The 54,634-nt window shown below is 64.9% G+C and carries 55 protein-coding genes, 1 other RNA gene and 1 pseudogene (2 of these 57 only partly in view); 19 read left to right on the top strand and 38 right to left on the bottom strand.

Annotated features, from left to right (window positions below; translation table 11 throughout):
• Positions 1 to 184, top strand: partial view of a prephenate dehydratase gene (locus GRZ55_RS14720; RefSeq protein ID WP_169287694.1) — the 3' end only. 683 nt of this gene lie to the left of the window's left edge; the window shows 184 of its 867 coding nt (coding positions 684-867); its start codon lies off the left edge, out of view; its stop codon occupies positions 182 to 184.
• A gap of 3 nt (positions 185 to 187) precedes the next feature.
• On the opposite strand, the gene nudC is transcribed toward GRZ55_RS14720, so the two are convergent.
• The 5 genes from nudC to GRZ55_RS14695 all read right to left on the bottom strand — a co-directional run bounded on the left by nudC (position 188) and on the right by GRZ55_RS14695 (position 4,016).
• Positions 188 to 1,129, bottom strand: a complete 942-nt coding sequence (gene nudC, locus GRZ55_RS14715) for an NAD(+) diphosphatase (protein WP_169287693.1) — start codon at positions 1,127 to 1,129, stop codon at positions 188 to 190.
• Between the two features lie 10 nt (positions 1,130 to 1,139).
• Positions 1,140 to 1,559, bottom strand: a complete 420-nt coding sequence (locus GRZ55_RS14710; RefSeq protein WP_169287692.1) for an HIT domain-containing protein — start codon at positions 1,557 to 1,559, stop codon at positions 1,140 to 1,142.
• Between the two features lie 230 nt (positions 1,560 to 1,789).
• Complete coding sequence (gene sigJ, locus GRZ55_RS14705) at positions 1,790 to 2,731, bottom strand: RNA polymerase sigma factor SigJ (RefSeq protein WP_169287691.1); 942 nt, start codon at positions 2,729 to 2,731, stop codon at positions 1,790 to 1,792.
• Positions 2,732 to 2,740: 9 nt separating this feature from the next.
• A complete protein-coding gene (locus tag GRZ55_RS14700; protein ID WP_169287690.1) occupies positions 2,741 to 3,181 on the bottom strand; it encodes a carboxymuconolactone decarboxylase family protein in 441 nt (146 codons plus the stop codon).
• Positions 3,182 to 3,338: 157 nt separating this feature from the next.
• A complete protein-coding gene (locus tag GRZ55_RS14695; protein ID WP_169287689.1) occupies positions 3,339 to 4,016 on the bottom strand; it encodes a TetR/AcrR family transcriptional regulator in 678 nt (225 codons plus the stop codon).
• A 91-nt stretch (positions 4,017 to 4,107) separates the two neighbouring features.
• Between GRZ55_RS14695 and GRZ55_RS14690 the strand changes: the two genes are divergently transcribed.
• From GRZ55_RS14690 to GRZ55_RS14670, 5 genes and pseudogenes are all read left to right on the top strand, one after another.
• A complete protein-coding gene (locus GRZ55_RS14690; RefSeq protein WP_169287688.1) occupies positions 4,108 to 4,491 on the top strand; it encodes a hypothetical protein in 384 nt (127 codons plus the stop codon).
• Between the two features lie 191 nt (positions 4,492 to 4,682).
• Positions 4,683 to 4,780, top strand: an RNA gene (gene ffs, locus GRZ55_RS14685) — signal recognition particle sRNA small type.
• A gap of 100 nt (positions 4,781 to 4,880) precedes the next feature.
• Positions 4,881 to 6,689, top strand: coding sequence for a DNA polymerase III subunit gamma/tau (locus GRZ55_RS14680; RefSeq protein ID WP_169287687.1), 1,809 nt, complete (start codon positions 4,881 to 4,883; stop codon positions 6,687 to 6,689).
• A 22-nt stretch (positions 6,690 to 6,711) separates the two neighbouring features.
• On the top strand, positions 6,712 to 7,035 hold the full coding sequence (locus tag GRZ55_RS14675) for a YbaB/EbfC family nucleoid-associated protein (RefSeq protein WP_169287686.1): 324 nt from the start codon (positions 6,712 to 6,714) through the stop codon (positions 7,033 to 7,035).
• A 237-nt stretch (positions 7,036 to 7,272) separates the two neighbouring features.
• Positions 7,273 to 7,635 (top strand): annotated as a pseudogene (locus GRZ55_RS14670) (cell wall hydrolase); the annotation flags it as partial.
• A gap of 19 nt (positions 7,636 to 7,654) precedes the next feature.
• On the opposite strand, the gene GRZ55_RS14665 reads toward GRZ55_RS14670, so the two are convergent.
• Positions 7,655 to 8,158 carry a GNAT family N-acetyltransferase gene (locus GRZ55_RS14665; protein WP_169287685.1) on the bottom strand — a complete coding sequence of 168 codons (504 nt, stop codon included), beginning with the start codon at positions 8,156 to 8,158 and terminating at the stop codon, positions 7,655 to 7,657.
• A 95-nt stretch (positions 8,159 to 8,253) separates the two neighbouring features.
• Here GRZ55_RS14665 and recR point away from each other — a divergent pair, with 95 nt between their 5' ends.
• From recR to GRZ55_RS14650, 3 genes are all read left to right on the top strand, one after another.
• Complete coding sequence (gene recR / locus GRZ55_RS14660) at positions 8,254 to 8,859, top strand: recombination mediator RecR (protein WP_169287684.1); 606 nt, start codon at positions 8,254 to 8,256, stop codon at positions 8,857 to 8,859.
• Positions 8,860 to 8,882: 23 nt separating this feature from the next.
• On the top strand, positions 8,883 to 10,109 hold the full coding sequence (locus GRZ55_RS14655) for a lytic murein transglycosylase (protein ID WP_246734764.1): 1,227 nt from the start codon (positions 8,883 to 8,885) through the stop codon (positions 10,107 to 10,109).
• 85 nt (positions 10,110 to 10,194) lie between these two features.
• Complete coding sequence (locus tag GRZ55_RS14650) at positions 10,195 to 10,731, top strand: Kazal-type serine protease inhibitor domain-containing protein (RefSeq protein WP_169287683.1); 537 nt, start codon at positions 10,195 to 10,197, stop codon at positions 10,729 to 10,731.
• A gap of 24 nt (positions 10,732 to 10,755) precedes the next feature.
• Here GRZ55_RS14650 and GRZ55_RS14645 read toward each other — a convergent pair whose 3' ends face one another.
• From GRZ55_RS14645 to GRZ55_RS14635, 3 genes are all read right to left on the bottom strand, one after another.
• Entirely contained in the window at positions 10,756 to 11,766 is a 1,011-nt protein-coding gene (locus tag GRZ55_RS14645; RefSeq protein ID WP_169287682.1) for an LLM class flavin-dependent oxidoreductase, read from the bottom strand.
• Between the two features lie 43 nt (positions 11,767 to 11,809).
• Positions 11,810 to 12,868, bottom strand: coding sequence for an LLM class flavin-dependent oxidoreductase (locus GRZ55_RS14640; RefSeq protein ID WP_169287681.1), 1,059 nt, complete (start codon positions 12,866 to 12,868; stop codon positions 11,810 to 11,812).
• 77 nt (positions 12,869 to 12,945) lie between these two features.
• The gene (locus GRZ55_RS14635; protein WP_169287680.1) at positions 12,946 to 14,070 is read right to left on the bottom strand and encodes a zinc metalloprotease HtpX; all 1,125 of its coding nucleotides are present in this window, start codon (positions 14,068 to 14,070) and stop codon (positions 12,946 to 12,948) included.
• Between the two features lie 247 nt (positions 14,071 to 14,317).
• On the opposite strand from GRZ55_RS14635, the gene dnaK reads away from it, so the two are divergent.
• The gene (gene dnaK / locus GRZ55_RS14630; protein WP_169287679.1) at positions 14,318 to 16,237 is read left to right on the top strand and encodes a molecular chaperone DnaK; all 1,920 of its coding nucleotides are present in this window, start codon (positions 14,318 to 14,320) and stop codon (positions 16,235 to 16,237) included.
• Between the two features lie 178 nt (positions 16,238 to 16,415).
• Positions 16,416 to 17,543, top strand: a complete 1,128-nt coding sequence (gene dnaJ / locus GRZ55_RS14625) for a molecular chaperone DnaJ (RefSeq protein WP_169287678.1) — start codon at positions 16,416 to 16,418, stop codon at positions 17,541 to 17,543.
• Positions 17,544 to 17,555: 12 nt separating this feature from the next.
• Here dnaJ and paaG read toward each other — a convergent pair whose 3' ends face one another.
• The 6 genes from paaG to dut form a co-directional block, all read right to left on the bottom strand.
• Entirely contained in the window at positions 17,556 to 18,347 is a 792-nt protein-coding gene (gene paaG, locus GRZ55_RS14620; RefSeq protein ID WP_169287677.1) for a 2-(1,2-epoxy-1,2-dihydrophenyl)acetyl-CoA isomerase PaaG, read from the bottom strand.
• A gap of 29 nt (positions 18,348 to 18,376) precedes the next feature.
• Positions 18,377 to 19,534 carry an Mrp/NBP35 family ATP-binding protein gene (locus GRZ55_RS14615; protein ID WP_368856623.1) on the bottom strand — a complete coding sequence of 386 codons (1,158 nt, stop codon included), beginning with the start codon at positions 19,532 to 19,534 and terminating at the stop codon, positions 18,377 to 18,379.
• A 229-nt stretch (positions 19,535 to 19,763) separates the two neighbouring features.
• Positions 19,764 to 20,270, bottom strand: coding sequence for a ferritin-like domain-containing protein (locus GRZ55_RS14610; RefSeq protein WP_169287675.1), 507 nt, complete (start codon positions 20,268 to 20,270; stop codon positions 19,764 to 19,766).
• Positions 20,271 to 20,788: 518 nt separating this feature from the next.
• Complete coding sequence (locus GRZ55_RS14605; protein ID WP_169287674.1) at positions 20,789 to 21,610, bottom strand: oxaloacetate decarboxylase; 822 nt, start codon at positions 21,608 to 21,610, stop codon at positions 20,789 to 20,791.
• A 106-nt stretch (positions 21,611 to 21,716) separates the two neighbouring features.
• A complete protein-coding gene (locus GRZ55_RS14600) occupies positions 21,717 to 22,400 on the bottom strand; it encodes an HAD family phosphatase (protein ID WP_169287673.1) in 684 nt (227 codons plus the stop codon).
• Positions 22,400 to 22,867, bottom strand: a complete 468-nt coding sequence (gene dut, locus GRZ55_RS14595; protein ID WP_169287672.1) for a dUTP diphosphatase — start codon at positions 22,865 to 22,867, stop codon at positions 22,400 to 22,402. The genes GRZ55_RS14600 and dut overlap by 1 nt, the downstream gene beginning before the upstream one ends.
• 156 nt (positions 22,868 to 23,023) lie before the next feature.
• Here dut and GRZ55_RS14590 point away from each other — a divergent pair, with 156 nt between their 5' ends.
• A complete protein-coding gene (locus tag GRZ55_RS14590; RefSeq protein ID WP_169287671.1) occupies positions 23,024 to 24,127 on the top strand; it encodes a DNA alkylation repair protein in 1,104 nt (367 codons plus the stop codon).
• A gap of 4 nt (positions 24,128 to 24,131) precedes the next feature.
• Here the strand turns inward: GRZ55_RS14590 and GRZ55_RS14585 are convergent, their stop codons facing one another.
• Positions 24,132 to 24,602: an Lrp/AsnC family transcriptional regulator gene (locus GRZ55_RS14585; protein WP_169287670.1), complete on the bottom strand. Its 471-nt coding sequence runs from the start codon at positions 24,600 to 24,602 to the stop codon at positions 24,132 to 24,134.
• Positions 24,603 to 24,712: 110 nt separating this feature from the next.
• On the opposite strand from GRZ55_RS14585, the gene GRZ55_RS14580 reads away from it, so the two are divergent.
• The 3 genes from GRZ55_RS14580 to GRZ55_RS14570 all read left to right on the top strand — a co-directional run bounded on the left by GRZ55_RS14580 (position 24,713) and on the right by GRZ55_RS14570 (position 27,939).
• Positions 24,713 to 24,928, top strand: coding sequence for a DUF6356 family protein (locus GRZ55_RS14580; protein ID WP_169287669.1), 216 nt, complete (start codon positions 24,713 to 24,715; stop codon positions 24,926 to 24,928).
• A gap of 74 nt (positions 24,929 to 25,002) precedes the next feature.
• The gene (locus GRZ55_RS14575) at positions 25,003 to 26,586 is read left to right on the top strand and encodes a peptide chain release factor 3 (RefSeq protein ID WP_169287668.1); all 1,584 of its coding nucleotides are present in this window, start codon (positions 25,003 to 25,005) and stop codon (positions 26,584 to 26,586) included.
• A gap of 120 nt (positions 26,587 to 26,706) precedes the next feature.
• Positions 26,707 to 27,939: an EAL domain-containing protein gene (locus GRZ55_RS14570; RefSeq protein ID WP_169287667.1), complete on the top strand. Its 1,233-nt coding sequence runs from the start codon at positions 26,707 to 26,709 to the stop codon at positions 27,937 to 27,939.
• A gap of 34 nt (positions 27,940 to 27,973) precedes the next feature.
• On the opposite strand, the gene GRZ55_RS14565 is transcribed toward GRZ55_RS14570, so the two are convergent.
• A complete protein-coding gene (locus tag GRZ55_RS14565) occupies positions 27,974 to 28,408 on the bottom strand; it encodes a Fur family transcriptional regulator (RefSeq protein ID WP_169287666.1) in 435 nt (144 codons plus the stop codon).
• Between the two features lie 156 nt (positions 28,409 to 28,564).
• On the opposite strand from GRZ55_RS14565, the gene GRZ55_RS14560 reads away from it, so the two are divergent.
• Genes GRZ55_RS14560 through GRZ55_RS14545 form a run of 4 tightly spaced genes read left to right on the top strand, consistent with a single transcriptional unit; the run spans position 28,565 to position 32,098 of the window.
• Positions 28,565 to 29,455, top strand: coding sequence for a metal ABC transporter substrate-binding protein (locus tag GRZ55_RS14560; RefSeq protein WP_169287665.1), 891 nt, complete (start codon positions 28,565 to 28,567; stop codon positions 29,453 to 29,455).
• Positions 29,452 to 30,387, top strand: coding sequence for a manganese/iron ABC transporter ATP-binding protein (locus GRZ55_RS14555; protein ID WP_169287664.1), 936 nt, complete (start codon positions 29,452 to 29,454; stop codon positions 30,385 to 30,387). The genes GRZ55_RS14560 and GRZ55_RS14555 overlap by 4 nt, the downstream gene beginning before the upstream one ends.
• Complete coding sequence (locus tag GRZ55_RS14550) at positions 30,384 to 31,241, top strand: metal ABC transporter permease (protein ID WP_169287663.1); 858 nt, start codon at positions 30,384 to 30,386, stop codon at positions 31,239 to 31,241. Before GRZ55_RS14555 ends, GRZ55_RS14550 begins: the two co-directional genes overlap by 4 nt.
• Complete coding sequence (locus GRZ55_RS14545; RefSeq protein WP_169287662.1) at positions 31,238 to 32,098, top strand: metal ABC transporter permease; 861 nt, start codon at positions 31,238 to 31,240, stop codon at positions 32,096 to 32,098. The genes GRZ55_RS14550 and GRZ55_RS14545 overlap by 4 nt, the downstream gene beginning before the upstream one ends.
• 4 nt (positions 32,099 to 32,102) lie before the next feature.
• On the opposite strand, the gene GRZ55_RS14540 is transcribed toward GRZ55_RS14545, so the two are convergent.
• The 21 genes from GRZ55_RS14540 to GRZ55_RS14440 all read right to left on the bottom strand — a co-directional run.
• Positions 32,103 to 33,215 carry an ABC transporter ATP-binding protein gene (locus GRZ55_RS14540; protein ID WP_169287661.1) on the bottom strand — a complete coding sequence of 371 codons (1,113 nt, stop codon included), beginning with the start codon at positions 33,213 to 33,215 and terminating at the stop codon, positions 32,103 to 32,105.
• A gap of 62 nt (positions 33,216 to 33,277) precedes the next feature.
• On the bottom strand, positions 33,278 to 34,960 hold the full coding sequence (locus GRZ55_RS14535; protein WP_246734763.1) for an alpha-glucosidase family protein: 1,683 nt from the start codon (positions 34,958 to 34,960) through the stop codon (positions 33,278 to 33,280).
• Between the two features lie 4 nt (positions 34,961 to 34,964).
• Positions 34,965 to 36,158 carry a carbohydrate ABC transporter permease gene (locus GRZ55_RS14530; RefSeq protein WP_169287750.1) on the bottom strand — a complete coding sequence of 398 codons (1,194 nt, stop codon included), beginning with the start codon at positions 36,156 to 36,158 and terminating at the stop codon, positions 34,965 to 34,967.
• A 41-nt stretch (positions 36,159 to 36,199) separates the two neighbouring features.
• Positions 36,200 to 37,180, bottom strand: coding sequence for a carbohydrate ABC transporter permease (locus tag GRZ55_RS14525; protein ID WP_169287660.1), 981 nt, complete (start codon positions 37,178 to 37,180; stop codon positions 36,200 to 36,202).
• Between the two features lie 76 nt (positions 37,181 to 37,256).
• Positions 37,257 to 38,612 carry an ABC transporter substrate-binding protein gene (locus tag GRZ55_RS14520; RefSeq protein WP_169287659.1) on the bottom strand — a complete coding sequence of 452 codons (1,356 nt, stop codon included), beginning with the start codon at positions 38,610 to 38,612 and terminating at the stop codon, positions 37,257 to 37,259.
• 244 nt (positions 38,613 to 38,856) lie between these two features.
• Entirely contained in the window at positions 38,857 to 39,228 is a 372-nt protein-coding gene (locus tag GRZ55_RS14515) for a hypothetical protein (RefSeq protein ID WP_169287658.1), read from the bottom strand.
• A complete protein-coding gene (gene ctaD / locus GRZ55_RS14510; protein WP_169287657.1) occupies positions 39,225 to 41,750 on the bottom strand; it encodes a cytochrome c oxidase subunit I in 2,526 nt (841 codons plus the stop codon). The genes GRZ55_RS14515 and ctaD overlap by 4 nt, the downstream gene beginning before the upstream one ends.
• On the bottom strand, positions 41,747 to 42,454 hold the full coding sequence (gene coxB, locus GRZ55_RS14505; RefSeq protein WP_169287656.1) for a cytochrome c oxidase subunit II: 708 nt from the start codon (positions 42,452 to 42,454) through the stop codon (positions 41,747 to 41,749). The genes ctaD and coxB overlap by 4 nt, the downstream gene beginning before the upstream one ends.
• The gene (locus GRZ55_RS14500; protein ID WP_169287655.1) at positions 42,451 to 42,954 is read right to left on the bottom strand and encodes a CopD family protein; all 504 of its coding nucleotides are present in this window, start codon (positions 42,952 to 42,954) and stop codon (positions 42,451 to 42,453) included. The genes coxB and GRZ55_RS14500 overlap by 4 nt, the downstream gene beginning before the upstream one ends.
• On the bottom strand, positions 42,951 to 43,715 hold the full coding sequence (locus tag GRZ55_RS14495) for a cytochrome c oxidase assembly protein (RefSeq protein ID WP_169287654.1): 765 nt from the start codon (positions 43,713 to 43,715) through the stop codon (positions 42,951 to 42,953). The genes GRZ55_RS14500 and GRZ55_RS14495 overlap by 4 nt, the downstream gene beginning before the upstream one ends.
• Before the next feature lie 192 nt (positions 43,716 to 43,907).
• A complete protein-coding gene (locus GRZ55_RS14490; RefSeq protein WP_169287653.1) occupies positions 43,908 to 44,327 on the bottom strand; it encodes a RidA family protein in 420 nt (139 codons plus the stop codon).
• Between the two features lie 17 nt (positions 44,328 to 44,344).
• Positions 44,345 to 45,031 carry an ABC transporter ATP-binding protein gene (locus tag GRZ55_RS14485; RefSeq protein WP_169287652.1) on the bottom strand — a complete coding sequence of 229 codons (687 nt, stop codon included), beginning with the start codon at positions 45,029 to 45,031 and terminating at the stop codon, positions 44,345 to 44,347.
• Entirely contained in the window at positions 45,028 to 45,777 is a 750-nt protein-coding gene (locus GRZ55_RS14480) for an ABC transporter ATP-binding protein (protein WP_169287651.1), read from the bottom strand. The genes GRZ55_RS14485 and GRZ55_RS14480 overlap by 4 nt, the downstream gene beginning before the upstream one ends.
• The gene (locus tag GRZ55_RS14475; protein WP_169287749.1) at positions 45,770 to 46,750 is read right to left on the bottom strand and encodes a branched-chain amino acid ABC transporter permease; all 981 of its coding nucleotides are present in this window, start codon (positions 46,748 to 46,750) and stop codon (positions 45,770 to 45,772) included. Before GRZ55_RS14475 ends, GRZ55_RS14480 begins: the two co-directional genes overlap by 8 nt.
• Before the next feature lie 16 nt (positions 46,751 to 46,766).
• The gene (locus GRZ55_RS14470; protein ID WP_169287650.1) at positions 46,767 to 47,687 is read right to left on the bottom strand and encodes a branched-chain amino acid ABC transporter permease; all 921 of its coding nucleotides are present in this window, start codon (positions 47,685 to 47,687) and stop codon (positions 46,767 to 46,769) included.
• Between the two features lie 106 nt (positions 47,688 to 47,793).
• On the bottom strand, positions 47,794 to 48,936 hold the full coding sequence (locus GRZ55_RS14465) for an ABC transporter substrate-binding protein (RefSeq protein ID WP_169287649.1): 1,143 nt from the start codon (positions 48,934 to 48,936) through the stop codon (positions 47,794 to 47,796).
• Between the two features lie 107 nt (positions 48,937 to 49,043).
• Positions 49,044 to 49,880, bottom strand: a complete 837-nt coding sequence (gene kynA, locus GRZ55_RS14460) for a tryptophan 2,3-dioxygenase (RefSeq protein ID WP_169287648.1) — start codon at positions 49,878 to 49,880, stop codon at positions 49,044 to 49,046.
• Positions 49,877 to 51,073, bottom strand: a complete 1,197-nt coding sequence (gene kynU / locus GRZ55_RS14455; RefSeq protein ID WP_169287647.1) for a kynureninase — start codon at positions 51,071 to 51,073, stop codon at positions 49,877 to 49,879. Before kynU ends, kynA begins: the two co-directional genes overlap by 4 nt.
• Positions 51,070 to 52,698 (bottom strand): AMP-binding protein, encoded by a 1,629-nt coding sequence (locus GRZ55_RS14450; RefSeq protein WP_169287646.1) that lies wholly within the window; start codon positions 52,696 to 52,698, stop codon positions 51,070 to 51,072. Before GRZ55_RS14450 ends, kynU begins: the two co-directional genes overlap by 4 nt.
• Positions 52,695 to 53,846, bottom strand: coding sequence for an acyl-CoA dehydrogenase family protein (locus GRZ55_RS14445; protein ID WP_169287645.1), 1,152 nt, complete (start codon positions 53,844 to 53,846; stop codon positions 52,695 to 52,697). Before GRZ55_RS14445 ends, GRZ55_RS14450 begins: the two co-directional genes overlap by 4 nt.
• A gap of 168 nt (positions 53,847 to 54,014) precedes the next feature.
• On the bottom strand, positions 54,015 to 54,634 hold the 3' portion of the coding sequence (locus GRZ55_RS14440; protein ID WP_169287644.1) for an enoyl-CoA hydratase family protein. It continues 193 nt past the right edge of the window; the window shows 620 of its 813 coding nt (coding positions 194-813); the start codon falls outside the window, past its right edge — the gene reads right to left on this strand; the stop codon is at positions 54,015 to 54,017.

Below are 54,634 nucleotides of genomic sequence, written 5' to 3'. Positions count from 1 at the left end.
GGAGAGCTACCAGCTCGGCGGCACCTTCTTCGCGACCCAGTTCTATGCCGATATCGAGGGCCATCCCGACGACCCGAACGTCGCCCAGGCGCTCAAGGAGCTGGGTTTCTTCTCCAAGGAAGTGCGCATTCTGGGCGTCTACGAGGCGCATCCCTTCCGCGCGGAACAGCCGCGGGAGGAATAGGGCTCAGCGCTGCTGCGCCCACGCCCTCACCAGATGGGACGCAATGGCGCCGGGCGGCGGCATCAGGATGCCGTCCGGATGGGTGCCGGCAATGATCCCGATCACCTCCTGGCGCGAAAACCAGCGGCAATCCTCCAGTTCCTCGCGGTCGGCGTCGATCTCTTCCGTGAGCGCCTCGCCGAAGCAGCCGATCATCAGCGAGTGCGGAAACGGCCAGGGCTGGCTGGCGTGATAGGCGACGCGCCCGATCCTTATGCCCGATTCCTCGAAGGTCTCGCGGCGCACCGCATCCTCGATCGTCTCGCCGGGCTCGATGAAGCCGGCAAGGCACGAGTACATGCCGGGCGGAAAATGCGGGCTGCGGCCGAGCAGGCATTTCTCCTCGCGCACGGCCAGCATGATCGCCACCGGGTCGGTGCGCGGGAAAAGCTGGGCTTCGCAGCCCGTACACACGCGCTTGTAGCCGCCGATGCGCATCACGGTCTTGGCCCCGCAGCGCCCGCAGAAACGGTGGCTGGCGTTCCAGGCGAGCAAGGAGGCCCCTTGCGCGAGCGCACCCAGCGTCGGCTCGTCCAGAAGCCCCTGCACATAGACCGAACGGTGGTCGATCGCCTTCAGCCCGTCGGGCAGATCGTCGGGCTCGATGCCGCCGGGCGCCGCCAGCACGGGCGTGCCGCGATCCCAGCCCAGCAGCACCGCATGTTCCAGCCGCGCGCCGGCGGCCGCACTTTCGGCCACGCCGAACCAGGGCTCGAAACCTTCCCCGTTGACCTTCAGCACCACACGCCCGCCGCGCGAGACCAGCAGCCGCGCATCGGGCGCGGCAAGGGCAGTCTCCAGCGCATCCTCGGCGCGATTTTCCGACAGCCGGTCGAGCCGGTTGCCGGCAAAGCCGAGCTGGCGGCTGGGTTCGTCGGCGGACATCGAAAAGAGGCTGCTCGTCATGCGGGGCGGGTCACAATGCTGCTTTCAGTTTCTCGGCGAAGCCGGAAAGCGCGGCGGCCTCCCAGGGCTCGCGCGGCCCCAGCCCGAAGACCGGCCCCGGCCAGCCCGTGTCGCCCTCGTTGCGCGCGACGATGTGGACGTGAAGCTGCGGAACGACATTGCCGAGCGCCGCGATATTGATCTTGTGGCAGCCGGTCGCCGCCTTCAGCCCCTTGGCGACCATGGCGATCTCGAAGGTGAGCATGGCCTGGTCCAGCGGCGTGAGGTCGTGCATCTCCGTGATGCCGGGCCGCTGCGGCACCAGCACCAGCCACGGCCAGCGGGAATCGTCCTGCACGCGCAATTCGCACAGGCCGAGCCACATGACCGGCCTGCTGTCACCCTCGATGCGCGGATCGAGCGAAAAGCCGGGCGGCGTGCCGGGAAGCATGGGTGATCCTCCGAGATGGGAGGCGAAGGCTAGKGGGGAKGGGGGGATGGGGCAAGGGGGTGTGCAGGAGGACGGCTTTGCGCCCAATGCCGGCGGTTCCACTGGCCTCGTTCCTTCCTGAAAGCGGACATGACGGCACTAGTGGCTCTTCGCTGCCTCAAGCTGCCCACTCCACCTCGATAATGAAGACAATGCGCAGCCAAAAGATCATGCTCCGGCCTTTGGCGCGGTCAGGGTCGCATGGATGATGAGCGGGGTGAGATTACCGGTTTGGGAAAACCCGTGCCAAGTCTGGACCACAGACGATCAAGCTTGTCGGGGTTTCTTATCAAGTAGATCGCACTCACCCTTCCTCCATCGAGTTCCACCGCTGTCGCTTGTCTGGTCCCGTCCGCTTCGACCGTCAGTTCCGCCGGCAGTCCGTTCAAACTCGCTTCGTGTCGCTCATGCGGCGCAGAGGCCGCTGGCTTGCGGGCGAGGCCGGTGAAGAAGCGCGCCACCCGAGCTGCGCCAATGATGACGTTGAGAGCCGCCAGTTTGCGCCCGCCACCATCGCTGTGGAGTTCTACGCCTTCGGCAAGCAGCGACAGCAGCCTGGTCACGTCGTTCTCGCGTGCTGCCTGAAAGAAGGCCTCGGCGATCGCAGCATGATCATCCAGCGGGACGTGAAACCGGCGGCGATCGGCACGGACGTTCTCCCGTGCGCGTTTTGCCAATTGGCGACAGGCCGCCTCGGAGCGGTCGAGGGCACGGGCTATCTCGTCAAAAGGCATTTCAAAGACATCGTGCAGTATGAAGGACGCCCGCTCCAGCGGAGACAGGCGCTCAAGCGCCAGCATGAGCGCAAACGAAATGTCTGATCCAAAAGCGCCCTCCCCAGCGTCGGAGGAATGCGTCAGCACCGGCTCCGGCAACCAGGGGCCAACATAGGCATCGCGTTCCCGTTGCCGACGGCGCAATCGGTCGAGACAGAGACGGGAGACAACCGAGACCAGGAAAGCTTCGGGGTTCTTCACCACCGAAGGGTCTGCGCGCTGCCATCGGATCCATGCGTCCTGGGTGATGTCTTCGGCATCGGCGAGCGTGCCCATCATACGATATGCGAGGCCCATCAGCTTCTGCCTCGCCCTCTCAAAGGCATCGGTCCCATCTGATGTCGAGCTAATCGGCATCGCCTGAACTCATTGGGGATGTTGGCTTCTGAAGCCCACGGCGAGGCGATTCCAGACGTTGATTGTGCCTATCAGCAGCGTCAATTGCACCCGCTCCATGTCATCGAAGTGCCGTTCGAGTTCATCATACGCATCGTCTGGGGCACCGGCCTCCGCAATGCGTGTCAGCGCCTCCGTCCACGCTAACGCGGCACGTTCGCTGGGCGAATAGAATGACGATTCCCGCCATGCCGGAAGAAGGTCAAGCCGTGCCTGCTTCTCACCCGAAGCCCTGGCCTCTCCCGCATGCATATGAATGCAATATGCGCAGCCATTGATCTGCGACGCGCGAAGCTTGACGAGATGAACAAGGTGTCGGTCGAGATTGCCGCCGCGGACGGCCGTTTCCAAAGCCAGCATCGGTTTCATCAGATCCGGTGCGACGCTGAAGTAGTCGAGACGAACAGTCATGGGTTGCTCCTGCGGGTAAGTCTGCCCCATAGACGCTCCAGCACCACGCATTGTGACACGGAAATCAAAAAAAGGGCGGCAGCGCCCCTGCCAATTCAGATGCCACCGCCGTCTGCCCTCTGCAGGATGTGTGTGCTGTCCGAGCTTCGCGCTCTCTTCAGTTGGCCTGCTCAGCGTCCTTCGACGATATCGTTTTGAGGCCGCTCACATATGCTTCGGTGATGTTCGCGACCAAAGCCGTAAGCGCTTCCGGCACGAGGAGGTCTGCGCTCAGTTGCCGCTCGGCCGCCAGCACCGACAGACCATGGACGAGCGCCCAGGCACCGATCGCACCATGGCGGCTAGGCTTGCCCACGACCTCATCGACCGCCCCCTGCAACAGATCGAAGACAGCCTGGCTCGTTGCGCGCAGTTCCTGGCTCGGCAGGCCTGCTCTTTCACCCCGCAGCATCAGATCGAACAGATTGCGGTTTTCCAGGGCGAAGGTCACATATTCGCGTCCCAATTCCGCGAGGGCGCCAGGACCGCATTCATCGATGACCGATTGCAGCCGGGATTGGAGTTCGCGAAAGCCGCGCTCCGCCAACGCAGCGAGGAGAGCTTCGCGGCTTTCGAAATGGCGATAGGGTGCCGCCGTCGAGACCCCGGTGTTCCTGGCGACCTCACGCAGGCCAACCGCATCTGCCGGATGCTCTCGAAGAATCGTCAGGGCCGAGTCGAGCAGGGCCTCTCTGAGGGAGCCATGATGATAGGTTTTGCGACCCATGTTGACACCGCTTACATATATGGCTAGGGCGATGTGATTGCTGCTAACATTCTGGTCTGAGGCTGTCATGCTGTTTCTCGTTGTCCTCATTGTCATAACCCTTCTCAGTGCAGGCGCGGCCGCCATGGGCCTCTTGCGCTGGGGAGGCTGGAGGAACTCCATGCGCCATGGACTTGTGGCAGGCCTGTTGATCTTCGGCGTCGACCATCTGCTCACTCCCGAACGCTATGTCGCGATGATCGAAGGCTTTCTGCCGGCTCCCCTTTTTCTCGCGGTCTTCACGGGATTGTGCGAAATCGCTGGCGCCATCGGGCTGTTGTTCCCGCAGACCAGGGGGTTGGCAGGGCTGGCGCTGGCTGCCTATTTCGTCGCCGTGTTTCCGGCCAATATCGCCAACGCTCTCGGCGGCCTGAACGTGGACGGCCTGCCGCAATCCGAATGGTACTACTGGGCAAGGCTGGCATTCCAGCCGGTGTTCGTATGGTGGGCCCTGGTGGCTGGGGGTATCATCAAACCACGGGTGAGGCCTCGCCCCCATTTCTGATCCGACTTTGGTGTTTCCAGGCATGAACTGACGGCATTCAGGATCACAACTTCAAGATTTCCGAATGCAAAGGTCGGCAAACCAAAGATTCCGGCTGAAACCTGCCCATCCGCTTCCGGCCCCCAACAAGACGTCACTCCGATCCACCCCCACCCTTGCATTTCCTTTCCCTATCCCCGATATGGGAGCCGGGAGGTTGGTGGTGGACGAGCCACTCGCCAACCGGGTCAGGTCCGGAAGGAAGCAGCCCTAACGAGCTCCGGCACGGGTCACCGTGCCAGCCTCCCACCTTCTCCACTGCCGGTGCCATTGACGCCGTCGCGTGCCGGGGTCCAAGCTTCGCCCGGCGAATTCGGCCGGAACGCAAGCTAGGGGAGCGACAGCCAGGCATGGACCAGACCGCAGCGTCCAAGGGCCCCGCCTATCGCGTGCTGGCGCGCAAATACCGGCCTTCGGATTTTTCCACGCTCGTCGGCCAGGCGCCGATGGTGCGCACGCTCACAAACGCGTTTTCGTCCGGCCGCATCGCGCAGGCCTGGATGCTGACCGGCGTGCGCGGGGTGGGCAAGACCACGACGGCGCGCATCCTCGCGCGCGCGCTCAACTACAAGACCGATTCGATCGACCAGCCGACCGTCGAGCTCTCCGAGGCCGGGGTGCATTGCCAGGCCATCATGGAGGGCCGGCATGTCGACGTCACCGAGATGGACGCGGCCTCGCATACCGGCGTCGACAACATGCGCGACCTGCTCGAGCAGGTGCGATATGCGCCGGTGTCGGCGCGCTACAAAGTCTACATCATCGACGAGGTGCACATGCTGTCGGGCGGGGCGTTCAACGCCATGCTCAAGACGCTGGAAGAGCCGCCGCCGCATGTAAAATTCATCTTCGCCACGACCGAGATCCGAAAAGTCCCGATCACCATCCTGTCGCGCTGCCAGCGCTTCGACCTGCGCCGCATCGAGCCGGCGATGATCACGGGCGAGCTGGCCCGCATCGCGGCGCTGGAGGAGGTCGAGGCCGAGGACGAGGCGCTCGCCATGGTCGCGCGCGCGTCGGAAGGCTCCATGCGCGACGCGCTGTCGATCTTCGACCAGGCGATCGCCCATTCCTCGGCCAAGGTCACCGCGCAGGCCGTGCGCGACATGCTGGGGCTGGCCGACCGGGCCCGTGTCATCGACCTGTTCGAGACGCTGATGAAGGGCGACGTGGCGGGCGCACTCGGCGAGTTGCGCGCGCAATACGATGCCGGCGCCGATCCCGCGACCGTTCTCTCCGACCTTGCCGAATTCAATCATCTCGTCACCCGCCTGCGCTTCGTGCCGGAGGTGGCCAGCGACGCCTCGCTCTCGCAGGAGGAGCGGGTGCGCGGTCTCGAATTCGCGCAGACGCTGCCCGTGCGGGCGCTCTCGCGCTCCTGGCAGATGCTGCTCAAGGGCATCGCGGAGGTGCAGAATGCCGCGCGGCCGATCGATGCGGCCGAGATGGTGCTGATCCGGCTGGCCCATGCGGCCGACCTGCCGACGCTGGACGAGGCGCTGAAGGCGCTGGAAGGCGGGGCTGCGCCCGAGCCGGCCGCCCCGGCGCCGCCGCGTCCATCGGGCAATGGCGGCGGCATGAGCGACACTGGCGGCACCCAGGCGGTGGCCACGACAAGCCTGCCGGCGGGCGGCGGCCCCCAGGGCCAGACCATGCGGCTGGTGCGCAGCGAAGAGGCGCGCGACATGGCACCTGCACCGCAGCTTGAACCCGAGCACCAGCCGGGCCCGCGCATCGCCAGCCTCGCCGATATCGCGGCACTCGCCGACCAGAAGCGGGACCTCGCCTTCAAGGTGCTGATCAAGCGCTGCGTGCGACCGGTGAAGATCGAACCCGGGCGCATCGAGATGGTGCCGACGGACGATGCGCCGCGCACACTCGTTGGCGATCTCGGCAAGAAGCTGCAGGAATGGACCGGCCGGCGCTGGATCATCTCCGTCTCGCGCGAGACGGGCGGGCAGACGCTTGCCGAGATGGAGGAGGCCAGGCGCGACACCGCGCTGGTCGACGCACGCGCCGATCCGACCGTGGCCGCCATCATGTCGCGCTTTCCCGGCGCCAGGATCATCGACGTGCGGCTACCGGATCTCGTGGCCGAAAGCGACGAGACGGAACCGCCGGTCGAAACCGACATTGACGACGATGACGGGTCGCTCTGACCCCCGATATACGGAGACCAGCATGAAAGACCTTATGGGCATGATGGGCAAGGCCCGCGAGATGCAGGAACGCTTCCAGAAGCTGCAGGAGGAGATCGCCACGATGGAGGTCTCGGGCCATGCGGGCGGTGGGCTGGTGGAGGTCACGCTGTCGGGCAAGTTCGAGATGCGCGCGCTGAAAATCGACCCGTCGCTGTTCAAGGAAGACGATGTGGAGGTGCTTGAGGATCTCATCCTCGCCGCCCACAACGACGCCAAGGCCAAGCTCGACGCGGCCATGCAGGAAAAGACGCGCGAAATGACGGCCGGCCTGCCGATTCCGCCGGGCATGAAGCTGCCTTTCTGAGCCCGCTATCCCGGCGCTGCCACGTTTTTGCCCGAAAAGGTCGGCTTATGGGCCGGATCGGGGCGGCGGGCGGCGCCTGGAGAGGGTATCTGTATCGTGTTTCCCAAGCCGGATCGGCAGCGGCTCTTGCCGTGCGCCCTGGCGCTGATCGCGCCATTCTTCGCCGCCTGTTCCTCGAGCACCGGCGTTCTGTCGGAATTGGCCAGCTCGTCCACCACCCACACGACCACCAGCGGATATTCGAGCCGCGACCATGAATGCATGGCGCGGGCGATGTTCTTCGAATCGCACCGTTCCAGCCATGAAGGCATGGTTGCGGTCGGCACCGTGGTGATGAACCGGGTCGATTCGCCCCGCTACCCCGACAGCATCTGCGCCGTGGTGGGGCAGAAGAACCAGTTCGCGCCCGGCGTGATGTCGCGGGCCATGAATTCGCCGGCGCTGCCGGATGTCGAGGCGGCGGCTTCGGCGGTCCTGAGCGGCAAGCGCCACCCGAAGGTGCACAGCGCCAAGTTCTTCCACCAGGCCGGGCTCACCTTCCCCTATCGCAACATGCATTACGTGCTGGAAGCCGGCGGCAACGCCTTCTACGAGCGGCGCTGAGATTCGCGGTCCGGGGCTAAGGCAGGTCGCGTGCCATCTCGACGACCGGCAGGCTGATGCCCGGCGCCATTTCCGCCTCCATCAGGCGGATGCGGCGGAAGCCGGCCGCGGCGTAGAAGCTCTCCGCCATCAGCGTCGACTGGCTCTTGATGACATGCGCGCTGGAGGCCGCGGCCTCCCGGAGACAGCGGTCAAGCAGCAGACGGGCAATGCCCTTGCGCAGATGCGCCGGATGCGTGGCGAAGTGGCGGATATGGGTCACCCCTTCCTCGATTTCGCCGGTCCCGGGCGTCTCGCGGGCCCAGCCGCCACAGGCGGCGGGCTCGCCATCCGCCTCGGCGACGAAATAGGTGCCGCTTGCCAGGAGGTTCGGGTTGGCGCGCGACATGATCGGAAGTGCCGCTGCCAGTCTCGCGGCCTCGTAGGCACCGTTGTCGAGCATGGCGTAGGACGCCGCGATCAGTTCCGACAGAACTCCGAGATCGTCGGGCGTGGCGACGCGGATGGTAACCTCGGACATTGCTTGTCTCTCCTGCAGGCGGAAGCTGGCGGCAAAGATAGCTCTTCGCCATGCTCGCGCTACCCAAATCCTGCATTCCCGGATAAATCCTGACCATGTCGAAACGAATCGCCGGCCCCGAGATCGAACGCCTGATCCAGCTGCTCGCCAAGGTGCCGGGGCTCGGGCCGCGTTCGGCGCGCCGGGCGGCGCTGCACCTGATCAAGAAGAAGGATCAGCTGATGGCGCCGCTGGCCGGCGCCATGGCGGAAGCGGTGGACAAGGTCCGGGTCTGCTCGACCTGCGGCAATGTCGATACCTCCGATCCCTGCACGATCTGCACCGATGCGCGGCGCGATCCCACCACGCTCATCGTGGTCGAGGACGTGTCGGATCTGTGGGCGCTGGAACGGGCTGCCGCGATGAACACGCGCTACCATGTGCTCGGCGGCACGCTGTCGCCGCTCGACGGCATCGGGCCGGACGATCTCAACATCGCCAGCCTCGTTTCGCGCGTGGCCGAGGGCGAGGTGCGCGAGATCATCCTGGCCGTCAATGCCACGGTCGAGGGGCAGACGACGGCGCATTACATCACCGACCAGCTTGCGGATCTCGACGTGAAGGTGACACGGCTCGCCCATGGCGTGCCGGTCGGCGGCGAGCTGGACTACCTGGATGAGGGAACGCTGACCGCCGCGCTGAAATCGCGCACGGCATTCTGAAACCGCGAGCGGAGGATAAGCGGATGAGACCCCTGGCCTGCCTGCTGTTCATGTTTTCGGTGTTGCTCGCCATGCCGGCCTATGCCGATATCAACCGCCAGTTCGCCGAATGGCTGCGCGGCGACCTGTGGCCCGAAGCCTCGCGCAACGGCATCTCCACAGCCACATTCAATACCGCCTTTGCCGGCATTTCGCCCAATCTGCGTCTTCCCGACCTCGTCGTGCCGGGTCAGCAGGCCCAGGTTCCCCAGGCCCAGCACCAGGCCGAATTCGGGCAGCCGTCGGCCTATTTCGCCGAGAACATCGTGGCCGGCATCGTCAATGGCGGCCGCCAGCGGGCCCAGCGCCATGCCGCAATACTCCAGTCGCTGGAGCAGCGCTTCGGCGTCCCGGGCGGCGTGCTGCTTGCGGTTTGGGGCCGCGAATCGGCCTTCGGCAATGCCTCGATTCCGCATAATGCGATCGAGGTGCTCGCCACCAAGGCCTTCATGGCGCGACGCAAGGAGATGTTTCGCGCAGAAATCATCGCAGCGCTGGTCATGCTGGAGCGGGGCTACGCAACCGTGGACCGGATGAAGTCCTCCTGGGCCGGGGCGCTCGGTCAGCCGCAGTTCCTGCCCACTTCCTATCTCGAATATGCAGTCGCCTTCGACGGCAGCCGTCGCGCCGACATCTGGGGTTCCGAGGCCGATACGCTGGCTTCCATCGCCAATTATCTTGCCAGCCACGGCTGGGTGCGCGGGCGCGACTGGGGTTTCGAGGTGGAGGTGCCTGCCAGCGTTTCCTGCGCGCTGGAAGGCCCGGATCGCGGGCGCCCGATTTCCGAATGGGCTTCGATGGGCGTCAGCCGGGTGGGCGGACGCGCCTTTCCGGATCACGAACTGCGCGGCCAGGGTTTTCTGATGATGCCGGCCGGGCGTTACGGTCCCGCCTTCATCGTGACGCCGAACTTCTACGTCCTGAAGGAATATAACGAGAGCGACCTCTACGCCCTCTTCGTGGGCCATGCGGGCGACCGCATCACCTATGGAGACATTCGCTTTGCGAACTCCTGGCGCAACGTGGCCGGCCTCTACCGTTCCGACATCGCAGGCATGCAGCGCGGGCTCGAACGACTGGGCTACGACGTGGGCGGCGCGGATGGCCTCGTCGGATTCAGGACGCGCCGCTCGATCGGCGACTGGCAGCAGCGCAACGGACGCCAGCCAACCTGCTGGCCGGATGCGGAGCTGGTCGGGACATTAAGATAGCATGGACAATGAATAAGCAGATTGCAGTCGCCCGTTTTCCGGACTACCCATGCCGCCGGGGCGTACTACGGAGAGGAACCACCTCATGAAATTCTTAGGCCTTTCGATCGTATCCGCCCTGCTTGTTCTGGCAGGCTGCACTGTTGTCGTCGACGACAGGGGACCTCCGCCGCCACCCCGCGACAGGGATCAGGCGTGCCTTGCCGTCTACGATCCGGTCTGCGGCGAACGTCGCGGAGAGCGTTCCACCTACGGCAATGCCTGCGAAGCAGAGCGCGATCGCGCCCGTATCATCCATCCCGGAGAGTGCCGCCGCCAGCCGCCGGCACCGACCGCGTGCACGCGCGAATACAATCCCGTGTGCGGAGAGCGAAACGGCCAGACCCAGACTTATGGCAATGCATGTGTCGCCGAAGCCGAACGCGCGCGCATTCTCTACTCTGGCGAATGCCGGACATCGCGTCCCGAAAGGCCTGGCCGGCAGCCGGTCGCGTGCCCGATGATCTACGATCCGGTCTGCGGCCGCGTTGGTCGCCGTACGCAGACATTCGGCAATTCTTGCGAGGCAAATGCCGCCGGCGCCGAGATCGTCAACCGTGGCGAGTGCCGTCCGCGCGGGTAACGTTTCCTGCGATAACCGCGCCGTCTACTCGGCGGCGCGGGCCATGCCCTGAAGATCTGCCATGTCGGCCACGATCTCCATTGAACGTCGCCTGGCGCCGTGATCGTGCATTTGGGCTGCGACGATAATCTCGTCGGCGCCGGTCCGCGCCTGGAAATCGGCAATCCCCTTGCGCACCGTGTCCGGCGATCCCACCACGGCACAGGCAAGCGTGTGGGCGAGGATGGCCTGGGCTGCCGGTTCCAAATTCTCGGCATAGCCTTCGACAGGCCGCGGCAGCGGCCCCGGACGGCCCGAACGCAGATTGACGAAGGCCTGCTGCGTCGAGGTGAACAGGTATCGCGCCTCCTCGTCGGTCTCGGCCGCGACCACACTCATAGCTGGCATCGCATAGGGCCGGTCGAGATGGACCGAGGGCTTGAACTGGGCGCGATAGATCTCGAGCGCACGGTCGAGTTCGGCAGGCGCAAAATGCGAGGCGAAGGCGTAGGGCAGGCCGAGCGCCGCGGCCAGCTGCGCGCCATAGAGGCTCGAACCCAATATCCATAGTGGCACGTTGGTGCCCTGCCCCGGTATCGCTTGCACGCGACCCACCGGCCCTTCGTCGCTGAGATAGGACATCAGTTCCACCACGTCGTGGGGGAAGGAATCGACGTCCATGTTCATGTGGCGGCGCAGGGCCCGGGCCGTCGCCATGTCGGTGCCCGGCGCCCGGCCGAGACCGAGGTCGATGCGGTCCGGATAGAGCGTGGCCAGTGTCCCGAACTGCTCGGCGATGACGAGGGGCGAATGATTGGGCAGCATGATGCCGCCGGCACCCACACGGATCGACGAGGTGGCGGCCGCGACATGGCCGATCACCACCGAGGTCGCGGCACTGGCGATGCCCGGCATGTTGTGGTGCTCGGCCAGCCAGTAGCGGGTGTAGCCGAGCGCTTCGGCATGCCGTGCGAGATCCGCCGTGTTGGCAAGCGATTCGGCGGCTGTGCCGCCTTCGACGATGGGCGAAAGATCGAGGATGGAGAGCTTGGTCATGAGGCGCATATAGGCACGGTGTCGCGTCCCACCAAAACCGATCTCACTCGGCCGCCGCCGACATCCGCGCACCCACCGCCTTGCGCACCTCAGGCGCGACGCGGGTGCCGAATATCTCGATAGCCTTCATCAGCTTGGCGTGTTCCATGACGCCGATCGCCATCTGGATGACGAAGCGGTCGAAGCCGAAGATCTCGTGATGGGCGAGGATCTTGTCCACCATCTCGGAAGGGCCGCCGACGAAGTTGGCGCCACGCGGTCCGATGGAGGCGTCGAACTGGGCACGATTCGTCGGCGGCCAGCCACGCTCCCGGCCGATGCGATTCATCACTTCGGCCTGGGCGGGATAGAAGATGTCGGCAGCCTGCTGCTTGGTCTCGGCCACGAAACCATGGACGTTGATGGACCGCTTGATGCTCGAGGGATCGTGGCCGGCCTTCTCGGCTGCCTGGCGATGGAGCTCGAAGAAGGGCGCAAAGCGTGCCGGCTCGCCGCCGATGATGGCGAGTGCCAAAGGGAGGCCGAGCGTTGCCGCGCGCACCACCGATTGCGGCGTGCCGCCGACGGCGATCCAGAGGGGCAGCCGGTCGTTGACGGGACGCGGATAGATGCCGCGATCATTGACGGCCGGCGTGTGCTTGCCGCCCGGCCAGGAAAAGCGTTCGCCCTCGTTGAGCTTCATCAACATGGACAGCTTTTCGGCGAACAGCGTGTCGTAGTCGTTCAGGTCGTGGCCGAATAGCGGAAAGGATTCGATGAAGGAACCGCGTCCGGCCATGATCTCCGCACGGCCGCCGGTGAGATTGTCCAGCGTCGCATATTGCTGGTAGACGCGCACGGGGTCGTCGGAGCTCAGGACCGTTACCGCGCTCGACAGCTTGATGTTCTTGGTGCGCTGGGAGGCGGCGGCCAGCGCCACGGCGGGCGCCGAAACCGCATAGTCCGGACGGTGGTGTTCGCCCAGCCCGAACAGGTCGAGCCCGACCTCGTCGGCGAGCGCGATCTCCTCCACAAGCTGCGTCAGCCGTTCGGCCGGTCCGGTGTGGCGCCCCGTCACGGGGTCGGTGCCGACATCGCCGAAAGTGTAGAGTCCGAGTTCCATGTTCCGTCTCCGCTTTCGACCCACCTAAGGATTCGAACGCCGCCGTGCCAGTTCAGCAATGTTGAACAGGCTGTTCGCTACCACCAGACACCGCCCCGCCGGATGCGCAGGCGCGGCCCTCGCTCGGGCTGGCAGAGGCCGTCGCGGCCCGCGGGGCGCTCGCCGGCCGCTGCCCCGTGGATGGGGCGAATGCCGGCACGCTCGAGCATTTCCGCAATTCTGCGCATATCCTCAAGGTGGCGCCGACCGATGGCGCGGGGGATGATGGGGACGGATGGCCCCGCGGGCGGCCGCCGCCGCGATGGGGCAGGCAGGGCCGGCTCGGGAGTCTCCCCATGGGGCACCTTCAGCGACATCAGCCGCGCGACACGCTGATCGGTCGGCGGATGGGTTCGCAGAAGCGAGGGATCCGGGATGCGCCCGCCTGGCAGCATCATCGCCTCCCACTGGCGTCGTTGCGCCGTCTCGAGCTTGACCAGCGCTGACGCCAGCCCGTCGGGATCGCCGGTCAGCTGAGCTGCGCCAAGATCCGCGTCGAATTCGCGCGTGCGCGAAAGCGCCATCTGCAGGAGTCCTCCAATGGTGGGCGAGAGCACCAGAATCAGCACCGCGATCCAGGGGACCTGCACCTCGTATCCGCCGGCCATGAAGCCGATGTTGATGAAAAGCGTCAGGATGCCGAAGGTCGACATGAAGGAGGTGTAGCGCGAGACCATGTCGGCGAAGGCCATGACGCGCAGATCCTCGTGCGCGATATGGCTGACCTCGTGGGCGAGCACGCCGGCCAGTTCGCGCAGCGAGAGGGCGCGAATCAGTCCGTCGGTGACGGCGATGGCCGAATCCTCGCGGCGTCCCACGGCAAACGCGTTGAGCATGCGCGAGGGCACGACGTGAAGCTTCGGCACCGCAGGCAGGCCCGCGCGCGCCGCCAGTTCGTCGATAATGGCATGGCCCTCGGGAAATCTCTGCCGGGGGACGGGCGCGGCCTTGTACATGGCGAGCACCATCTTCGGGCTCACCCTCCCGACAAGCGCTACGGTGAGCGTGCCGAAGGCCAGCGCCATGACAACGCCCACCCCGCCCGCGAAAACATAGGCGGTGACGGCCAGGAGCGCGAAGCTGCCGGCCGCGAGCAGCCAGGTGTGGACAATGTTCAGCGTCCGATGGCCGTGCAGCGGATGAGAGGGAGTGCGTCCGTTCATGGCACCAATATGGGTGGTTGTTTCGGGGATTGGCAGTGGCCGCCTGCCGCAGGTCGCATGCGCAGAAGAATTTTTCCCCAAGGTTCCCGGCTTGCGAGACTTTTGGCCTGTTCTTATATACGCGCCAACCAAGCGGGCCCGTGGGGCGCAAGCCAGGGCACGCCAGTTTTCGCGACAACCAAGGGGTCGTCGTCCGGAACGCCTCGCAAGGGTCCAAGACGGCCTGCTAGACGGAGAGAAGAGAAAAATGGCGAAAGTAATCGGTATCGATCTGGGAACGACCAATTCCTGCGTCGCCGTCATGGACGGCAAGGACGCCAAGGTGATCGAAAATTCGGAAGGCGCGCGCACGACGCCTTCGATCGTGGCCTTCGCGGATGGCGACGAGCGTCTCGTCGGCCAGCCGGCCAAGCGCCAGGCGGTCACCAATCCCGAGAACACGATCTTCGCGGTCAAGCGCCTCATCGGGCGCCGCTATGACGACCCGGTGACGGACAAGGACAAGAAGCTTGTCCCCTACAAGATCGTCAATGGCGACAATGGCGATGCCTGGGTCGAGGCCGACGGCAAGAAGTACTCGCCTTCCCAGATTTCGGCGATGGTGCTCCAGAAGATGAAGGAGACCGCCGAGGCCTATCTGGGCGAGAAGGTCGACAAGGCCGTCATCACCGTTCCGGCCTACTTCAACGACGCCCAGCGCCAGGCGACCAAGGATGCCGGCAAGATCGCCGGTCTCGAGGTCCTGCGCATCATCAACGAGCCGACCGCGGCCGCGCTCGCCTACGGGCTCGACAAGAAAGACGGCAAGACCATCGCCGTCTACGATCTTGGCGGCGGCACCTTCGACATCTCGATCCTGGAGATCGGCGACGGCGTGTTCGAGGTGAAGTCGACCAATGGCGACACCTTCCTCGGCGGCGAGGATTTCGACATGCGGCTCGTCAGCTACCTGGCCGACGAGTTCAAGAAGGAACAGGGCATCGACCTGAAGAACGACAAGCTCGCCCTTCAGCGCCTCAAGGAGGCGGCCGAGAAGGCCAAGATCGAGCTGTCCTCGGCCTCGCAGACCGAGATCAACCTGCCCTTCATCACCGCCGACCAGACCGGCCCCAAGCACCTGACCATGAAGCTCACGCGCGCCAAGTTCGAGAGCCTGGTCGACGATCTGGTGCAGCGGACCATCGGACCGTGCAAGGCGGCGCTCAAGGATGCCGGTCTCAATGCCGGCGAGATCGACGAAGTGGTGCTGGTCGGCGGCATGACCCGCATGCCCAAGATCCAGGAAGCCGTGAAGCAGTTCTTCGGCAAGGAGCCGCACAAGGGCGTCAACCCGGATGAGGTCGTGGCGATGGGCGCGGCCATCCAGGCCGGCGTTCTCCAGGGCGACGTCAAGGACGTGCTGCTTCTCGATGTGACGCCGCTGTCGCTCGGCATCGAGACGCTAGGTGGCGTGTTCACCCGCCTGATCGACCGCAACACCACGATCCCGACCAAGAAGAGCCAGACCTTCTCGACGGCCGAGGACAACCAGTCCGCCGTCACGATCCGGGTCTTCCAGGGCGAGCGTGAGATGGCGGCCGACAACAAGATGCTCGGCCAGTTCGATCTGGTCGGCATTCCGCCCGCGCCGCGCGGCGTGCCGCAGATCGAGGTCACATTCGACATCGACGCCAACGGCATCGTGAACGTGTCGGCCAAGGACAAGGGCACCGGCAAGGAGCACCAGATCCGCATTCAGGCCTCCGGCGGTCTTTCCGACGACGAGATCGAGAAGATGGTCAAGGACGCGGAGTCCAATGCCGAGGCCGACAAGAAGCGGCGCGCGCTGGTCGAAGCCCGCAACCAGGCCGAAGCCCTGCTGCATTCGTCGGAGAAGTCGCTGCACGACTATGGCGACAAGGTTTCCGAGGAAGACCGCAAGGCCATCGAGGACGCGATCGCCGATCTGAAGACGGCCAACGAGGGCGAGGACGCCGACGCGATCCAGGCCAAGTCGCAGACGCTGGCCGAGGTCTCCATGAAGCTTGGCCAGGCCATGTACGAGGCCAGCCAGGCGGAAGCCGCCAATGCTGACGCGAAGGCCGATGCCGAAGCGGCCGGCGAGGACGTGGTCGACGCCGATTTCGAGGAAATCGACGAAGACGACGACAAGAAAAAGAGCGCCTGATCCGGCGCATCAGCAACAGGAGCCCGGCCTACGCGCCGGGTTCCTTCTTCCCGGGCCGGGAAAAGCTTCCTCACCCGGCATAACCGCACTGGCGTATAACGGCGCGATTTCCTAAATCGATGCAGGGTTCCACCAGCCGCGGCGGGAGCAAGAGCGGGACAGCCAGCCGAGAGCGAGCATGAAGGCCGACTTCTATTCAACACTCGGGGTAGCCAAGGGTGCCAGCGATGCGGAGCTGAAAAGCGCCTATCGCAAGATGGCCATGAAGTACCATCCCGACCGCAACCCCGGCGACGAGGCAGCGGAACACAAGTTCAAGGAAATCAACGAGGCCTACGAGGCGTTGAAGGACCCGCAGAAGCGGGCCGCCTACGACCGCTTCGGCCATGCCGCCTTCGAGAATGGCGGCATGGGGGGTGCCCAGGGCTTTGGAGGCGGCGGGTTCGCCGACATCTTCGAGGAATTCTTCGGCGACATGATGGGCGGCGGCCGCCGCCGGTCCGGTGGTCGCGACCGCGGCGCGGATCTGCGCTACAACATGGAAATCACGCTCGAGGAAGCCTTCACCGGCAAGACTGCCGAAGTGCGCGTGCCTGCTTCCATGACATGCGAGGAGTGCTCGGGTTCGGGCGCGCGGGCCGGAACCCAGCCGACCACCTGTTCGATGTGTTCGGGCACGGGACGTGTACGCGCCACGCAGGGCTTCTTTTCCATCGAACGCGCCTGCCCCCAATGCCAGGGTCGCGGCCAGACGATCGAGGACCCCTGCCCCAAATGTTCGGGCCAGGGGCGCGTGGTCGAGGAGCGCTCGCTGTCGGTCAACATTCCGGCGGGCATTGACGACGGCACACGCATCCGGCTTGCCGGCGAGGGCGAGGCGGGACTGCGCGGCGGACCTTCGGGCGACCTCTACATCTTCCTGTCCGTGAAGCCGCACGAGTTCTTCCAGCGCGACGGCTCGGACCTCTACTGCAAGGTGCCGATTTCGATGACCACGGCGGCACTCGGCGGTGCTTTCGAGGTGACGACGCTCGACGGGACGCAAACCCGCGTCAAGGTGACCGAGGGCACCCAGAACGGGCGTCAGTTCCGGTTGAAGGGCAAGGGCATGCCGGTGCTTAGGCAGGCCAGTATGGGCGATCTCTACATCCAGGTCGCCGTCGAGACGCCCCAGAACCTGACCAAACGCCAGCGCGAGCTGCTCGAGGAGTTCGAAGAGCTGTCTTCCAAGGAGAACAGCCCTCAATCTTCCGGCTTCTTCAGCCGCATGAAGGATTTCTTCGAATCCTTCGGCGAACGTTCGTAGGGCGCGCCGGCCTCATCCCTTGCGGAAATTGGCCGGTCGCTTCTCCAGGAATGCCTTGACGCCTTCCTTGTAGTCGTCGGACCATCCGGCCTCGCGCTGGAGGTTGCGTTCGACCTCCAGCTGATCTTCCAGCCCGTTGGCGGATGCGGCGTGGATCGCCTGCTTCGTCAGCGCATAGGCGCGGGTCGGGCCGGCGGCAAAGCCCTCGGCCAATGCTACCGCCTCGACCATCAGCCGGTCGTCGTCGACGGCCTTCCAGATCAGCCCCCAGGCCGCAGCGTCCTCGGCGGGCAGCGGGGTCGCCGTGAGCGCCAGAGCCTTCGCGCGAGCCTCGCCGAGATGGCGGGTCAGCCACCATGTGCCGCCCGCATCGGGGATCAGGCCGATCTTCGAGAATGCCTGGATGAATTTCGCCGATTTCGCCGCCAGCACGATGTCGCAGGCGAAGGCGATATTGGCACCCGCGCCGGCCGCCACGCCATTCACCGCACAGATGACGGGCTTTTCCATGCCGCGAATCTGGCGCACCAGCGGGTTGTAATAGGTCTCGAGCGTCATGCCGAGATCGGGGCTTTCTCCCTGGATCGTGGGATCACGGTCGGAAAGATCCTGCCCCGCGCAGAAGCCGCGGCCCGCGCCGGTCAGAAGCACGGCACCGCACGCCGCATCGGCCGCACATTCCTCGAGGGCCGCACGCAGCGCCAGATGCTGGGCCTCGTTGAAGGAGTTCAGCCGGTCCGGCCGATTGAGCGTGAGGACATGATAGCCGTCGCGCCGCTCATGGATGACGGGTGCTTCGTTCATTCTTTCCCCTCCCCTGCCCGCAGGCAGCGTCATTCGAAAACGATTTCGGGCCCGCTCCCGCCGCCGGCCTGGTGCCTGGCGAGTTCTGCCAGGACGCGTTGTGCGATCCCGCGATAGACCTTGGACTGCGCGCCTTCCGGGTCGGATACGCCGACGGGCGTTCCCGCGTCCGACGTTTCGCGGACATCCATGGTGAGGGGAACCTCGCCGAGGAAAGGCACGTCAAGACGTTCAGCCTCGGATTTCGCGCCGCCATGGCCGAAAATATCGTAGCGGTTGCCGGTGTCGGGCGCGAGGAAATAGCTCATGTTCTCCACGATGCCGAGCAGCGGGACCTCGACCTTCTTGAACATGTTGAGGCCCTTGCGCGCGTCGATAAGCGCGAGATCCTGCGGCGTGGAGACGATCACGGCACCGGCAAGGGGCACCTGCTGGGCCATGGTGAGCTGGGCGTCGCCGGTGCCGGGGGGCATGTCGACCACGAGAATGTCGAGTTCGCCCCATGCGACCTCGCGCAGCATCTGGGTCAGTGCCGACATTACCATCGGCCCGCGCCAGATCATCGGCGTCTCCTCCTCGACGAGGAAGCCCATCGACATCGCCTTGAGCCCGAAGGCCTCCATCGGCTTGAGCACCTTGCCGTCCACGGTCTCTGGCTTGCCCTTAAGGCCGAGGAGGCGCGGCAGGGATGGCCCATAGATGTCGGCATCGAGAATACCGACCTTCAGGCCCTCCGCCGCGAGCCCCAGCGCGAGGTTGACGGCTGTCGTGGATTTGCCGACGCCGCCCTTGCCGCTTGCGACCGCGATGATGGATGCGATGCCCGGCACGCCACGCTTGCCGGACTGCCGGCCGGCCGGCGCGGCGGGACGTTGTGGTGCGGCGGCGGGGCGCGGCGCCGGACGAGGCGGAGGCGGGGCCTCCATGCCGCCGCCCTTGCGTTCGGCGGTGAGCGCGACCGTCGCACCCACGACCCCCTCCATACCGCGCACCACGCGCTCGGCGGCCGCGCGCAGCGGTTCAAGCTCGCGCGCGCGTTCGGCGGGAACGGTAATGGAGAAGAAGACCTTGCCGTCGGCAATGAAGATGTCGGAGACGAGCCCGAGGGAGACGATATCGCCTTCGAACTCCGGCCCCTGGATGGTGCGAAGGCGATCGAGGACCGCTTCTTTGGTTATTGCCATGATGAAATCCGCATCAGCCCCTGCTCGTGTACATGGCACACACTTAATGGGGCGGACGGACCGGGACAACCGGGCATCACGCCCGGCGCCTTCTCCCCGCTATCCCGCTCGCATCCGAAACGGGGGAGAAGGAGACTGCCGCGTGGGGGCGGCTTGCCCGTTGCCGCTTCGGATACCGTAGGTCGGGATAACGGCGACAGGCAAATCCAGCCGGCAGGCGCCGGCTTTGTCGTTATTCCGCAGCGGCCAGATTCACCTTCTTGTCGGCGAGGCCGGTCAGCTTCTTGTCGGTCGCCTTCTCCTCCGCGAGGTTCTTCTCGAGGATGGCGGCACAGTCGGGACGGCCGAGCTGCTTTGCCCAGGCGACCAGCGAGCCGTAGCGGGTGATCTCATAGTGTTCTACCGCCTGCGCTGCTGCCACCAGCGCGGCATCGAGCACATGCGAGTCGTCAACCTCACCGGCAATCTCGTCGGCTTCCTTCAGAATGCCATCGATCGCGGGGCAATTGACGGCCTTGGCCTCCACGCCATGCAGCTTGAAGACTTCCTCGAGACGCTCGATCTGGACCTTGGTTTCGGCGAGATGAGTCTCGAAGCCGCTCTTCAATTCGCTGTCGGTGGCCTTCTCGACCATTTTCGGGAGGTTCTTGGCGATCTGCTTCTCCGCGTAATAGATGTCACGGAGCGTATGAACGAAGAGGTCGTCCATCGTTTTGATGTCTTTGCTGAAAAGGCCCATTTTCGACGTCCTTCCTTTTGTTTTTGTTGATGGAGGCCCGCGACGGGGTTTGACCCGCGCGCGCTTCATCTGTTGTCAGGCTGCTCGTCCAACGCTTTGCGACACGGACAAGTTCCTATTTTTGGCAAGCCGTTTTTGTTTCAGGGAAAGTGGGGCCGCTCCGCGATTCGGGGCGTAGTCCGGCGCGGCTGTGGCACGCCTGCCACAGGGTCGAGGCAAACATGGACGCGCCACGATCCCGCCGTGAATTTGCCCGCAGTTTCCGGCTTTTGAGAGCCGTATTCGCGAGTCTTGGCCGTACCGTTCACAATGGATTCATCTGGAACGTGTACTGTTCAGGCTGTCGGGAAGGGACGTCCGGCATTCAAGGACATATCGTCATGTCGTTCTTTTCAAACGTCGTTCGCCTCGCATCGGCGATCAGGGAATTTTTCTGGCCGACCTATCGCCCCGAGCGCCACTATATGCGCGGGCCGGGCCCGGCCTGTGCACGCCGGCGCTCGTCCAGCGGCCGCGGTTCAACCGACGGATTTCGTGGGATGGTTGCCGAATAACGTCTGCAGTTCGCCGAACGGCATTTCGCCCGCGACAAATCCGAACGTTCCCTTCTCCAAGATTTCCGAGGCCGCGGCGCGCAGTGCGCCAAAGACGGCTGTCGTCAGCTTGGAACCGAGCGAGACGCGGCGGGCACCGGCCTCCGACAGTTCGGCAAGCGTGAAGTGGGGCTGGGCGAGGATGTTGACCGGCTTCGACACAGCCTGGCAGATCGTGCGCACTGTCTCGATGTCGCGGATGCCGGGGGCGTAGAGCACGTCCGCGCCCGCCTTTTCGAAGGCCTGCAGCCGCCGGATGGTGTCGTCGAGATCGTTGATGCCGCGCAGAAGATTTTCGGCGCGCGCGGTGAAGACGAAATCCCGATCGAGGGCGCGCGCGGCTTCGACCGCAGCGGCCACGCGCTCCACCGCCAGCTCGAATTCGTAGATCGGGCGGGCCGGATCGTTCGAATAGTCTTCGATCGAGCAGCCGGCCAACCCGACCTTTCCGGCGGCGAAGACCGTCTCGCCGGCACTTTCGGGGCTGTCGCCCTTGCCGTTCTCGAGATCGGCCGACACCGGCAGGTCGGTGGCCGCCACGAGTTCGCGGCAATGCCCGATCATGTTTTCGAAGTCGACCCCGCCATCCGGCAGGCCGCGCGAAAAGGCGTAGCCCGCGCTGGTCGTCGCCAGCGCCTTGAAGCCCATGGAGGAAAGCAGCCTGGCCGAGCCGACATCCCAGGGATTGGGAATGACGAAGGCGCCCGGTCCGTCATGCAGCGCACGAAAGGTCTTCAGGTCGGTCATCGGCAGTTCTCCCGTCCGGGGTTCGACGGGGAGAGCCTAATGGCAGCTGGCCCGGCCAGCAACGCGGCCCCGGTGGTCCAGGGCCCGTCTCCTGACATCGCTGCCGTCAGCCAGCGGCGCCGTCAGCTTCGTGGCGGGACGCCAGCCCGATCAGGGAGGGAAGGTCGCGCATGTCGTCGAACAGGACAGCACCGGCCGCCGCCAGCCCGTCGCGGTCCGAAAGCGGATCGCCGTGATAGCCGAAGACGTGCATGCCGGCAGCGCGTGCGGCCTGCACGCCCGGCACCGCATCTTCAACCACGACACATTCGTGCGGCGAAAATCCCAGCGTGCGGGCGGCATGGAGGAAAAGATCGGGAAAGGGCTTGCCGCGTTCCACCATGCTGGCGCTGAACAGGGCGTGTTCGAAATGGACGAGGAGGCCCGTCCTGCCGAGCGTCAGGTGCATCTTCTCGACATTGGCGGACGACGCAACGCACCAGGGGATGCCGGCATCCCTCAACGCGAACACGGCCGCTTCGACATGAGGGACGGCCTCCAGCCCCTCTTCGAAGAGGCCCGGCAGCTCGCGGTACCAGCGGTCGACGAAATCGCCCAGCAGGACGCCGGTGGCCTCGACCTCCTCCTGAACCGATTTCATGCTGCGGCCGCAGAAGGTCCTCCGGCATTCCTCGTAGGAGATGGCATAGCCGGCTTCGCTCAGCCACGCCGACAGGCGACGGTTGGCCAGCGTCTCGGTGTCGACCAGCACGCCGTCGCAATCGAAGATCACCAGCCCCGGCGGCTGCATCAGTCGGCCCCGGTGGAGCCGAAGCCGCCTGCCCCGCGGGCCGTGTCGGCAGCGTGGGTGCGTTCCTCGATCCGCGCCTGCACCACCGGCGCAATGACCATCTGCGCGATGCGCATGCCACGCGTGATCTGGAACTCCTCGTCGCCGTGATTGACGAGGATGATCTTCAATTCGCCGCGATAGTCGCTGTCGATGGTGCCCGGTGTGTTGAGGCAGGTAATGCCGTGTTTCAGCGCCAGTCCGGAGCGCGGCCGCACCTGCCCCTCGAAGCCGGTGGGAATCTCCAGCACCAGGCCGGTCGCCACCAGCACCCGACGGCCGGGCAAAAGGATTACCGGCCGGTCTACCGGCACCGCGGCACGTAGATCCATGCCGGCCGCGCCCGCCGTCTCGTAGGCCGGCAGATCAAGATCCGCGCCATGCGGCAGGCGCACGATGCCGAGGGTGGGCAATGTCTGGGTGCTCATGGCGAAATGCTATCGCGCCAGCACGCCACAGGGTCAATCGCGGAGCCACGCTTTCAACGGAATTCGTCGTGCACGGCCTTACCCTGGCTCGTGCTGACAGACCGTGTCAGCAGGGCCATGCTATCAGGCATCCGATCACCGACGCGGGGAGAATGCATGAGCGGTCAGACACAGGGACAATACGCCCTCAAGGATATGTTCGACGAGGCGCGTTTCCGCCACATGGCGGGCGAGACCGTTGCTGTCTGGCCGGACTTCGATGCGGAGCGATTCGTTGCGCTTGCCATGGACGGCATCGATGAACTCGGCATCATGGAGCGCGTCCGCCGCACGGCCGAGTCCTACCGCGCGACGCTGCCCGACGATTTCGAGGAAGCGACGGCGATCCTCAGCGATCTGGCGCCGCGAGTCGGCCATGCCTTCACGGCGGTCGCGCTGGCGGAATATGTCGCGCTTTATGGCCGCGATCATTTCGAGCGTTCGATGGAGACGCTGCGTATCCTGACGCGCTACGGATCGGCCGAATTCGCCATCCGCCCCTTCCTGCGCGACGAGCCTGACCGCACGCTCGAGGTCATGCGTGGATTTGCCGAGGACCAGAATGAACATGTGCGACGGCTGGCCAGCGAGGGCACGCGGCCGCGCCTGCCCTGGTCGTTCCGGCTGGCGGCCTTTGCCGCCGATCCGAAGCTCGCCTGGCCGATCCTCGACCGGCTCAAGGCCGATCCCAGCCTCTATGTCCGCAAGTCCGTCGCCAACCATCTGAACGACATCAGCAAGGACCATCCCGATTGGCTGCTCGACCATCTGGAGGCTTGGCCGAAGGAGAACCCGAACACGCGCTGGATCGTGCGCCACGCCCTGCGCACGCTGATCAAGAAGGGCGATGCCCGTGCGCTCACCCTGATCGGCGCCACCGGAAAGGCGGCGGTGCGGGTGGAAGCCTACTCGGTCGCGCCAGGCCAATTGTCCCTCGGGTCGCATGTGACGATCAGCGGCGAGATCGTCTCGACGGCTGACGAGGTGCAGCATCTCGTGGTCGACTATGCCGTGCATTATCTCAAGAAGAACGGCGAGCCGTCGCGAAAGGTCTTCAAGCTGAAGGCCTTCGACCTTGCGCCCGGGGGGCGGCAGGTCCTGTCGATCCGGCGCGCCATCCGGGATTTTTCCACCCGCACGCACAATGCGGGCCACCACCGCGTCGAGCTCATGGTGAATGGCGAGGTTCTGGCGGAGGGCGGGTTTCTCCTGGAGATGTGAGCGCCTAGCGCAGCTCGACCGGCAGCACCGTCGTCTCCCTGATCTCCTCCATGACAAAGGATGCCGAGACATCCGACAGCGGCACCTTCGCGATCAGGCGCTGGTAGAGCCGGTCATAGGCCTTCACGTCGGCCACGCGTGCGCGCAGCACATAGTCGAGATCGCCCGACATGCGGTAGACCCCGGTGATCTCCGGAAAGGATGTCACCGCCTCGCGGAATTTCCTGAGCCAGTCCGGATCGTGGCTGGATGTACGGACGATGACGAAGACCGACAGTCCCAGCCCGATCTTGTCGGCGTCCACCAGCGCGACGCGGCCGGTGATGACGCCGCGCTCCTCCAAGAGCTTCACCCGTCGCCAGCAGGCATTGCGCGACAGCGATACCCGTTCCGACAATTCGTCGACCGACAAGGTCGCATCGCGCTGCAGCTCCGCCAGAAGACGGCGGTCGATTTGATCCAGTTCTTCGCTCATTCTTAGGACAATGTCCCGAAAAATGGGCTCTGACAAGGACGAACTGGGATGTTCTGGCGGTGCGTTTGGACCATCCTGCACGATCTGGAGACATGCAGAGAGATCGAGACATGAACGCGCGCATCGTCAGGCTGTTCACCGCCCATCCGCAGACCGTCGGCGAATCCTATTTCGAGCACATGCGCTTTGCGCTCTGGTTTTCCTCGCGCCTGCTTGTGGCCGGCGGTGCCGCGCTCGTCCACGCTCTCCTGCCCTTCCTGTGCGAGACCACCGCCAGCCGGATCATCCGCGAGCTGCATCAGCGGATCGAGGGCCGGGGCAAGTAGGCCTCCGCATTCACCGTTCGACAATCCGGTTCGCCCCTGCTAAATCCCGCGCGTTCCGAAAAGGATTGTCGATCATGTCCGACACACTCGCACGCGCGGTGGCGCGGCGGCGCACCTTCGCCATCATCTCGCATCCCGACGCGGGCAAGACCACGCTGACCGAGAAGTTGCTTCTTTTCGGCGGCGCGATCCAGCTCGCCGGCGAGGTCAAGGCCAAGAAGGACAAGATCCAGACTCGCTCGGACTGGATGAAGATCGAGCGCGAGCGTGGCATTTCGGTCGTCACCTCCGTGATGACGTTCGAGTATGGAGACCACGTCTTCAACCTGCTGGACACACCGGGCCACGAGGACTTCGCCGACGACACCTATCGCACCCTGACGGCAGTCGATTCCGCCGTCATGGTCATCGATGCCGCCAAGGGTATCGAGCCGCGCACGCTGAAGCTCTTCGAAGTCTGCCGCATGCGCGACATTCCGATCGTCACCTTCGTCAACAAGATGGACCGCGAGACACGCGATACATTCGAGATTCTCGACGAGATCGAGCAGAAGCTGGCGCTCGACACGGCGCCGGTCACCTGGCCTATCGGCAAGGGGAAGAGCTTCGCCGGCACCTATCACCTCGCCGACAGCGCGGTGCGCCACGGCGACGCCGACGAGAAATGGCGCAAGGTCAATGGTCCGCAATCCGATGAGGTGTGCGGCAAGCTGCCGGAAAACGAGCGCGACGCGGCCATCGAGGAAATGGAGCTTGCGCGCGAAGCCTGCCGTCCCTTCGATGCGCAGGCGTTTCGCGAGGGCCATCTGACGCCGGTCTTCTTCGGCTCCGCCCTGCGGAATTTCGGCGTGCGCGACCTGATCGAAGCCCTTGGTGCCTTCGCCCCCGAACCGCGTGCCCAGGACGCCGATGGCCGCCGCGTCGAGGCGACGGAGCCGAAAATGACGTCCTTCGTCTTCAAGATCCAGGCCAATATGGACCCCAACCACCGCGACCGCATCGCCTTCGTGCGCGTCTGCTCGGGCCGGCTGGAGCGGGGGATGAAAGCCAAGCTTGTGCGCACGGGAAAACCGATGAGCCTCTCGGCCCCGCAGTTCTTCTTCGCCAAGAGCCGCATCACCGCGGACGAGGCCTTTGCCGGCGATGTCGTCGGCATTCCCAACCACGGCACGCTGCGCATCGGCGATACGCTGACGGAAGGAGAGGACATCAATTTCCGCGGCGTGCCCAATTTCGCGCCCGAAATCCTGCGCCGCGTTCGCCTCGGCGACCCGATGAAGGCCAAGAAGCTGAAAGAGGCCCTGCAGCAGATGGCCGAGGAGGGCGTGGTCCAGCTCTTCCTGCCGGAGGATGGGTCGCCGGCCATTGTTGGCGTCGTCGGGGCCCTGCAGCTCGATGTTCTGAAGATGCGGCTCGAGGCTGAATACGGCCTGCCGGTCGATTTCGAGAGCGCCCGCTTCAATGTCTGCCGCTGGATTTCCGGCGAGAAGCCCGAACTCGAGCGTTTCGTGGAAACGCACCGCGGCGACATTGCGCGTGACCTCGATGGCGATCCCGTCTTCCTCGCCCCGCACGAATTCGGCCTCAACTACGAGGCCGACCGCTGGAAGGCCATCCGCTTCGACGCGGTGAAGGACTACATGGTCAAGGCTGCCTGAACTGCGCGGAAGGGAATTGGAAACCTCACTCATTAGTGATCATCCGCGGTAGGCGCCGTTTAATCCCATATCCATGAATGCCGGGCAGTTTCTCACTCAACGAGATTGAGGAACGCATCCATGCAGTCATTCCAGCAGGCCATTCTCAAGGGCGCAGCCAGCGAGCCCGGCCAGGACTTTACCATCCAGCGTGCCCTCGAGACGGTTCGCACGCATCTGGGAATGGACGTTGCCTACCTCTCTGAGTTCGTGGGTGAGGAATCGGTGTTCCGCCATGTCGATGCACCTGGCCTGGAAGACTTGATCAAGCCCGGCGACAGGCGTTCGCTCGATGAGGTCTATTGCCGCCATATTCTGGCCGGTCGCCTGCCGGAACTCATTCCCGATACTGCCGACGAGCCGCTGGCCGTCGCCATGCCGATCACCCGCGCCGTGCCGATCGGCGCGCATGCCAGCATTCCGATCCGTCTGGCCGACGGCACGCCCTATGGCATGTTCTGTTGCCTCAGCGCCCGGCCGAATGCGTCGCTCAATTCACGCGACCTGGACGTGATGCGCATCTTTGCGGATCTGGCGGCCCACCAGATCAGGCGCGAGATCGCTGAAAAGCTGGCGCGCGAAGCCGCCCGCGCGCGGGTCCAGACCGCGATGGCCGCCGGTTCCTTCTCGCTTGTCTATCAGCCGATCTGCGACATGCGCAGCCGCACGCCCAAGGGCTTCGAGACACTGTGCCGATTTGCAAGCGAGCCGTATCGTTCGCCGGACAAATGGTTTGGCGAGGCCGCTGCGACCGGGCTGGGAGTCGATCTGGAAATCGCCGTTCTTCAACGCGCGCTGACCGATATGCCGTCCTTCGCCAGCGATATCTACGTCTCCTTCAATGCGTCGCCGGAAACAATCATGAGCGGGCAACTTGAGGAGTTGCTGGCCAGGGCACCGCGGGATCGGATCGTGCTGGAAGTGACCGAGCATGCTCCCGTGGGGGACTACGCGCAACTGAACGCCGCCCTTGGTCCCTTGCGCCAGAATGGCGTGCGGCTGGCCATCGACGATGCCGGCGCGGGCTTCTCCAGTCTCCAGCATATCATCCAACTCGCCCCGGACATCATCAAGCTGGACATGGGGCTTACGCGAGACATCGATACCGACAGCGCCAAGCGGGCGCTGGCTTCAGCGCTGATCCACTTTGCCCGTGAGACCGGTGCCGAGATCGTCGCCGAGGGAATCGAGACCGAATGCGAATACGATACGCTGCGCGCGCTCAATATCGGCAGCGGCCAGGGGTTCTTTCTGGCGCGTCCATCGAGTCTGCTCGACATCCAGCGGGCCCGGCGGGAACGACCTGCGGGCTGACCCCGGAATCGAAACAGTAGGCCACCTACCGGCCTCAGAGGCGCTTCTTGCGCTTTCGTCCATAAAGCTCCAGCCGGTGATGGACGATCTCGTAACCGAGTGACCGGGCGATCTCGTCCTGCAGTTCCTCGATCTTGCTCGAGTGGAACTCGATGACGTCGCCGGTGTCCATGTCGATCAGGTGGTCGTGGTGATCGTCTCCTGCCGGCTCGAAACGCGACGGACCACCTTCGAAGGCGTGGCGATGGATGGCGCCGATGCCTTCCAGCAGCTTCATCGTGCGGTAGACGGTCGATAGCGAGATCGCCGGGTCGATCTTGACCGCGCGATGAAAGATTTCCATCGCATCCGGGTGGTCGCCGCCTTCCGAAAGGATGCCCAGGATGACGCGGCGCGGGCGCGTGATGCGCACGCCTGCGTCTCGTAACGCCTTCTCGTAGTCAGGCTTCTGCAAAGCTGCCTCGTTCATGGCCGGACTATGCGTCAGTTGCCGTTGCGATGCAAAGTCAGCAAGGGTCCTGGCTGCCTCTCTCACCAGCTCTTTTTGCAAACGATTTGCAATTGCATTGACGTCTGTGCCGGCAAGCGCTATCTCTTCATCGAGATCGGAATCATGGAGACTTTCATGCGACTTTTCGCCCGCCTTATCCTAGTCGCCGCCCTGCCGCTCGTCATGGCGACCGGAGCCCAGGCTCAGGAGCGCTTCAAGGTGGTAACCACCTTCACGGTGATCGCCGACATGGCGCGCAACGTGGCCGGCGAGGCTGCAAGCGTGGAATCGATCACGCGGCCCGGCGCCGAGATCCACGAATACCAGCCAACGCCAGGCGACATCTTGCGGGCGCAGGATGCGGATCTGATCCTGTGGAACGGGCTCGGTCTCGAGCAGTGGTTCGAGCGTTTCCTGGGCAATCTTCGCGATGTGCCCGAGGCGGTGGTTACCGATGGTATCCAGCCGATCGGCATCGGCGAAGGCCCCTATGAGGGCCGGCCGAACCCACATGCCTGGATGTCGCCCAGCGACGCCACGATCTATGTCGCCAATATCCGCGATGCGCTGATCATGCATGATCCGGACAACGCCGAGCTCTACGAGGCCAATGCCGAAGAATATATTCGGGAGATCGAAGCCGCGATCGAGCCGATCCGCGCGCGTCTTGCGGAGATACCCGAGGAGCGGCGCTGGCTGGTGACGAGCGAAGGCGCTTTTTCCTACCTCGCTAGAGACTTCGATCTGAAGGAGCTCTATCTCTGGCCTATCAACGCGGACAGCGAGGGCACGCCCCAGCAGATCCGCCGGGTGATTGATGCCATGCGCGACAACGATATTCCCGCCATCTTTTCCGAAAGCACGGTCTCCGACAGCCCTGCGCGGCAGGTGGCGCGCGAGACGGGAGCCACCTATGGCGGCGTGCTTTACGTCGACTCCCTGAGCGGTCCGGAGGGTCCGGTGCCGACCTATGTCGATCTTCTGCGCGTGACCACGCAGACCATCGCGGATGCCCTGGCTGAATGAACCTCCATCCCGACCCGCACCAGCTCGCACCGATCGGCACCGCCAGCGCCGGTCTGGTCGTCGACGACGTCACCGTCACCTACCGTAATGGCCACACCGCGCTGGAACGGGCGAGCTTTGCCCTGCCGACGGGCACGATCGCAGCACTGGTGGGGGTCAATGGCAGCGGCAAGTCGACCCTCTTCAAGGCGATCATGGGCTTCGTGCCCCTGGCGAGTGGTTCGGTCTCCATCCTCGGGCAGCCGGCCGGGCGCGCGCTGAAGCGCAACGTCGTCGCCTATGTGCCGCAGGCAGAGGAGGTCGACTGGAATTTCCCGGTCCTGGTCGAGGACGTGGTGATGATGGGCCGCTACGGCCACATGAACTGGCTGCGCATCGCCTCGGCCGTGGATCGCGACATGGTCGACATGGCGCTCAAGCGGGTGGGCATGTCGGCCTTGCGCAAGCGCCAGATCGGCGAACTTTCCGGAGGACAGAAAAAGCGCGTCTTCCTGGCCCGCGCGCTGGCACAGGAGGGGCGCGTCATCCTGCTGGACGAGCCCTTCACGGGCGTCGACGTCCGAACCGAGGAGGCGATCACCGCGCTGCTCGGCGAATTGCGCGACGAGGGCCGCATCATGCTGGTCTCCACACACAATCTCGGCAGCGTGCCGGAATTCTGCGACCGCGCCATTCTCATCAACCGCCGGATCCTGGCCGCCGGTCCCACCCATGAGGTCTTCACACGCGAAAACCTCGATCTGACCTTCGGCGGCGTGCTGCGGCATTTCGAGCTGGGCGGCGCCCATCTCCACGACGATGCCGAGACCGACACGCGCTCCGTGACGGTCCTGACCGACGACGAGCGGCCCTTCGTGCTCTACGGCGACCAGGCGCATTCCACGAGCGGGCCCACGCTACCGCCCGAGACCGGCAAGGATGAGGAAAAATGAGCCTCCTCGCCGAACCCTTCGCCTATAGCTACATGGTCAACGCGATGTGGGTCTCGGCACTGGTGGGTGCGCTTTGCGCCTTTCTGTCTGCCTATCTGATGCTCAAGGGATGGTCGCTGATCGGCGACGCGCTGTCCCACTCGATCGTGCCGGGGGTGGCTGGTGCCTACATGCTGGGGCTGCCCTTCGCTGTCGGGGCCTTCTTCTCGGGCGGACTGGCGGCGGCCGCCATGCTGTTCCTGAGCCAGGCGACGCGATTGCGCGAGGATGCCGTCATCGGGCTCATCTTCACCTCCTTCTTCGGGCTCGGCCTGTTCATGATCTCGATCTCGCCGGTCTCGGTGAGCGTCCAGACCATCGTGCTCGGCAACATTCTCGCGATAACGCCGGAGGACACGCTGCAACTCGTCATCATCGCGGGCGTGTCGCTGGCCATCCTGCTTGTGAAGTGGAAGGACCTGATGGTGACCTTCTTCGACGAAAACCACGCCCGCTCCATCGGCCTCAATCCCGGCTTTCTGCGGGTCCTCTTCTTCACGCTGCTGTCGGCGTCCACGGTCGCCGCGCTGCAGACGGTCGGCGCCTTCCTGGTCATCGCGATGGTGGTCACCCCGGGGGCCACCGCCTATCTCCTGACCGACCGCTTTCCGCGCCTCATCGTCATTTCGGTCGCCATCGGCGCCACGACGAGTTTTACGGGCGCCTATCTCAGCTACTTCATCGACGGGGCGACGGGCGGGGTGATCGTGGTCCTGCAGACGCTGGTTTTCCTCGCCGCCTTCTTCCTGGCGCCCCGGCACGGCTATCTCGCCGCCCGCCGGCAGGCACGCGCGGCGCTGGAGAGCGCGCGATGATCGACACGCTGCTCCTGCCCTTCGCCTTTCCCTTCATGCAGCAGGCCTTTCTCATCGCGCTCTTGGTGGCGGTGCCGATGGGGCTCCTGTCGTCCTATCTCGTGCTGAAGGGCTGGTCACTGATGGGCGATGCCATCAGCCATGCGGTGCTGCCTGGCATCGTGCTCGCCTTCGTCCTCGGCCTGCCGCTGGCGATCGGCGCTTTCGTGGCCGGCATGGTCTGCGCGCTCGCCACCGGCTTCCTGAAGGAAAACAGTCGGGTCAAGGAAGACACGGTGATGGGCGTGGTCTTTTCGGGCATGTTCGGGGCGGGCATCGTCATGTTCTCCATGATCGAGACCGAACTCCACCTCACCCATATCCTGTTCGGCGACATGCTGGGCACGAACTGGCCCGACATCGTCCAGGCCGGCGCCATCGCGGCGGCCGTCATCGGTGCCATCGGCCTTTTCGGCCGCGATCTCGCGCTGCATGCCTTCGATGCCCAGCACGCACGCGCCATCGGCCTGCCCGTGCGGCTCCTCCACTACGGGCTGCTGGCCATGATCTCGCTCACGGTGGTGGGCGCATTGCAGGCGGTGGGCATCATCCTGGCCATCGCCTTCCTGATCGCGCCCGGCGCCACCGCCTTTCTCGTCACCCGCCGCTTCGGCGCGATGCTGGCCGTCGCAGTGGCCGTGGCCGCGCTTTCGGCGGTTGCCGGCGTCTATCTGAGCTTCTTCATCGACAGCGCGCCGGCGCCGACCATCGTGCTCGTCATGACCGGGCTGTTCATTGCCGCCTTCGCGGTGTCGTCGGCGCGCGCCGCGCAAATCGCCCGGACAGGCACCGACCGACAGTCAGCGCTGGAAGGCTGAGCGCCTATTCGGCGGCGATGGCCGACCGCTCCCGGCCATAGGCACGGCCATCCGGATCGAAGATGTGCAGATTGCCGGGATCGGCCGCCAGTCGAAGCGTGGCCCCGCGCTGGATGGTCACGTTGCCCGGCGTCTTGACGACCAGCGGTTCGTCTTCTCGCCCGATATCAACATAGGCGAGCTGAACCTCCCCCAGCTGCTCGACATAATCGACCGGACCCTCGAACAGATAATCGCTCCCCTCGGCAATCGAGAGGTCCTCGGGCCGGACACCGAAGCTGATCTGCCGGCCTTGCGCGTCGGCAGGTGTGGCGACCGGCACGACCACGTTCCGCCCGGCAGGATGCGACACCGTCGTCGAAGCACCCGCCTTCTCGACCGTGGCGTGAAGGATGTTCATCGAGGGCGAGCCGATGAACTGGGCGACGAAAAGATTGCCGGGATGGCAATAGAGATCCATCGGCGATCCGACCTGCTCCACGTAGCCGTCCTTCAACACCACGATCCGGTCGGCCAGCGTCATGGCCTCGACCTGGTCGTGGGTGACGTAGACCATGGTCGTGTCGGGCATCGATTCCTTGAGCTTGGCGATCTCGATACGGGTCGCCACGCGCAGGGCCGCGTCCAGGTTCGACAGCGGCTCGTCGAAAAGAAAGACCTTCGGATCGCGCACGATGGCCCGGCCGATCGCCACGCGCTGCCGCTGGCCGCCCGACAGCGCCTTCGGCAGCCGGTCCAGATAGTCGGTGAGCTGCAGGATCTCCGCGGCCTTGCGCACGCGGGCATCGATCTCGTCCTTCGATGCGCGCGCGATGCGCATGCTGAAGGCCATGTTCTCGTAGACCGTCATGTGGGGATACAGCGCGTAGGACTGGAACACCATCGCGATGCCGCGCATCGAGGGTGGGATGTCGTTGACCACCTGCCCGCCAATCGACAGCGTGCCCGCGGTGATGCTCTCAAGCCCGGCTATGGTCCGCAGCAGGGTCGACTTGCCACAGCCGGACGGGCCGACGAAGACCACGAATTCGCCCGAGCGTATGTCGAGATCGATCCCATGCAGGATCTCCAGGGTGCCGTAGGATTTCCTCAGATCCCGCAGAACCAGATCGGCCATGTCTTCCTCCCAATGGCGCCGGCTTGGCGCCCGAATTCATCAGCCCGGCTGCTCTCTGCCGTTCAGGCGCGTCTCCCGAACCAGGCACCGTAGCCGGCGAGACTGATTTCGTTGCCCACCAGTTCGCCGCCGGCCATGCCGTGCCCGGGAATCGATACGGCGGAAATGCCGTCGAGTTCGGCCGTGGCGGCCTCGGCACCCAGATTGAAGGCGCAGATCAGTCGCTCGCCAGCATGCTCGCGCTCGAACACGACCAGACGCGGGTCACCCATGGGCAGGAAACGGATCGAACCCTTCACCAGAGCGGGGTGATCGCGGCGGAAAGCGATGATGCGGCGATAGTGGGAAAGGACGGAATCCTCTGTTTCCTCCTGACGATCGACCGAGAGTGGAACGTGCTCCGGCGGCACCGGCAGCCAGGGGCGGCCGTCAGAGAAGCCGGCGGACAGCTGGCCCTCTTCCCAGACCATCGGCGTTCGGCATCCGTCGCGGCCGCGGAACTCCGGCCAGAACCGGATGCCATAGGGATCGCGCAGATCCTCGAAGGCAAGATCCGCCTCGCCGAGCCCCAGTTCCTCGCCCTGGTAGATGCAGACCGAACCGCGCAACGACATCAGCACCGCGGCGACGACCTTCACATAGGCCTGCGGGTCCGGTTCTTCGCGCGCCCAGCGGGAGGCGTGGCGCACCACGTCGTGGTTGGAGAAGGCCCAGCATGACCAGCCCTCGCCGGCCACGGCCTCGAACGTCTCCAGCACGCGACGCACCTTGCCGGCGCTGATCTTCTCCGGGCTCAGGAAATCGAAGCCGTAGCACATGTGCACGCGCTTGGACCCGGCCGTGTAGTCGGCCACGATGTCGAGCCCGCGCTGCGCGTCGCCCACCTCGCCCACGGCGGCGGCCGCCGGGAACTCGTCCAGCAGCGCCCGGAAACGCTCCAGGAAGGCCAGGTTTTCGGGACGGCTCTTGTCGTAGATGTGGTCCTGGTAGTTGTAGGGGTTCACCGACGGCGCGATGGAATCGTTGCGCTGGTCCTCGGGCAGCGGCGGATTGTCCTCCAGCCCCTGCGAGTGGAAATAGAAATTGATGGTGTCGAGCCGGAAACCGTCGACGCCGCGTTCGAGCCAGAAGCGCGAGGACGCCAGCACCGCATCCTGAACTTCGGTATTGTGGAAATTGAGGTCCGGCTGCTCCACGAGAAAGTTGTGGAGATAGTACTGGCGCCGGCGCGTATCCCACTGCCAGGCCGAGCCGCCGAAGATCGACAGCCAGTTGTTGGGTGGCGAACCGTCGCCGCGCGAATCGGCCCAGACGTACCAGTCGGCCTTCGGATTGTCGCGACTCGACCGGCTCTCCTTGAACCAGGGATGCTCGTCGGAAGTGTGCGAGATGACGAGATCGATCATCACCTTGAGGTCCAGCCGGTGGGCCTCTGCGACGAGATCGTCGAAATCCTCCAGCGAGCCGAACATCGGGTCGACGCCGCAATAATCCGACACGTCGTAGCCGAAATCCTTCATCGGGGACGTGAAGAAGGGCGAAATCCAGATCGCATCGACGCCAAGCGACGCGATATAGGGAAGACGGCGACGAATGCCGGCGAGGTCGCCGATGCCGTCTCCGCTGGAATCCTGGAAGGAACGGGGGTAGATCTGGTAGATCACCGCGCCACGCCACCAGTCCCGGTCCACCTGTGGATGAGACATCGGCACGTCCATCTGAAGTATTGCGGCGGGCGCGCTCATGCGTTCAGCCACCCTTCACCGAGCCGGCCAAAAGGCCGCGCACGAGATAGCGTTGCAGCGTGAAGAATACAAGCAGCGGCACGGCGATCGACACGAAGGCGGCCGTGGCGAGGATACCCCAGTCTCCGCCACGCGATCCCAGAAGGTCGTCGGCGATCTTCACGGTCATGACCTGGCTTTCGGCAGCGCTCGGCAGAAAGACCTTGGCCACGAGCAAATCGTTCCAGGTCCACAGGAACTGGAAGATGGCAAAGGAGGCGAGTGCGGGGAAGGAAAGCGGCAGCACGATCTTCACGAAAATCTGAAAATCGGTCGCCCCGTCCACGCGCGCGCTCTCGATGATGTCGCGCGGAAGCCCGACCATGTAGTTGCGCAGGAGATAGATGGCGAGCGGCAGCCCGAACCCCGTGTGGGCGAGCCAGATGCCGAGGAAGCTCTGGCCGATCCCGACGCGGTTGTGCAGGTTGAGCAGTGGCACGAGGGCAAGCTGGAGCGGCACGACGAGCAGCCCGACCACGGCGGCGATCAGCAGCGCGCGGCCGGGAAATTCCATCCAGGCGAGCGCATAGGCGGCGAAGGCGGCGATCAGGATCGGAATGATGGTGGCCGGGATCGCCACCGTCAGCGTGTTGATGAAGGCGCGGTCCATATTGTCGGCGCGCAGCACCGTCTCGTAATTGGCAAGCGTGAAGCGGGGCGGCGTTAGGGCCTCGAAATAGAGGCGGGGCCCCGCGCCGGAGAACTCTTCGGACGATGTCGCCACGAACGTGCCGTCGCGCTCGACGCGCAGGGTTTCGCCATCGCGGATTTCCGCCGTCTGGCCGGCCGGAAACTCCGCGGGCGCCACGCCGCGATTGCCGAAGGCGGTCACCTCGCCGGTCTGGTCGGGGAACCAGCGCGACTGCTCCGGGTCATCGAAGACGCTGCCTTCGATGATCCATTGCCCGTCTTCCAGACGCTGGTCGGCGGCGGGCGCGCGGGCCCGGAAGGTCAGTTCCACCGCGAAGGGCGCCTTCCACCATCCGGTCGCCGAGATCTGGTCGCGGTCGCGGAAGGAGGAGATGAAGAGCCCCAGCGTTGGGATCAACCATAGCAGAACGATCAGGATCACCGAGATGCGCACCGCCCAGTTGAGGGCGGAGGTCTTGGCCGCCACGCGCGACCTTGCCGGCGTCTGGAGCGTGAAGCCCGGCTGCATCGCAACCTTTTCGGCGGTGTTGGCCATCGCGTCCCTCTCCCTCAGCGCATTTCGCGGCGTGCCTGGCGGATGTTCCAGATCATCACCGGCAGGACGAGAAGCATGATGACGAAGGCGACCGCGGTGGCGCGCCCATCGTCGCGGAACATGTAGGTCATCATGTAGCTGGGCAGGATCTGGGTCCCGAAATTGCCACCGGTCGAGGCGTAGACGATGTCGAAGACCTTGAGCACCAGAATGGTGATCGTGGTCCACACCACGACGATCGTGCCCATGATCTGCGGGATCTTGATCCTGAAGAATATCTGGAAGGGATTGGCACCGTCGATCACGGCCGCCTCCACAGTCTCCTCCGGTATGCCGCGCAGGGCGGCCGACAGGATGACCATCGCAAAGCCGGTCTGGATCCAGATCAGGATGAACATCAGGAAGAAATTGTTCCAGAACGGAATCTGCAGGACGTCGACGGGCCGGGCGGCGCCGAACATTTCGCGGATCGCATTGATGAGGCCGATGTCGAAATTGTTGGCGTAGACGAATTTCCAGATCAGCGACGCCCCGACGAAGGAGATCGCCATCGGCATGAAGATCAGCGACTTCGCGACATTACCCCAGGAGAGCTTGTCGGTCAGTTGCGCGGAGATCAGGCCGAAAAAGGTCGCCCCCGCGGGCACGACGAGAATCCACATGAGGTTGTTCAGCACGCTCTGCCGGAACTCGCCCTCGTTGAAGAGCGCGACATAATTGCCGAACCAGATGAACTCGGTGCCGGCCCGGTTGAACAGCGAGCGCCAGAACGAGCCGATGACCGGATAAACCAGATAGAGCCCGAGTGCGAAGATGGCCGGGAAAAGGAAAAGCCACGGCCTGAGCCGATTGGCGCGGTTGATGTTGCGGCCGGCATTGGGTCCCCGCGCCGGAAAGATGACGTGGTCGACAATCCAGTTGGAGACGTAGAAATAGCCCACGCAGCCGATCACGCCGACCACGATGGTGACCATGCCTTGCAGGAGTGGCGTCATCGCCTTGCCCTTTGCCGCTGCGCCGGTCGCCGGTCCGGGCGGCTTTCACCGCATGGACCGGCATGTCGGGTCGCCCCTAGTTGATGGCGTCCCAGCGCTGCTGGATGGTGCGCGCGACGTCCTCGGCATCCGCGCCGGTGACGAAATCGACCATTCCGGTCCAGAAGGCACCAGCGCCGATCTCGCCCGGCATCAGGTCGGACGCATCGAAGCGGAAGGTCGTCGCTTCGAGCAGGATGTCGTTCATGGCCCGCAGCGAATCGTCGCCGAAGACATCGGAATTGACTTCCGTGAACGGCGTCAGGAAGCCGGACTGTGCCATCCAGATCTCGTGCGCGATCGGCGTCTTCAGGAACTCCATGAAGACGCGGGTCGCGTCGCTGTCATTGGTGATGGCAAAAAGCGTGCCGGCGCCCAGCACCGGATTGCCGAGGTCGCGCTCGGCATCGGCGGGGAAGTAGAAGAAGTCGAAATCCTCGCCGTACTGGCTGCCGTCCGGGAAGAAGGTCGGAATGAAACTCGCCTGCTTGTGCATGTAGCACTGCGGCGGGAAGGAAAAGAGCCCGCTCGGGCTGTCGCGGAAATCGGTGGTGGCGGCCGCCTGCGCACCGCCTTGCACGAAATCGTCGTTGCGCGCGAACCAGCCGAATTCCTCGATCGCCTCGACCACGCGCTCGTCGTCGAAGGGCATGTTGTTTGAGACCCAGTCGTCATAGACCTCCGGCGCGTGCAGCCGCAGCATGATGTCCTCGACCCAGTCGGTCGCCGGCCAGCCGGTGGCGGCGCCGGAGCCGAGCCCGACGCACCATGGTGTGGCGCCGTCATCGACTATCTGCTGTGTAAGGTCCTTGAGCTCCTGCATGGTCTGGGGGATGTCGTAGCCGGCCTCTTCGAACTGTTCGGGCGAGTACCAGACCAGCGATTTGACATCGACCTTGTAGAAGAAGCCATAGAGGGCTTCCTCGCCGTCCTGGCCGGCATAGGTGCCGAGATCGACCCAGGAATCGCCCGCCGCGTAGTTCTCCCGCACCCAGTCGGCGGTGCCCTCGTCGAGCGGTGACAGGAAGCCGCGAGACGCCATGTCGGCGGCGAGACCCGGCTGCGGGAAGACCGCGATGTTGGGCGGAGACCCGGCCTGGGCCGAAATCACGATGTCTTGCTCGAAGGAATCGGAGCCCGTGTAGTTCACGTTCGCGCCGGTCGCCTCTTCGAAATAGGCGACGACGCTGTTGACCAGGCGGGCATCCTCGCCGGTCCAGGGTCCGGTGATCTCGATCGTCTCGCCGCTCAGGTCGTGGGCGCCGGCGAAGTCCTCGAAGCTCGACCAGTTGAAGTCTCCCTCGCCCGGCTCGAAGACGAGCTGCGCCCAGGCGGGCGCGGCGAAAAGCAGCGCCGTTGCGGCGACGCCCGACAGAAACAGTTTGCTGGTCATGAAATCCTCCCGAAATTGACCTTTTCGTTCTCACCCGAAGGTCAATGGAGAAGACGTCCGCCTGTGGCGGAGCGACCTCCCCTTGCTCCTCCAGCGCGGTTTGGCTTGACGTAATAGTCGGCGTTGCGCTGCCGACGTGTCAAGGGACGGGCGACCTAAAACGATTTAAATCTTGATCGCAATCGCGTCAGCGACGCCGCCTTGCGGCGAAGCCGAACCGGTTTCAGTACCTGTAGGGCGCCCCTCAATAGCAGGTGGTCAGGACGAAGGACGGGGCCAGCGAGACGATGGCGGCGGCCACTGCGGTCAGTGAGGAGATGAAGGAAGCCCATTCCAGGAAAGGTGCCGGTGCCGCGGCAGCTGTCTTTGTCCGCGCAGCCGACCAGCGCCGCCAGCTCAGAAAGGCGATGACCGACGTCGCGGCCAGTGTCGCGAGGAACAGGACAATCAGCATGGCACGCTGCACGCTCACGCCGCCGGCCAGTTCCATGACATGCCAGCCATATTCGCAACCGATGGACAGGCCCGCATAGAGGGCGACAAACCCCGCCGCCCAGGCGACATGGCCAAGCACGAGCCAGATCATCCGGCGGGCGGGAACGGGGCTCTGCTTCATTGCTGCCAGGCCCCCATCGCCACCAGGGCCGGCATCAGGACGACGAGAATGACGGCGATGGCACCGGTACCGGCCGTGTAGTCGTGCCAGAGGCTGCCGATCCTCAGATCGAGGCTGCGAACCGCCGACACGTATCCCTGGCGGAAACGCTCGAAACCATAAAACGCGAACACCGCCCCCAGCGACGAGTGAAGCGCGGCATAGGCCAAAAGGATGAAACACACCGCCGCGTAGGCATGGCTCGTCGGATCGGGGACGACATTGCGGATGCACCAGACCAGTACGATCACCGCGGTCAGATGCGCCGCGGCGCACAGCGCGAGCCAGAGCAGTGGCGAGCCGCCGCGCCGATTGGCGGCGACCGCGAGGTGGTTCGTTCCCGCCGCCAGTGCGAAGGCGAGGAGCACGAGCACCGGTGCAACGAGGCCGATCTCGCCGGTCGAAGGCGGCGGCCAGTTGGGCGCCACCGCCCACAGGAACAGCGCCCCGAAAAGCAGCGAGGCAAACAGCGTGCCGTTGGCGAACAGGGTGAAGACCATGCCCCACCAGGATGGCGCGCCCGATATCTCATAGTGGGTCGGCGCCATCTCGCCGCGCCCGATCGGGATCGGGCCACGATCCGCACGCTGGCCGGTCGTGCGGGTCCACGAGAGTGCGAGAACCAGCACCAGCGCGAGCGGCACCAGCGAGAACAGATAGAACTGGAACAAAAGCGACAGGACGAAGCCGCCAATGGCAAGCGAGGTCCACAAGGGCAGCATCGAGTTGTTGGGCAGCAGCACGACATGCTCGGGCCGCCCGGTCGTCATGTCGACGGCGAGCGTCTCCATCCACCCGTTGCGGGCAAAGCCCAGATAGCCGCGCCCGCCGGCAAGCTCGGCGCCCATCCGCCCCGCATCGAGCGTGTCCGCGCGCCGGTCGACGGTCGGAAGCGAGGCGAAATTGTAGGAAGGCGGCGGCGTCGGCTGCGCCCATTCAAGCGTGCCGGCCCCCCAGGGGTTGCGGCGGAAGGGCTTGCCGAAGCGCAATTGCAGCACCACGTCGATGACGAACAGCGCAAAGCCCATGGTCAGGATGAACCCGCCGACGGACGACAGGAGGTTGAGCCAGTCCCAGCCGATGTCGGCCGGATAGGTGAAGACCCGCCGCGGCATGCCCCTCAACCCCGTGATGTGCATCATGAAGAAGGTCATGTTGAAGCCGATGAAGATCAGCCAGAAGGCGGGAATCGACAGCTTGAACACGGGCAGGCGTCCGGTCACCTGCGGCAGCCAGTAATAGGCCGCCGCCAGCATCGGGAAGACGAAGCCGCCGACGAGCACGTAGTGGAGATGCGCGACGACGAAATGGGTGTCGTGCGCCTGCCAGTTGAAAGGCACCATGGCGAGCATGACTCCGGTCAGCCCCCCCGCCACGAAGACGACGAGGAAACCGAAGATGTAGAGCATCGGAATCTCGAAACGGGGCCGGCCATGGGCCAGCGTGGCAATCCAGGCGAAGATCTGGATGCCCGTCGGTATCGCCACCAGCGCGCTCGCCGCCGAAAAGAAGGCCAGCGCCAGGTGGGGAATGCCCAGCGTGAACATGTGGTGGACCCAGATCCCGAAGGACAGGAATGCCATGGCGATGAGGGCCACGATGATGGCGCGGTAGCCCATCAGGGGGTTGCGGGCCAGAACCGGCAGGATCATCGATACCGCACCGGCCGCCGGCAGGAAGATGATGTAGACCTCGGGGTGTCCGAACAGCCAGAAGAGATGCGCCCACAACAGCGAGTCCCCGCCCCGCGTCGGATCGAAGAACGGGAAGTCGAAGGCGCGCTCGACCTCAAGCAGGATGGAGGCGAGGATCAGCGGCGGGAAGCCGAAAATCATCATCAGCGCGGTGACGAGCATGTACCAGCCGAAGATCGGCATCTTGTCCAGCGACATGCCCGGCGCGCGCAGCTTGAGAATGGAGACCGTGATCTCGATCGCCGCGCAGACCGCCGAAATCTCGACGAAGGTGATGCCGAGCAGCCAGACATCGGCATTGACCCCGGGCGAGAAGGGGCGCGACGACAGCGGGGTGTACATGAACCAGCCGCTGTCCGGCGCAACGCCCGCCAGCATCGCCACGATGATGATGGTGCCGCCGAAGAGATAGCACCAGTAGCCGAGTGCCGTGAGCCGCGGAAAGGCGAGGTCGCGCGCGCCCAGCATCTTGGGCAGGAAATAGATCGCCGCGCCCTCCAGCATGGGGATGGCGAAGAGAAACATCATCACGGTGCCGTGCATCGTGAAGATCTGGTTGTAGGTCGCCGCGTCCATGAAGGCGGAATGGGGGGTGGCCAGCTGGGCGCGGATCAGCATGGCCAGCACGCCGCCGATCGCGAAGAAGACGAATGCCGTCACCATGAAGCGCTTGCCGAGCACGGTATGGTTTACCGCGCCCAGGCGCTGCAGGCCCTTGCCGGAATCCCAGATCGCGGCCAGCTGGCGATGAAGCGCGATCGGGTTGAGGCGCTCTGGTTCGCGGTTCATTCCGTCGTCTCCGCTGCGATCGCGTCAGCCAGTGCCTGCTCGTATGCCTCGGGCGGATGGGCGATCACCGTGAAATGCATCTGCGTATGCCCCACGCCGCAGAATTCCGCGCAGACGCCGCGATAGGTGCCGGGCCGCTCCGCCGTCAGCCGCACGACGTTCTCGTGGCCGGGCACCGCGTCGATCTTGCCCGCCAGCCGCGGCGACCAGAAAGAATGGATGACATCCGACGAGGTGACCCGGACATCCACGATCTCCCCGGCGGGGATGTGGAGCACGTTGGTCGTGAGCGACGGGCCTTCGACGGAGGGATAGGAAAACTCCCACACCCACATGCGCCCGTTGGCCTGCACGGCGAGCGGCGGATCGGCCAGGGGCCGCGCCACGAGCCGCTCGCCCAGGACGAAGGCGGCGACGAGCAGCAGCAGGATGACGACGGACGACATGGTGATGCCGCCATGAAGGATCCAGTTGCGCGCCGAGATGCCCGCCAGCCAGGCCGGACGGTAGAAGGCGAGAGTGAAAAGGCCGATCACGATCGCAAAAAGCACGACCGAACCGGCCAGCATGATCCACCACAAAAGCGCGATCGACGCCGCGGCCGGCCCCGCAGGTTCGAGCGTCGAGAGCGGGCCCGTGCAGCCTGCGGTCAGCAGGCCCGTCACGCCCAGGACGCAGATGCGCTTGATGGCCGACCTGCTCATGGCGACGTCCACGGCAGCAGATCGAGTACCAGGCGGCGCAGGGCCCCGGGCTGATGGAAGTCGGGCGGGAGCATGTCGAAATCGAGGGCGGGCTTGCCCAGGACGAAGAAGAGAATGGCCAGCGTCGTCAGAACGGTAAAGACCGTCACGGCCAGAAAGCGCCAGACGGGGTAGACCTCGCCGTCCTCGAACAGCCTCACGATGACAAGCCCCGTGACGACATGGATGCCCACGAGCACGCCGACAAAGACGAGCTTGGCGGTAAACCAGGGATCGAAGGTCTGCTGGAGGAAGATCAGGGCCGTGCCGGTGGCCACTGCCATGAAGGCTGCCGGCGAGACCAGCACGATGTAGCAGAAGCGCACGAAGCCTTGCAGCCGGTGCAAGGTGTTGCGGTCGGGCACATGGGCGCGCTGCAGATAGAGACCCGGCAGGCAGATCAGGCCGGCACACCAGAGAGATATCGCGGCCACGTGGACGAACTTCAGCCAGACGATCATCGCGCCTCGCCACGCGATGCGTCCGGCGTCAGGAAGCGCGCCAGGAGAACGAGCGCAGCGGCAAGATAGGGGATCGTTGCGGGCACCCACATCAAGAGGCCCGCCAGCTGCTGGTCGGCGAGCGGCGTCAGTCCGAAAGGCAGCGTCGTGGTCAGGTGCGGATCATACATTGCCCGCCCCGCGAAGGTGATGAGCGCGCCCAGCATGCCCATCTGGACGATGGAGCCCAGAAGGGCGATCGACACGGCGCCCGGATGAGCCCAGCGTGCGAGCATCGACTGCCACAGAAGGAAGGCGGTGACGAAGAGCGTGCCCTCCATGAGCCAGTAGGCGGCGTGTGAGGACAAAGCGAAGGCATAGGGGGCCGGCGCGTGCCACACCCACATGGCGATGGTATGGGCCAGAAAGAGCGCCGTCAGCGGGACACGTCGAAGCCAATCGCGCGCCGGAAAAGCCAGCGCGAACAGCGGCGCGGCACCTGCGACCAGAAGCACGTGATGCATCACGCGGGCCGAAAAGAGCGCGGTGCTCAATGCACAGAGCGGCGTGACGAAGGCGATGATGAGGACGACGGTCCCGAGAGTGGAGTGCAGACGTCCCTCACGCGCCAGAACCCCACGCATCGAAAGCGCCGCACAAAACAGGAATGTCGCGGCCAGCGCGACGAGCAGCCACGGATCGAAGTTCCAGCTGCTCCAGATGTCCGCAGGCGCGGGCGCGGGACCGCAATAGGGATCGTAGGGCACGCTTTGGAGGTTCATCGCGCCAACCCTCTCGTCGAGGCCGCGTCGCACAGCAGGAGGAAGCACGAATATCTTCCGCGACCGCTGCGGTCACGAAAACTGGCATTCGCCGTGCCCAGGGTGATATCCCCCGATCCCATCGTCGCTGCGGCCCCTTCCACTGCTCGATTGGTCTAACGGGCCTCCAGCGAAAATGTTCCGCTGAAAATGTCAGTTCTGCTCGGGGATCACCGCGGTGGCCTCGATTTCGACCCGCGCATCGTCTTCGATCAGCGCCACGACCTGCACCATCGCCATGGCCGGAAAATGCTTGCCCATCATCTCTCGATAGGCTGCACCGATTTCCCTGAGACTGGCGAGGTATTCCTTCTTGTCGACGATGTACCAGGTCAGGCGGGTGATGTGCTCGGGACGACCGCCGGCCTCCGACAGGACAGCCAGTATGTTGGCCAGCGTCTGCCGGATCTGGCCCGCCAGATCCTTGGCCTCGAAGCGCTGGTCGCCTGTCCAGCCGATCTGGCCGCCGATAAAGACCAGCCTGCCGGTGGCCGCGATGCCATTGGCATAGCCGATCGGCTTGGCCCAATTGGCCGGGTGCAGTTCCTCGTGAACGGATGAGACCGCCGACATCTTTCCTCCATCAGACATTATACACCCAGATACCGGTCCTGCAGTTCCGGCGTCAGCTCGCCCGGCAGGCCGGACCAGACCGTGACGCCCTTTTCGAGGACGAAGCATCGATCCGCCGCGGGCAGCAGTTCGGAAAGCGTCTTGTCGACGATCAGAATCGACTGGCCCTCGTCCTTGAGCTTGCGGATCACGTTCCAGATGTCGTGACGGATCACCGGCGCCAGACCTTCCGTTGCCTCGTCGAGGACGAGCAATGTGGGGTTGGTCATCAGGGCGCGTCCGATCGCCAGCATCTGCTGTTCGCCACCCGACAGCGAATGGGCATACTGATCGCGCCGCTCGCGCAGGCGGGGAAACAGTTCCTCGACCGCAGTCCGGCTCCAGCGGCCCTTGCGGGCGGCGGCCAGGAGGTTTTCCTCCACGGTGAGGTTCGGAAAGCAGCGCCGACCCTCCGGCACAAGACCGATCCCCAGCCGGGCAATACGGTGCGACGCCATGGTGCCGATCTCGCGCCCGGCGAAGCGGACTGTCCCCGACGAGACGGGAGTGAGGCCGAGAATGGCGCGAATGGTCGTCGTCTTGCCCATGCCGTTGCGCCCCATCAACGCGACGACTTCGCCTTCGCTCACGTCCAGATCGACGCCGAAAAGCGCCTGTACCGGGCCATAGCGCGCCTCGATCGCGGAAACCTGGAGAAGGCTCATTGCTCGTCTCCCAGATAGGCCTTGCGAACTTCGGGATCCTTCCGGATGTCCTCGACCTTGCCGGACGCGATGACGCGGCCATAGACGAGCACGGTGATGCGGTCGGCCAGCGCGAAGACCGCGTCCATGTCGTGTTCCACCAGCAGGATGGGGGCTTCCTCACGCAGCTTGTCGAGGAAGCCGGTCAGCGTCTTGGAGCCCTCCGGCCCCATGCCGGCCATGGGTTCGTCCAGAAGGAAGGCCCGGGAGCCCAGCGCCAGCGCGATGGCGATCTCGAGCTGCCGTCGCTCGCCATGCGAAAGCTCGGCCACGGGGATGCGCGCGCGCTCGGCGAGGCCCACCCGTTCCAGCACCTCCATGGCAGGAGCGATCAGCGAGGCGTCGCGCATTACCGGCTTGAAGAAGCGGAAGCTCGATCCCTGCACCGACTGCACCGCCAGCATGACGTTGCGCAGCGCCGAGAATTCGGGCGCCAGCGAGGATATCTGGAAGCTCCGCCCGAGCCCGAGCCGGGCGCGCTCGGGCACCTTCAGGTCGTTGATCACCTGGCCGAGGAAACGGATCGTTCCCGTGTCGGGGCGCAGCGTGCCCGCGATCTGGTTGATCAGCGTCGACTTGCCGGCGCCGTTGGGGCCGATCAGGGCATGGATTTCGCCGGGCACGAGATCGAGGTCGACGCCGTCCGTCGCCTTCAGGGCTCCGAAGCTTTTCGACAATTGCCTGATGTCGAGGATGGGTTCAGCCATGACGCGCCCTCCCCGCAAGCCAGCCCACAAGTCCGCCACGCGCCAGCAGAACGACGCCGAGAAGCACAAGGCCGAGGAAGAACTGCCAGCGATCCGTCATCCCGCCCAGCAGGAACTCGAACATGACGAACAGCATCGCACCCGCCACCGGCCCGTAGAGCCTTGCCACGCCGCCCAGGATGATCAGCACGATGAACTCGCCCGACATGTGCCAGGACAGCATCGACGGGCTGACGAAGCGGTTGAGATCGGCGTAGAGCGCGCCGGCCAGTCCCGTGATCATGCCCGAAATGACGAAGGCGGCGAGGCGGATGCGATTGGCGTTGATGCCCACGGTCGCGACCCGCACCTCGTTCTGCCGGGCGGCCTGCAGCGCGGCGCCGAAACGGGAATCGCGGATCGCGGCAAACAGGACGAGCGCCGCGAGCAGGATGGCGTAGCAGATGAAGAAATAGGTGAGCGGCCTCAGCGTGTTCACGCCGGGAAATTGGTTGCGCACGAAGATCGACAGCCCGTCCTCGCCGCCATAGGCCGGCCAGGAATTGGCGAAGTAGTAGGTCATCTGCGCGAAGGCCAGCGTGATCATGATGAAGTAGACGCCCGACGTGCGGATCGAGATCGCCCCGATGAAGAGCGCCAGAAGGCCGGAGACAAGAATGGCGACGACCCAGATGATGGGCATCATGTTGGTGCCGGGAACCTGGAAGAGGCCGAAATCGAGCGGCAGGCCCGAAAAGGCGTGGTGTGCCAGGATGCCGGCCACATAGCCCCCGACACCGAAATAGGCGGCGTGGCCGAAGGACACCATCCCGCCAAGCCCGAGTGCCAGGTTGAGCCCGACCGCCGCCAGCGCCAGGATGGCCATGCGGGTGGCCAGTGTGACGTAGAAGGGCGAGTTCAGCTGCAGCGCGATCAGCGGTATGGCCAGCAGCAGCAGCGCGAGTGAGATGTTGACGATGGTTTCGCGGTTCATGGTCATGCGGCCGCCCTCACTTCGCCGTGGCGAACAGGCCGCGCGGGCGGAACGCCAGCACCAGGGCCATGAACATGTAGATCAGCATCGAAGCGATCGCCGAGCCGATGAGGCTCGCCTCGGACGGATCCATGAAGACGGAAAAGGCACGCGGCAGCAGGAAGCGGCCCATCGTGTCGATCAAGCCCACAAGGACCGCGCCGACCAGGGCTCCTTTGATCGAGCCTATGCCGCCGATGACAATCACCACGAAGGCAAGGATCAGCACCGGCTCGCCCATGCCCACCTGGACCGATTGCAGCGCGCCGACCATGGCGCCCGCCAGGCCAGCCAGGGCTGCACCGATGGCAAAGACGACCGTGTAGAGCGTGCGGATGTCGATGCCGAGTGCGGCGATCATCTCGCGGTCGGACTCACCTGCGCGGATGCGCATGCCGAGCCTTGTCCTGGCGATCAGCAGCCAGAGCCCGACCGCAACCGCGACGCCGACGGCGATGATGGCGATCCGGTAGATCTGGTAGCGGCCGCCGCCTGGCAGCGGGATCGTGCCGCGCAGAAGGTCGGGAATGTTGAGGTAGAGCGGCAGCGAACCGAACACCCAGCGCGTGCCTTCCGAGAAGATCAGGATCAGCGCGAAGGTCGCCAGCACCTGATCGAGATGGTCGCGGTCGTATAATCGCCGAATCACCGTCATCTCGACGATGGCGCCCGCGGCGGCCGCGGCGACGAGGCTGGCAACGAGACCAAGCCAGAAGGAGCCGGTCCAGGCTGCGACCGTCGCACAGGCGAAGGCGCCCACCATGTAGAGCGATCCGTGGGCGAGGTTGATCAGCCCCATGACGCCGAAGATCAGCGTCAGGCCAGCCGCCATCAGGAACAGCATGACGCCGAGCTGAAGGCCGTTGAGAATCTGTTCGAGCAGAAGAGCGATGGACAAGGCTGCTAACCGTCTCGGATCGGGGGCGATGGGGATCGCGCCGCCGGTGACATGATTTGCGGGACGAAGGCGCCACGACCGCTGTCGCGGCCGTGGCTGGCCAACCTTATTCCATCGAGCAGTCAGCCGCGTAGGCGTCCTGGTGATCCTCGAGAGCCGTGCCGATGATGCGGTTCGTCAGCACGCCATCTTCCTCGACCACTTCGCGAACGTAGATGGTCTGGATCGGATGGTTGTTGTTGCCGAAGCGGAAATCGCCTCGGGTGGAGTCGAAATCTGCCTCCTTAAGCGCGGCGCGGAAAGCCTCAAGATCAGCGATATCGGCTTTGGCTGCCGCCGAGATAATCAGGTTCGCCGTATCGAAGGCCTGGCTCGCATAGAGCGAAGGCAGACGGCCATACTCTTCCTGGAAGGCCGCGACGAAGGCCACGTTGGCCTCGTTGTCGAGATCCTTGTTCCACTGCGAGGTGTTGATCACGCCGAGCGCGCCAGGTCCGACAGCGGCGAGAATGTCCTGGCTGAAGGAGAAGCCCGGTCCGATGACGGGGACATCGATCTCGGACTGGTCGTACTGGCGCATGAAGGAGATGCCCATGCCGCCCGGCAGGAAGAAGAAGACGGCATCCGCGCCCGAGTCGCGGATCTGCGAGATCTCATTGGCATAATCGCTCTGGCCGACCTGCGTATAGATCTCGTTGACGACATTGCCGTCGAAGAAGCGCTTGAAGCCGGTGAGCGCATCGGTGCCCGCCGGATAGTTCGGCGCCATGATGAAGACGTTCTCGTAGCCTGCCTCGTTGGCGTAGCTACCGGCTGCCTCGTGGAGGTTGTCATTCTGCCAGGCGACGTTGAAGTAGTTCTCGTGGCACTGCGCGCCGGCAAGCGCCGACGGTCCAGCATTGTTGGACAGGTAGATGATGTCCTGCTGGACGGCGCTCGGCACGACGGCCATGGCCAGGTTCGAGAAGATGATGCCGGTCAGGATGTTGACCTGATCGTTCTGGATCATCCGATCGGCGATCTGGACCGCCAGTTCGGGTCGCTGGCCATCGTCCTCGACGACGACCTCGATGTTGTCGGCGCCGGCCATCTGGAGCGCCAGCAGGAAACCGTCGCGGGCATCGATGCCGAGGCCGGCGCCGCCGCCCGAAAGCGTGGTGATCATGCCGACCTTGATGTCGTCGGCCAGGGCAAGGCCCGATACACTCATGGACAGGCCGACAATGCCGGCGGTAAGCAACTTCTTCATGCCATTCACTCCCTTTGCTCGCTGGGCAGGTTCCCGCTGCCCGTCCCGATCGCGACCATCGCGATCAGGTGTTCCCTTGACTGGCGGACCGTTCGGCCTCGCTCTCGTTAGAGCACTGTCCTCACCTTCCACAGTTCCGGAAACAATTCCACCTCCAGCATCCGCCGGAGATAGGAGACGCCGGCCGTGCCGCCGGTGCCGCGCTTCAGACCGATGATGCGCTCGACGGTGGTGACGTGATTGAAGCGCCAGCGGCGGAAATAATCCTCGAAATCGACCAGCTTCTCGGCCAGCTCGTAGAGCATCCAGTGCTCGCGGGGCGACGCGTAGACGGCCTTCCAGGCCATGGTGACCGCGTCGTTCTCGACCCGGCTCGCGCGCCAGTCGTCGCGCTTTGCATCGTCTCCGATGTCGAAGCCGTTTCGCGCCAGGAGCTGGATGGCCTCGTCGTAGAGGCTCGGTTCGGACAGGATGGCCTCGAGCCGCGCCAGCGTTTCGGCCTTGTGGGCATGCGGCTTCAGCATCGCGATGTTGCGGTTGCCGGCCAGGAATTCGACCGCGCGATACTGCCATGACTGGAAGCCGGAGGACTGGCCGAGATCGTCGCGGAAGCTCGTATATTCGGACGGCGTCATCGTGCGCAGCACGTCCCAGGCACCGTTCAGCTGCTCGAAGATACGCGCGACACGCGTCAGCATCTTGAAGGCAGGCTGCAAATCGTTGGCGCGAATGGCCCGCATCGCCGAGCTGATCTCGTGAATGGCGAGTTTCATCCAGAGTTCCGACGTCTGGTGCTGGATGATGAAAAGCAATTCGTCGGGCGAGTCCGACAGGAAGGACTGCGCGTTCAGGACCTGGTCCAGGTTGAGGTAATCCGCATAGGACATGCGCTTGCGGAAATCGGTCTCGGCGCCTTCGGGCGTGATGTCGCGCGTGCCGCTCATGTGACCTTGCTCCGCTTCCTGTATTCGGGACGATCCCAGTGACGGCCGGCCATGACGGCCTCGATGATTTCGACGGCCGCCAGCACCTCGTCCATGCCGAGATAGAGAGGGGTGAAGCCGAAGCGCATGATGTCGGGCGCCCGGAAGTCGCCGATCACGCCGCGCGCGATCAGCGCCTGCATCGCGGCGTAGCCATTCTCGAAGCGGAAGGAGACCTGGCTGCCGCGCTGCAGGGGATCACGGGGCGAGGCCAGTTGCAGCTGCGGACAGCGCGTCTCGACCTCCGCCAGAAAGCGTTCGGACAGTTCGATGGAGCGGGTCCGCACCTCGTCCATCCCGATGCCGTCCCAGGCATTGAGCGCGGCATCGAGCGCGGCCAGAGCGATGATCGGCGGCGTGCCGACGCGCATGCGTTCGACGCCGGCAGCGGGACGATAGTCGGGATCGAAGGCGAAGGGCGCCTCGTGCCCGAGCCATCCCGACAGGGCGGGCACGGCCTTTTCGCCATGCTCGGGAGAGACATAGATGAAGGCTGGCGCGCCCGGGCCGCCATTGAGATATTTGTAGGTGCAGCCGACCGCGAAATCCGCCCTGGCGCCGGCAAGGTCGACGGGGATGGCACCGGCCGAATGAGCCAGATCCCAGATCGCGAGCGCGCCGGCCGCGTGTGCCTTCGCGGTCAGCGCCTTCATGTCGTGCAGTCGGCCGGTGCGGTAGTCGACCTCGGTCAGCATGATGGCGGCGACGGTCTCGTCGATCGCTTCCTCCACCTCCTCGGGGGCCACCACCTTGAGCTCATGTCCCTTCCCAAGTGAGCGCAGCAGGCCCTGGGCCATATAGAGGTCGGTCGGGAAATTGCCGCTGTCGGAAATCACCACCTTGCGGTCGGGCCGCAGGTCGAGCGCGGAAGCCAGCGCCTGGTAGACCTTGATCGACAGCGTGTCGCCGGTGACCACCGAACCCGGCGCGGCGCCGATCAGGCGGGCGATGCGGTCGCCGACACGCGACGGCATCTCCATCCAGCCGGCAGAGTTCCAGCCGCGGATGAGTTCGTTGCCCCACTCGCTCTCGATCGTCTCGGCAACGCGGGCGGCAGCGGCTTTCGGCAACGGACCCAGCGAATTGCCGTCGAGATAGATCACGCCTTCCGGCATGTGGAAGAGCTCGCGGGTGCGGGCGAAGATGTCGGTCATGCCGTGCCCTCCTTGCGCAGCCGGAAGCGCTGGATCTTGCCGCTTTCCGTCTTGGGCAGCGCGTTGACGAACTTCACCGAACGCGGGTATTTGAACGGCGCGATGACAGCCTTCACATGGTCCTGCAGCAGCTTTACGCAGGCCGCGTCCGGCGCGACGCCCTTCATCAGAACCACATGGGCCTCGACGATCTGGCCGCGCGCCTCGTCGGCGACCCCGATCACGGCGCATTCCATGACCGCGTCATGGGAAAGCAGCGCTGCCTCCACTTCGGGTCCGGCGATGTTGTAGCCGGCCGAGATGATCATGTCGTCGGAGCGGGCGGCGAAATGCAGGCGACCGTCTTCGTCCTGATAGAAGCTGTCGCCCGTCAGGTTCCAGCCATCCCTGACATAGTCCTTCTGGCGATCGTCGGCGAGATAGCGACAGCCGGTCGGCCCGCGAACGGCCAGCCGGCCGATCTCGCCGCGCGCCACCTCCTGCATGTTGTCGTCGACGATTCGCGCCTCGTATCCGGTGATCGGGCGCCCCGTCGTCGCCGGATGCATGTCGTCGAGTCGGTTGGAGATGAAGATGTGCAGCATCTCGGTGGCGCCGATGCCGTCGARGATCGGCTTGCCGGTCTTTTTCGTCCATTCCTCGAAGACCGGCCCCGGCAGCGTCTCGCCCGCCGACACCGCGATGCGCAGCGAGGAAAGGTCGGCGCCTTCGTCCATGGCCTTCATCATCGCGCGGTAGGCAGTCGGCGCGGTGAACGAGATCGTCGCCTTATAGGTCTCGATGATGTCGATCATGTTGGGCGGCGTGGCGCTTTCCAACAGCGTCGCGGCCGCGCCGAAGCGCAGCGGGAACACGGCCAGGCCACCGAGCCCGAAGGTGAAGGCCAGCGGCGGCGAGCCGACGAAGACGTCGTCTGGCGTGACGTTGAGCACTTCCTTTGCATAGCCGTCGGCGATGATCAGGATGTCGCGATGAAAATGCATCGTCGCCTTGGGCACACCCGTCGTGCCGGAGGTGAAGCCCAGCAGGGCGACATCGTCGCGCCCGGTCTTCACGGCTTCGAACTGCACCGGCTTGTCGAGGGCCGCACGGTCGAGTTCGGCATCGTGATTGGCGGTGCCGTCAAAACCGATCACCTGCTTGAGGTAGCGATTGTCCTTCGCGCAGGCGACCATCTCGTCCATCAGCCGCGTGTCGCAGAGCGCGACCGAAATCTCGGCCTTGTCGACGATCTTCGACAGTTCGCCCGCACGCAGCATGGGCATGGTGTTGACGACGACGGCGCCGGCCTTCGTCGCCGCCAGCCAGGCCGCGACCATGGCCGGGTTGTTGGCGGAGCGGATCAAGACCCGGTTGCCCGGTTTCACGCCGTAATTCTCGACCAGGGCCCGAGCCAGGCGGTTGGTCCAGTCTGCCAGTTCCTTGTACGTGCGGCGACGGCCATTTCCGATCAGCGCCGTGCGGTCGCCAAGCCCCTTCTCGACCATGCGATCCGTCAGTTCGACGGCGCAGTTGAGGTATTCGGGATAGTCGAAGCCATCCAGATTGATATCGGGCCACTGGTCGAAGGGCGGGAGATTGTCGCGCGCGAAGCTGTCGACATGCGCGGTCGGTCCGAGCTTCATTGTGCGGCTCCCATGGCCTGGCGCGCGATCACCACCTTCTGGACGTCGGAGGCGCCTTCATAGATGCGCAGCGCGCGGATTTCGCGGTAAAGGCTCTCGACGATGTGGCCCCTGCGCACGCCGTCGCCGCCATGAAGCTGGACCGCCTTGTCGATCACCTCCTGCGCGCGATCGGTGGCGTAGAGCTTGGCCATCGCCGCCTCGCGGGTGACGCGCGGGGCGCCCGAATCCTTCGTCCAGGCGGCGCGGTAGACGAGCAGCGCGGCCGCGTCCACGTCGAGCGCCATCTCGGCAATGTGCCCCTGCACCATCTGGAGGTCGAAGAGCGGCGCGCCGAAGAGCTGCCGGTCGCCCACGCGCGAAATGCTCTCGTTCAGCGCGCGACGCGCAAAACCCAGTGCAGCGGCGCCGACCGTCGAGCGGAAGACATCAAGCACCGACATGGCGATGCGAAAACCCTGGCCGGGCTCGCCGATCATCGCGGAAGCCGGAATGCGGCACTCGTCGAAGGCAAGCCGCGCCAGCGGGTGGGGCGCAATGACCTCGAGACGCTCGGCGACCGACAGGCCAGCCGTTTCGGCCGGCACCAGGAAGCAGGAGATGCCCCTGGCACCGGGCGCCTCGCCGGTGCGGGCAAAGACGCAATAGAGATCGGCGATGCCGCCATTGGAGATCCAGGTCTTTTCGCCCGACAGCACATAGTCGCCGCCGTCGCGGGTCGCCGTCATTTCCATGTTGGCGACGTCCGAACCTGACCGCGGTTCCGACAGTGCGAAGGCGGAAATGGCCCTGCCGCTGCGGGTCTTGTCCAGCCAGGCGCGCTGCTGGTCGGAACCGAACAGGCTGATGGCGCCAGTGCCCAGTCCCTGCATGGCGAAGGCGAAGTCGGCCAGCCCGTCATGACGCGCCAGCGTCTCGCGTGTGATGCAGAGCGTGCGCACGTCGAGCGGCGCGGGATCGGCCGGATCCACCGCGCTCGGCTTCAACCAGCCCGCCTCACCCAGGGCTGCCACCAGCTTGCGGCAGGCGCCGTCGACATCGGCATGATCGACCGGGAGGTTGGCCGCACACCACGCCTCCAGACGCTCGGCGTGGTCGCGGTGGCGATCCTCGAAGAAGGGCCAGGAAAGGAAAGAGCGGTCAGGCATAAAGTGCTCCAACTGCATTGGGCCGATAAGCGCCCCCGCCACCGCATTCGGCAGTCCCCCTCTCCCCTGGACGGGGGAGGATCGGGCCGCGAACACGGCTTATCCTCCCCTGCGAAGCGGGGGAGGGGGACCGCGCGAAGCGTGGTGGAGGGGGCGTCCAGATATTCATCAATTTCCCTCGAACACCGGCTTTTCCTTGGCCACGAATGCCTTGTAGGCGCGTTCGAAATCGGCGGTCTGCATGCAGATCGCCTGGGCCTGCGCCTCCGCCTCGATGGCCTGTTCGAGGCTCATCGACCACTCCTGGTTCAACTGCGTCTTGGTGATGCCATGCGCGAAGGTCGGGCCGGCGGCGAGCTGGGCTGCCAGCTTCAAGGCCTCCGCCTCCAGCTGCTCGGCCGGCACCAGCCGGTTGTAATAGCCCCAGCGCTCGCCTTCCTCGGCACTCATGGAGCGGCCGGTATAGAGGAGTTCGGCCGCCCTGCCCTGCCCGATGATGCGGGGCAGCATGGCGCAGGCGCCCATGTCGCAGCCGGCAAGCCCGACGCGGGTGAACAGGAAGGCCGTCTTGGCCTCGGGCGTGGCGAGACGGATGTCGGAGGCCATGGTGACGATCGCCCCCGCCCCCACCGCGACGCCGTCGACGGCGGAGATGATAGGCTTGCCGCAATTGATCATCGCCTTGACGAAGTCGCCTGTCATGCGGGTGAAGGCCAGCAGTTCCTTCATGTCCATCTTCGTCAGCGGTCCGATGATGTCGTGGACATCGCCGCCGGAAGAGAAATTGC

Origin of the sequence: Chelativorans sp. ZYF759, assembly GCF_012911015.1 — a bacterium.
Classification (GTDB): Bacteria; Pseudomonadota; Alphaproteobacteria; order Rhizobiales; family Rhizobiaceae; genus ZYF759.
The sequence above is the reverse complement of the archived record's forward strand: the minus strand, read 5'-3'. Positions and strand labels throughout refer to the sequence as shown.

What these genes read in the sequence shown, in the direction of transcription:
- GRZ55_RS14565 (WP_169287666.1), bottom strand. Translation starts at nt 28,408, where the DNA reads ATGAACGAGGCAGCTTTGCAGAAGCCTGACTACGAGAAGGCGTTACGA.
- GRZ55_RS14640 (WP_169287681.1), bottom strand. Translation starts at nt 12,868, where the DNA reads ATGGAACTCGGACTCTACACTTTCGGCGATGTCGGCACCGACCCCGTG.
- GRZ55_RS14600 (WP_169287673.1), bottom strand. Translation starts at nt 22,400, where the DNA reads ATGCAGCCGCCGGGGCTGGTGATCTTCGATTGCGACGGCGTGCTGGTC.
- paaG (WP_169287677.1), bottom strand. Translation starts at nt 18,347, where the DNA reads ATGAACGAAGCACCCGTCATCCATGAGCGGCGCGACGGCTATCATGTC.
- GRZ55_RS14645 (WP_169287682.1), bottom strand. Translation starts at nt 11,766, where the DNA reads ATGACCAAGCTCTCCATCCTCGATCTTTCGCCCATCGTCGAAGGCGGC.
- GRZ55_RS14485 (WP_169287652.1), bottom strand. Translation starts at nt 45,031, where the DNA reads ATGAGCCTTCTCCAGGTTTCCGCGATCGAGGCGCGCTATGGCCCGGTA.
- GRZ55_RS14445 (WP_169287645.1), bottom strand. Translation starts at nt 53,846, where the DNA reads ATGCCTGACCGCTCTTTCCTTTCCTGGCCCTTCTTCGAGGATCGCCAC.
- kynA (WP_169287648.1), bottom strand. Translation starts at nt 49,880, where the DNA reads ATGAGCGGCACGCGCGACATCACGCCCGAAGGCGCCGAGACCGATTTC.
- GRZ55_RS14655 (WP_246734764.1), top strand. Translation starts at nt 8,883, where the DNA reads ATGAGACCCCTGGCCTGCCTGCTGTTCATGTTTTCGGTGTTGCTCGCC.
- GRZ55_RS14580 (WP_169287669.1), top strand. Translation starts at nt 24,713, where the DNA reads ATGAACGCGCGCATCGTCAGGCTGTTCACCGCCCATCCGCAGACCGTC.
- GRZ55_RS14680 (WP_169287687.1), top strand. Translation starts at nt 4,881, where the DNA reads ATGGACCAGACCGCAGCGTCCAAGGGCCCCGCCTATCGCGTGCTGGCG.
- GRZ55_RS14690 (WP_169287688.1), top strand. Translation starts at nt 4,108, where the DNA reads ATGCGCCATGGACTTGTGGCAGGCCTGTTGATCTTCGGCGTCGACCAT.
- GRZ55_RS14550 (WP_169287663.1), top strand. Translation starts at nt 30,384, where the DNA reads ATGAGCCTCCTCGCCGAACCCTTCGCCTATAGCTACATGGTCAACGCG.
- GRZ55_RS14475 (WP_169287749.1), bottom strand. Translation starts at nt 46,750, where the DNA reads ATGAACCGCGAAACCATCGTCAACATCTCACTCGCGCTGCTGCTGCTG.
- nudC (WP_169287693.1), bottom strand. Translation starts at nt 1,129, where the DNA reads ATGACGAGCAGCCTCTTTTCGATGTCCGCCGACGAACCCAGCCGCCAG.
- GRZ55_RS14535 (WP_246734763.1), bottom strand. Translation starts at nt 34,960, where the DNA reads ATGAGCGCGCCCGCCGCAATACTTCAGATGGACGTGCCGATGTCTCAT.
- GRZ55_RS14480 (WP_169287651.1), bottom strand. Translation starts at nt 45,777, where the DNA reads ATGGCTGAACCCATCCTCGACATCAGGCAATTGTCGAAAAGCTTCGGA.
- GRZ55_RS14490 (WP_169287653.1), bottom strand. Translation starts at nt 44,327, where the DNA reads ATGTCGGCGGTCTCATCCGTTCACGAGGAACTGCACCCGGCCAATTGG.
- GRZ55_RS14520 (WP_169287659.1), bottom strand. Translation starts at nt 38,612, where the DNA reads ATGACCAGCAAACTGTTTCTGTCGGGCGTCGCCGCAACGGCGCTGCTT.
- GRZ55_RS14530 (WP_169287750.1), bottom strand. Translation starts at nt 36,158, where the DNA reads ATGCAGCCGGGCTTCACGCTCCAGACGCCGGCAAGGTCGCGCGTGGCG.
- coxB (WP_169287656.1), bottom strand. Translation starts at nt 42,454, where the DNA reads ATGAGCAGGTCGGCCATCAAGCGCATCTGCGTCCTGGGCGTGACGGGC.
- GRZ55_RS14710 (WP_169287692.1), bottom strand. Translation starts at nt 1,559, where the DNA reads ATGCTTCCCGGCACGCCGCCCGGCTTTTCGCTCGATCCGCGCATCGAG.
- dnaJ (WP_169287678.1), top strand. Translation starts at nt 16,416, where the DNA reads ATGAAGGCCGACTTCTATTCAACACTCGGGGTAGCCAAGGGTGCCAGC.
- GRZ55_RS14515 (WP_169287658.1), bottom strand. Translation starts at nt 39,228, where the DNA reads ATGAAGCAGAGCCCCGTTCCCGCCCGCCGGATGATCTGGCTCGTGCTT.
- GRZ55_RS14525 (WP_169287660.1), bottom strand. Translation starts at nt 37,180, where the DNA reads ATGACGCCACTCCTGCAAGGCATGGTCACCATCGTGGTCGGCGTGATC.
- GRZ55_RS14500 (WP_169287655.1), bottom strand. Translation starts at nt 42,954, where the DNA reads ATGATCGTCTGGCTGAAGTTCGTCCACGTGGCCGCGATATCTCTCTGG.
- GRZ55_RS14695 (WP_169287689.1), bottom strand. Translation starts at nt 4,016, where the DNA reads ATGACAGCCTCAGACCAGAATGTTAGCAGCAATCACATCGCCCTAGCC.
- GRZ55_RS14665 (WP_169287685.1), bottom strand. Translation starts at nt 8,158, where the DNA reads ATGTCCGAGGTTACCATCCGCGTCGCCACGCCCGACGATCTCGGAGTT.
- dnaK (WP_169287679.1), top strand. Translation starts at nt 14,318, where the DNA reads ATGGCGAAAGTAATCGGTATCGATCTGGGAACGACCAATTCCTGCGTC.
- recR (WP_169287684.1), top strand. Translation starts at nt 8,254, where the DNA reads ATGTCGAAACGAATCGCCGGCCCCGAGATCGAACGCCTGATCCAGCTG.
- GRZ55_RS14610 (WP_169287675.1), bottom strand. Translation starts at nt 20,270, where the DNA reads ATGGGCCTTTTCAGCAAAGACATCAAAACGATGGACGACCTCTTCGTT.
- GRZ55_RS14590 (WP_169287671.1), top strand. Translation starts at nt 23,024, where the DNA reads ATGAGCGGTCAGACACAGGGACAATACGCCCTCAAGGATATGTTCGAC.
- ctaD (WP_169287657.1), bottom strand. Translation starts at nt 41,750, where the DNA reads ATGAACCGCGAACCAGAGCGCCTCAACCCGATCGCGCTTCATCGCCAG.
- GRZ55_RS14540 (WP_169287661.1), bottom strand. Translation starts at nt 33,215, where the DNA reads ATGGCCGATCTGGTTCTGCGGGATCTGAGGAAATCCTACGGCACCCTG.
- GRZ55_RS14650 (WP_169287683.1), top strand. Translation starts at nt 10,195, where the DNA reads ATGAAATTCTTAGGCCTTTCGATCGTATCCGCCCTGCTTGTTCTGGCA.
- GRZ55_RS14560 (WP_169287665.1), top strand. Translation starts at nt 28,565, where the DNA reads ATGCGACTTTTCGCCCGCCTTATCCTAGTCGCCGCCCTGCCGCTCGTC.
- GRZ55_RS14570 (WP_169287667.1), top strand. Translation starts at nt 26,707, where the DNA reads ATGCAGTCATTCCAGCAGGCCATTCTCAAGGGCGCAGCCAGCGAGCCC.
- GRZ55_RS14675 (WP_169287686.1), top strand. Translation starts at nt 6,712, where the DNA reads ATGAAAGACCTTATGGGCATGATGGGCAAGGCCCGCGAGATGCAGGAA.
- GRZ55_RS14575 (WP_169287668.1), top strand. Translation starts at nt 25,003, where the DNA reads ATGTCCGACACACTCGCACGCGCGGTGGCGCGGCGGCGCACCTTCGCC.
- GRZ55_RS14635 (WP_169287680.1), bottom strand. Translation starts at nt 14,070, where the DNA reads ATGAACGGACGCACTCCCTCTCATCCGCTGCACGGCCATCGGACGCTG.
- GRZ55_RS14585 (WP_169287670.1), bottom strand. Translation starts at nt 24,602, where the DNA reads ATGAGCGAAGAACTGGATCAAATCGACCGCCGTCTTCTGGCGGAGCTG.
- GRZ55_RS14545 (WP_169287662.1), top strand. Translation starts at nt 31,238, where the DNA reads ATGATCGACACGCTGCTCCTGCCCTTCGCCTTTCCCTTCATGCAGCAG.
- GRZ55_RS14555 (WP_169287664.1), top strand. Translation starts at nt 29,452, where the DNA reads ATGAACCTCCATCCCGACCCGCACCAGCTCGCACCGATCGGCACCGCC.
- GRZ55_RS14495 (WP_169287654.1), bottom strand. Translation starts at nt 43,715, where the DNA reads ATGAACCTCCAAAGCGTGCCCTACGATCCCTATTGCGGTCCCGCGCCC.
- sigJ (WP_169287691.1), bottom strand. Translation starts at nt 2,731, where the DNA reads ATGCCGATTAGCTCGACATCAGATGGGACCGATGCCTTTGAGAGGGCG.
- GRZ55_RS14465 (WP_169287649.1), bottom strand. Translation starts at nt 48,936, where the DNA reads ATGAAGAAGTTGCTTACCGCCGGCATTGTCGGCCTGTCCATGAGTGTA.
- GRZ55_RS14605 (WP_169287674.1), bottom strand. Translation starts at nt 21,610, where the DNA reads ATGACCGACCTGAAGACCTTTCGTGCGCTGCATGACGGACCGGGCGCC.
- kynU (WP_169287647.1), bottom strand. Translation starts at nt 51,073, where the DNA reads ATGACCGACATCTTCGCCCGCACCCGCGAGCTCTTCCACATGCCGGAA.
- dut (WP_169287672.1), bottom strand. Translation starts at nt 22,867, where the DNA reads ATGAGCACCCAGACATTGCCCACCCTCGGCATCGTGCGCCTGCCGCAT.
- GRZ55_RS14700 (WP_169287690.1), bottom strand. Translation starts at nt 3,181, where the DNA reads ATGACTGTTCGTCTCGACTACTTCAGCGTCGCACCGGATCTGATGAAA.